This window comes from Paenibacillus sp. HW567 (assembly GCF_000374185.1).
Lineage (GTDB): Bacteria > Bacillota > Bacilli > Paenibacillales > Paenibacillaceae > Paenibacillus_AQ.
The window spans coordinates 2949589-3007259 of the sequence record NZ_KB910518.1 but is presented as its reverse complement, the minus strand read 5'-3'; the positions used below and the strand labels follow the sequence as shown (position 1 = coordinate 3007259).

55 protein-coding genes and 1 riboswitch (2 of these 56 only partly in view) are annotated in these 57671 nt (G+C 52.4%); of the genes, 39 read left to right on the top strand and 16 right to left on the bottom strand.

Annotation, left to right across the window (positions count from 1 at the left end):
- Positions 1–183: the 5' portion of a hypothetical protein gene (locus B212_RS0113670; RefSeq protein WP_019911387.1), read on the bottom strand. The gene continues 15 nt to the left of window position 1, outside the view; the window shows 183 of its 198 coding nt (coding positions 1–183); its start codon is at positions 181–183; its stop codon lies off the left edge, out of view.
- A gap of 81 nt (positions 184–264) precedes the next feature.
- Here B212_RS0113670 and rpiA point away from each other — a divergent pair, with 81 nt between their 5' ends.
- From rpiA to B212_RS0113635, 7 genes are all read left to right on the top strand, one after another.
- Entirely contained in the window at positions 265–945 is a 681-nt protein-coding gene (gene rpiA / locus B212_RS0113665; RefSeq protein ID WP_028530813.1) for a ribose-5-phosphate isomerase RpiA, read from the top strand.
- A gap of 46 nt (positions 946–991) precedes the next feature.
- Positions 992–1441, top strand: a complete 450-nt coding sequence (locus B212_RS0113660) for a VanZ family protein (RefSeq protein WP_019911384.1) — start codon at positions 992–994, stop codon at positions 1439–1441.
- Positions 1442–1466: 25 nt separating this feature from the next.
- The gene (locus B212_RS0113655) at positions 1467–1907 is read left to right on the top strand and encodes a GNAT family N-acetyltransferase (protein WP_019911382.1); all 441 of its coding nucleotides are present in this window, start codon (positions 1467–1469) and stop codon (positions 1905–1907) included.
- 148 nt (positions 1908–2055) lie between these two features.
- Positions 2056–2520, top strand: coding sequence for a MarR family winged helix-turn-helix transcriptional regulator (locus B212_RS0113650; protein ID WP_019911380.1), 465 nt, complete (start codon positions 2056–2058; stop codon positions 2518–2520).
- The gene (locus B212_RS0113645; RefSeq protein ID WP_019911379.1) at positions 2504–5662 is read left to right on the top strand and encodes an MMPL family transporter; all 3159 of its coding nucleotides are present in this window, start codon (positions 2504–2506) and stop codon (positions 5660–5662) included. Before B212_RS0113650 ends, B212_RS0113645 begins: the two co-directional genes overlap by 17 nt.
- A gap of 165 nt (positions 5663–5827) precedes the next feature.
- Complete coding sequence (locus B212_RS0113640) at positions 5828–6361, top strand: sigma-70 family RNA polymerase sigma factor (protein WP_019911378.1); 534 nt, start codon at positions 5828–5830, stop codon at positions 6359–6361.
- Positions 6358–7467 carry a DUF4179 domain-containing protein gene (locus B212_RS0113635; RefSeq protein WP_019911377.1) on the top strand — a complete coding sequence of 370 codons (1110 nt, stop codon included), beginning with the start codon at positions 6358–6360 and terminating at the stop codon, positions 7465–7467. Before B212_RS0113640 ends, B212_RS0113635 begins: the two co-directional genes overlap by 4 nt.
- 77 nt (positions 7468–7544) lie before the next feature.
- Here the strand turns inward: B212_RS0113635 and B212_RS0113630 are convergent, their stop codons facing one another.
- Positions 7545–8216 (bottom strand): tetratricopeptide repeat protein, encoded by a 672-nt coding sequence (locus B212_RS0113630; RefSeq protein ID WP_019911376.1) that lies wholly within the window; start codon positions 8214–8216, stop codon positions 7545–7547.
- 194 nt (positions 8217–8410) lie between these two features.
- On the opposite strand from B212_RS0113630, the gene B212_RS0113625 reads away from it, so the two are divergent.
- Positions 8411–9409, top strand: a complete 999-nt coding sequence (locus B212_RS0113625; protein ID WP_019911375.1) for an aldo/keto reductase — start codon at positions 8411–8413, stop codon at positions 9407–9409.
- 194 nt (positions 9410–9603) lie between these two features.
- Entirely contained in the window at positions 9604–9762 is a 159-nt protein-coding gene (locus tag B212_RS35010) for a hypothetical protein (protein ID WP_019911374.1), read from the top strand.
- A gap of 109 nt (positions 9763–9871) precedes the next feature.
- Here B212_RS35010 and B212_RS0113615 read toward each other — a convergent pair whose 3' ends face one another.
- Both B212_RS0113615 and B212_RS0113610 read right to left on the bottom strand, forming a co-directional pair.
- On the bottom strand, positions 9872–10276 hold the full coding sequence (locus tag B212_RS0113615; RefSeq protein ID WP_019911373.1) for a VOC family protein: 405 nt from the start codon (positions 10274–10276) through the stop codon (positions 9872–9874).
- Between the two features lie 20 nt (positions 10277–10296).
- Entirely contained in the window at positions 10297–10509 is a 213-nt protein-coding gene (locus tag B212_RS0113610) for a hypothetical protein (RefSeq protein ID WP_019911372.1), read from the bottom strand.
- Positions 10510–10776: 267 nt separating this feature from the next.
- On the opposite strand from B212_RS0113610, the gene B212_RS0113600 reads away from it, so the two are divergent.
- The 7 genes from B212_RS0113600 (at position 10777) to B212_RS0113570 (ending at position 20293) form a co-directional block, all read left to right on the top strand.
- The gene (locus B212_RS0113600; protein ID WP_019911368.1) at positions 10777–12135 is read left to right on the top strand and encodes an ABC transporter substrate-binding protein; all 1359 of its coding nucleotides are present in this window, start codon (positions 10777–10779) and stop codon (positions 12133–12135) included.
- 104 nt (positions 12136–12239) lie between these two features.
- Positions 12240–13193, top strand: a complete 954-nt coding sequence (locus B212_RS0113595; RefSeq protein ID WP_019911367.1) for a carbohydrate ABC transporter permease — start codon at positions 12240–12242, stop codon at positions 13191–13193.
- On the top strand, positions 13190–14053 hold the full coding sequence (locus tag B212_RS0113590) for a carbohydrate ABC transporter permease (RefSeq protein ID WP_019911366.1): 864 nt from the start codon (positions 13190–13192) through the stop codon (positions 14051–14053). The genes B212_RS0113595 and B212_RS0113590 overlap by 4 nt, the downstream gene beginning before the upstream one ends.
- A gap of 86 nt (positions 14054–14139) precedes the next feature.
- Positions 14140–15864, top strand: a complete 1725-nt coding sequence (locus tag B212_RS0113585; RefSeq protein WP_019911365.1) for a cache domain-containing sensor histidine kinase — start codon at positions 14140–14142, stop codon at positions 15862–15864.
- A 14-nt stretch (positions 15865–15878) separates the two neighbouring features.
- A complete protein-coding gene (locus B212_RS0113580) occupies positions 15879–17246 on the top strand; it encodes an ABC transporter substrate-binding protein (RefSeq protein WP_019911364.1) in 1368 nt (455 codons plus the stop codon).
- 19 nt (positions 17247–17265) lie between these two features.
- Positions 17266–18864 (top strand): response regulator, encoded by a 1599-nt coding sequence (locus tag B212_RS0113575; RefSeq protein ID WP_019911363.1) that lies wholly within the window; start codon positions 17266–17268, stop codon positions 18862–18864.
- A gap of 220 nt (positions 18865–19084) precedes the next feature.
- Positions 19085–20293, top strand: a complete 1209-nt coding sequence (locus B212_RS0113570) for an MFS transporter (RefSeq protein ID WP_019911361.1) — start codon at positions 19085–19087, stop codon at positions 20291–20293.
- Positions 20294–20399: 106 nt separating this feature from the next.
- Here the strand turns inward: B212_RS0113570 and B212_RS0113565 are convergent, their stop codons facing one another.
- On the bottom strand, positions 20400–21560 hold the full coding sequence (locus B212_RS0113565; protein WP_019911360.1) for an alpha/beta hydrolase family protein: 1161 nt from the start codon (positions 21558–21560) through the stop codon (positions 20400–20402).
- A 162-nt stretch (positions 21561–21722) separates the two neighbouring features.
- On the opposite strand from B212_RS0113565, the gene B212_RS0113560 reads away from it, so the two are divergent.
- The 13 genes from B212_RS0113560 (at position 21723) to B212_RS0113500 (ending at position 37614) form a co-directional block, all read left to right on the top strand.
- Positions 21723–22271, top strand: a complete 549-nt coding sequence (locus tag B212_RS0113560) for a PadR family transcriptional regulator (protein WP_019911359.1) — start codon at positions 21723–21725, stop codon at positions 22269–22271.
- A 146-nt stretch (positions 22272–22417) separates the two neighbouring features.
- A complete protein-coding gene (locus tag B212_RS0113555; protein WP_036669361.1) occupies positions 22418–23479 on the top strand; it encodes a fatty acid desaturase in 1062 nt (353 codons plus the stop codon).
- 125 nt (positions 23480–23604) lie between these two features.
- Positions 23605–24747 carry a sensor histidine kinase gene (locus B212_RS0113550; RefSeq protein WP_028530810.1) on the top strand — a complete coding sequence of 381 codons (1143 nt, stop codon included), beginning with the start codon at positions 23605–23607 and terminating at the stop codon, positions 24745–24747.
- Positions 24744–25346 (top strand): response regulator transcription factor, encoded by a 603-nt coding sequence (locus tag B212_RS0113545; protein WP_019911356.1) that lies wholly within the window; start codon positions 24744–24746, stop codon positions 25344–25346. The genes B212_RS0113550 and B212_RS0113545 overlap by 4 nt, the downstream gene beginning before the upstream one ends.
- Before the next feature lie 671 nt (positions 25347–26017).
- Positions 26018–27457, top strand: coding sequence for an SWIM zinc finger family protein (locus B212_RS0113540; RefSeq protein ID WP_019911355.1), 1440 nt, complete (start codon positions 26018–26020; stop codon positions 27455–27457).
- A 39-nt stretch (positions 27458–27496) separates the two neighbouring features.
- Complete coding sequence (locus B212_RS0113535) at positions 27497–29335, top strand: hypothetical protein (RefSeq protein WP_019911354.1); 1839 nt, start codon at positions 27497–27499, stop codon at positions 29333–29335.
- A 314-nt stretch (positions 29336–29649) separates the two neighbouring features.
- Positions 29650–30753, top strand: coding sequence for an AAA family ATPase (locus B212_RS0113530; protein ID WP_019911353.1), 1104 nt, complete (start codon positions 29650–29652; stop codon positions 30751–30753).
- The gene (locus B212_RS0113525; RefSeq protein WP_019911351.1) at positions 30750–33095 is read left to right on the top strand and encodes a DUF5682 family protein; all 2346 of its coding nucleotides are present in this window, start codon (positions 30750–30752) and stop codon (positions 33093–33095) included. Before B212_RS0113530 ends, B212_RS0113525 begins: the two co-directional genes overlap by 4 nt.
- On the top strand, positions 33096–34304 hold the full coding sequence (locus tag B212_RS34505) for a VWA domain-containing protein (protein ID WP_019911349.1): 1209 nt from the start codon (positions 33096–33098) through the stop codon (positions 34302–34304).
- A 123-nt stretch (positions 34305–34427) separates the two neighbouring features.
- Positions 34428–35513 (top strand): aspartate-semialdehyde dehydrogenase, encoded by a 1086-nt coding sequence (gene asd, locus B212_RS0113515; RefSeq protein ID WP_019911347.1) that lies wholly within the window; start codon positions 34428–34430, stop codon positions 35511–35513.
- Between the two features lie 143 nt (positions 35514–35656).
- Positions 35657–35839, top strand: coding sequence for a DUF3934 family protein (locus B212_RS0113510; RefSeq protein ID WP_036668149.1), 183 nt, complete (start codon positions 35657–35659; stop codon positions 35837–35839).
- A 104-nt stretch (positions 35840–35943) separates the two neighbouring features.
- A complete protein-coding gene (locus tag B212_RS0113505) occupies positions 35944–36639 on the top strand; it encodes a pseudouridine synthase (RefSeq protein WP_019911345.1) in 696 nt (231 codons plus the stop codon).
- 117 nt (positions 36640–36756) lie between these two features.
- Positions 36757–37614: a hypothetical protein gene (locus tag B212_RS0113500; RefSeq protein WP_156830124.1), complete on the top strand. Its 858-nt coding sequence runs from the start codon at positions 36757–36759 to the stop codon at positions 37612–37614.
- 11 nt (positions 37615–37625) lie between these two features.
- Here B212_RS0113500 and B212_RS0113495 read toward each other — a convergent pair whose 3' ends face one another.
- Positions 37626–39449 (bottom strand): ABC transporter ATP-binding protein, encoded by a 1824-nt coding sequence (locus B212_RS0113495; RefSeq protein ID WP_232231480.1) that lies wholly within the window; start codon positions 39447–39449, stop codon positions 37626–37628.
- A 99-nt stretch (positions 39450–39548) separates the two neighbouring features.
- Between B212_RS0113495 and B212_RS0113490 the strand changes: the two genes are divergently transcribed.
- Positions 39549–40094, top strand: coding sequence for a GNAT family N-acetyltransferase (locus B212_RS0113490; RefSeq protein WP_019911342.1), 546 nt, complete (start codon positions 39549–39551; stop codon positions 40092–40094).
- A gap of 109 nt (positions 40095–40203) precedes the next feature.
- Here B212_RS0113490 and thiE read toward each other — a convergent pair whose 3' ends face one another.
- From thiE to B212_RS0113460, 6 genes are all read right to left on the bottom strand, one after another.
- Entirely contained in the window at positions 40204–40860 is a 657-nt protein-coding gene (gene thiE, locus B212_RS0113485) for a thiamine phosphate synthase (protein WP_019911341.1), read from the bottom strand.
- Positions 40857–41675 carry a bifunctional hydroxymethylpyrimidine kinase/phosphomethylpyrimidine kinase gene (thiD, locus tag B212_RS0113480; RefSeq protein WP_019911340.1) on the bottom strand — a complete coding sequence of 273 codons (819 nt, stop codon included), beginning with the start codon at positions 41673–41675 and terminating at the stop codon, positions 40857–40859. Before thiD ends, thiE begins: the two co-directional genes overlap by 4 nt.
- A 27-nt stretch (positions 41676–41702) precedes the next feature.
- Positions 41703–42500: a hydroxyethylthiazole kinase gene (thiM, locus tag B212_RS0113475; RefSeq protein WP_019911339.1), complete on the bottom strand. Its 798-nt coding sequence runs from the start codon at positions 42498–42500 to the stop codon at positions 41703–41705.
- Between the two features lie 142 nt (positions 42501–42642).
- Positions 42643–43695 carry an ABC transporter substrate-binding protein gene (locus B212_RS0113470; protein ID WP_019911338.1) on the bottom strand — a complete coding sequence of 351 codons (1053 nt, stop codon included), beginning with the start codon at positions 43693–43695 and terminating at the stop codon, positions 42643–42645.
- Positions 43692–44468, bottom strand: coding sequence for an ABC transporter permease (locus B212_RS0113465; RefSeq protein WP_019911337.1), 777 nt, complete (start codon positions 44466–44468; stop codon positions 43692–43694). The genes B212_RS0113470 and B212_RS0113465 overlap by 4 nt, the downstream gene beginning before the upstream one ends.
- A complete protein-coding gene (locus B212_RS0113460; RefSeq protein ID WP_019911336.1) occupies positions 44449–45225 on the bottom strand; it encodes an ABC transporter ATP-binding protein in 777 nt (258 codons plus the stop codon). Before B212_RS0113460 ends, B212_RS0113465 begins: the two co-directional genes overlap by 20 nt.
- Positions 45226–45341: 116 nt before the next feature.
- A riboswitch (TPP riboswitch) is annotated at positions 45342–45445 on the bottom strand.
- 135 nt (positions 45446–45580) lie between these two features.
- Here B212_RS0113460 and B212_RS0113450 point away from each other — a divergent pair.
- Genes B212_RS0113450 through B212_RS0113440 form a run of 3 tightly spaced genes read left to right on the top strand, consistent with a single transcriptional unit; the run spans position 45581 to position 47918 of the window.
- Positions 45581–46423 (top strand): amino acid ABC transporter substrate-binding protein, encoded by an 843-nt coding sequence (locus B212_RS0113450; RefSeq protein WP_019911334.1) that lies wholly within the window; start codon positions 45581–45583, stop codon positions 46421–46423.
- Positions 46424–46483: 60 nt separating this feature from the next.
- Entirely contained in the window at positions 46484–47152 is a 669-nt protein-coding gene (locus B212_RS0113445) for an amino acid ABC transporter permease (RefSeq protein ID WP_019911333.1), read from the top strand.
- A gap of 13 nt (positions 47153–47165) precedes the next feature.
- Entirely contained in the window at positions 47166–47918 is a 753-nt protein-coding gene (locus tag B212_RS0113440; protein ID WP_028530809.1) for an amino acid ABC transporter ATP-binding protein, read from the top strand.
- 56 nt (positions 47919–47974) lie between these two features.
- Here the strand turns inward: B212_RS0113440 and B212_RS0113435 are convergent, their stop codons facing one another.
- Positions 47975–48643: an S-layer homology domain-containing protein gene (locus tag B212_RS0113435; protein ID WP_019911331.1), complete on the bottom strand. Its 669-nt coding sequence runs from the start codon at positions 48641–48643 to the stop codon at positions 47975–47977.
- Positions 48644–48732: 89 nt separating this feature from the next.
- Complete coding sequence (locus B212_RS0113430; protein ID WP_019911330.1) at positions 48733–49308, bottom strand: hypothetical protein; 576 nt, start codon at positions 49306–49308, stop codon at positions 48733–48735.
- A 255-nt stretch (positions 49309–49563) separates the two neighbouring features.
- Here B212_RS0113430 and fur point away from each other — a divergent pair, with 255 nt between their 5' ends.
- Entirely contained in the window at positions 49564–50037 is a 474-nt protein-coding gene (gene fur, locus B212_RS0113420; protein WP_019911328.1) for a ferric iron uptake transcriptional regulator, read from the top strand.
- A 10-nt stretch (positions 50038–50047) separates the two neighbouring features.
- Positions 50048–50638 (top strand): TetR/AcrR family transcriptional regulator, encoded by a 591-nt coding sequence (locus B212_RS0113415; RefSeq protein ID WP_019911327.1) that lies wholly within the window; start codon positions 50048–50050, stop codon positions 50636–50638.
- A gap of 487 nt (positions 50639–51125) precedes the next feature.
- On the opposite strand, the gene B212_RS0113410 is transcribed toward B212_RS0113415, so the two are convergent.
- Complete coding sequence (locus B212_RS0113410) at positions 51126–51806, bottom strand: TIGR00266 family protein (protein WP_019911326.1); 681 nt, start codon at positions 51804–51806, stop codon at positions 51126–51128.
- A 423-nt stretch (positions 51807–52229) separates the two neighbouring features.
- The gene (locus B212_RS0113405) at positions 52230–53048 is read right to left on the bottom strand and encodes an AraC family transcriptional regulator (protein ID WP_028530808.1); all 819 of its coding nucleotides are present in this window, start codon (positions 53046–53048) and stop codon (positions 52230–52232) included.
- Positions 53049–53326: 278 nt separating this feature from the next.
- Between B212_RS0113405 and B212_RS0113400 the strand changes: the two genes are divergently transcribed.
- The 4 genes from B212_RS0113400 to B212_RS0113385 all read left to right on the top strand — a co-directional run.
- On the top strand, positions 53327–54094 hold the full coding sequence (locus tag B212_RS0113400; protein WP_019911324.1) for a sugar phosphate isomerase/epimerase family protein: 768 nt from the start codon (positions 53327–53329) through the stop codon (positions 54092–54094).
- Positions 54087–55184 (top strand): Gfo/Idh/MocA family protein, encoded by a 1098-nt coding sequence (locus B212_RS0113395; RefSeq protein ID WP_019911323.1) that lies wholly within the window; start codon positions 54087–54089, stop codon positions 55182–55184. Before B212_RS0113400 ends, B212_RS0113395 begins: the two co-directional genes overlap by 8 nt.
- A gap of 290 nt (positions 55185–55474) precedes the next feature.
- Complete coding sequence (locus B212_RS0113390) at positions 55475–56545, top strand: Gfo/Idh/MocA family protein (RefSeq protein ID WP_019911322.1); 1071 nt, start codon at positions 55475–55477, stop codon at positions 56543–56545.
- A gap of 217 nt (positions 56546–56762) precedes the next feature.
- Positions 56763–57671, top strand: the 5' portion of a protein-coding gene (locus B212_RS0113385) for a sugar phosphate isomerase/epimerase family protein (protein WP_019911321.1). 60 nt of this gene lie beyond the right edge of the window; only the first 909 of its 969 coding nucleotides appear in the window; it begins with the start codon at positions 56763–56765; its stop codon lies beyond the right edge, outside the window.

The window sequence follows — 57671 nt, the reverse complement described above, 5'->3', positions numbered from 1 at the left end:
GCCGGTGGGCGCGTTCAGCACCCATTCCAGCATCAGGATCATATCCTCAAGCCGGGCAAGCTGGGCATTCAGCGGTTCCCGCTGCGGGCTGTCTGGAGCGAGCGGAGTCAGACGGGACTCCAAGGATCTGCGCTGGAGCGACAGTTCATTGATTTTGGCTTGGATCTGGTGTTCGGTTCTCATCTTGGATTCCTCCTGGCGGTTATTGGCATCAAGCTCATCATGGAATATTATAACGGATAATATGGGGGTAATAAAATGAGTATCAATGTGAAACAGCTTGCAGCGGAAAAAGCGGTGGAGTATGTGGAGGATGGCATGAAGGTCGGTCTGGGCACCGGCTCAACGGCATACTATGCGATCCGTAAGCTGGGCGAGCGGGTGAAGGCGGGGCTGAAGATTACGGCTGTCGCAACCTCGCAGGCATCGGAGGAGCAGGCCCGGGAGCTGGGCATTCCGCTGGTCGCCTTCGGCGATATTGACGGACTGGACCTGACGATTGACGGAGCGGATGAGCTTGATCAGAAGCTGCAGCTCATCAAGGGCGGAGGCGGCGCCCTGCTGCGTGAAAAGATTGTTGCCCGCAACAGCAGACGGATGGTAGTGATTGCCGATGAGAGCAAAGCTGTGGATACCCTTGGCAAATTTCCGCTGCCGGTGGAGATCGTTCCGTTTGCCTGGGAATGGACACTTGCCGGGCTGACCAAGCTGGGCTGCAAGGCAGAGCTGCGGCGCAGCGGGGATGAGCTGTACAAGACGGATAACGGGAATTACATTGCGGATTGCCGTTTTAGAGCGATTGCCTCGGCTCCTGAGCTGGCCCGCTCCCTGCAGAGCATCACCGGAGTTGTAGAGCATGGGCTGTTCATCGGGATTGCCGATCTGGCAATTATCGCGAAGCAAGACGGCAGCATTGAAATTGTAAAGCGTGAGAGCAATCTCTAGTTCAGTGAAGCGAAGAGGCGCAGACACTCGGACTAAGGGGCGAATTGTGCAGCCGCGCGGGGTTTGGAAGATCCTTCTGGCGGTTCTGCTGATTGCCTATACCTCGGCACTTGTATACTGGATGTTTCTCGGATTTGGACGGACTGTGCATACAGAGGGCCCTTTCCGGTATAACCTGGTTCCGCTGAGAACTGTACGGTTGTACTTTGATCTGGGGAATGGAGTGTCCTTTTCCAAGAGGCTGATTAATTTGCTGGGCAACGTGGCAGTATTTGCTCCATTTGGCCTGTTGCTGCCCTTGCGGGTACGGCGTCTGCAATCCTTTATCCGGCTGGCGCTTCTCGCGGTTCCGGGTATTCTGGTACTGGAGACCCTGCAGATGCTGCTGCGCGTGGGCAGCTTTGACATCGACGATTTAATCCTTAATTTACTGGGAGTGTGGACCGGGTACGGTGTGCTGTTGCTTATTGGGCGTGCTCGGATTTCCAAAAGGTAAGCTATAGCGAAGGAGACAGATAAATATGCTTGTTGATCTGAAGCAAAATATAGATACGGATGAAGTGAAGGAGCTCTTGGGCTACGCCGTAATTGATGAGCCGGATGCGCTGTGGCGTGCTTCAGCCGAATACGGCAGCAAGGCGGCACAGCAGCTCTGCGGCTGGGAAGAAGAAGGGCTGCTGGTGGGATTGGTGGGTTTTGAAGAAACGGAGGATGGGTCCCTTGAAATCCGCCACATTGCCGTCCTCCCGGAGAACAGGGGCAAGGGTTATGCCCGCGGTATGATTCTGGAGCTGCTGGCGGCACGCAATCCGCGGTATTTGCTGGCCGAGACGGAGGATGAGATTGCCGCAGACTTTTACCGCAATCTGGGGTTCATGGTGTACAGTCTGGGAGAGAATCCTGCCGGAATTGAAATGTTCCGCTGCGTGTATGAGGTCGATGAAGCCGGGGACGAGGAATAAAAGGGACTGTACTATAAGCCATTTCGCATTTAGTTGCGGAGTGGCTTTTTTTTCAGAAAATGAATTGACTTTTTCAACAGATGATCATATAGTTTTACTGTGAAACTATTCTATACATGAACTATTTTTGCGGAAGGAGGTGCAACCTTTGAACAATGAGGCGCAGCTTTGGATTGACCGATATATAGATGCTTATATGATAGTGACCCGGCAAATTCAGGCACAGATCAAGGATAATATGACCGAAGGTCTGACCAACGACCAATTTCTGATTCTGCGGCTGATTAACAGCCAGGAGCTTTGTACTTCAACTTTTCTGGCGGAGGCAGTGGCCGTAGGAAAAAGCTCGATTACCGCGATTATCAACCGGCTGGTGGATGCCGGATTAATTGAACGGACCCGGGACGAGAGTGACCGCCGCCAAGTGTACCTATCGCTGACTGACAAGGGCAACCACAGCTATCAGACTGCGGAGAAGCAGGTGCAGGAGGTCATCTCCCCATATTTTTTTCATTTCGATAAGCAGGATATTGAGAAGTTCATTACGATGTTTGAGAGACTGGCATTTCTAATGCAGAAACAGGAGGTAAAGTCAATTGAAGACCATACTTAAAGCAAGATGGGCCATTATTGCCGTGTGGATCGCTGCAGCAGTTGTTTTAATTATGAATGCTCCGGCGATGTCCGATCTGGTGCGCGAGAAAGGGCAAATCTCCGTTCCAGCCGGTTATAACTCTACAAGAGCTACCGAAATAATGAATGAAGTGGCCAAGGCTAAAGGTGGGGAAACCCTGCACCAGGTTGCGCTTGTATTTAACAAGCCGGGCGGCCTTACCGCTGAGGATACAGCGAGCATTAAGCAGGGGATAGAGAAGCTTGCGGCGCAGAAGGATGCGCTGGAGATCGGCTCGATCACCGATCCTTTTTCCCAAGCGGAGTTGAAAGACACGCTGATTGCCAAGGACGGCAAGACGGTAATGGCTGCGCTGATGGTCAAGGGCGGGGATGAAGCTGTCAAAAAGCTGCCGGATCAGGTGGATAAGCTGCTGAGCGGTGTGAGCGCTGATCACTATCTGACCAGTGAAGGGCTGATTACAGAGGATACGATTGTCAGCTCGGAAGCCGGACTGAAGAAATCGGAATACATTACCGTTGTCTTTATTTTGCTGATTCTGTTCATCGTGTTCCGTTCGTTCGTAGCGCCGTTTGTGCCGCTGTTGACCGTGGGACTGAGCTATATTGTGTCCCAATCCGTGGTGGCGTTCCTCGTGGACCGCTATGATTTTCCTTTATCGACGTTTACGCAAATTTTTATGGTGGCCGTAATGTTCGGGATCGGGACGGATTACTGCATTCTGCTGATCAGCCGGTTCAAGGAAGAGCTGGCTACGGCTGAAGATACCAAGAGCGCCATTATGGCTACTTACCGCAAGGCGGGCGGCACGGTGTTCTACTCCGGGCTTGCCGTATTTGTCGGCTTCCTGGCAATCGGGCTGTCCAAATTTATGCTCTACCGGTCGGCGGTGGCAGTGGCTGTAGGGATAGCTGTGATGCTGCTCGCGCTCGTTACCGTGGTGCCATTCTTTATGGCGGTGCTGGGCAAAAAGCTGTTCTGGCCGTCACGCGGCAAGCTGGAGCACAGCGAGAGCCGGATTTGGGGGGCGGCAGGCTCCTTTTCCCTGAAAAGACCTTGGGCCGCGCTGCTGATTGTTGCGGTGATCGTGGTACCGTTTCTATTTACCTACAGCGGCAAGCTGTCTTTCAACAACATGGATGAAATCGGCTCGGACTATGCTTCGGTTAAAGGCTTCAATATTATCTCCGAGAGCTTCGGCCCAGGTGAATCCATGCCCGGCAAAATCGTGATTAAAAACGATGACCGCATGGACACTTCGGAGTATATAGGACTTGCGGAGAAAATCAGCCGTGAGCTGGAAAAGGTGGATGGCGTCAAAGCGGTGCGCAGCATGTCGCGGCCAACCGGGGAGCAAATCAATGACTTCCTGATCCCGACTCAAGTCGCTACCCTCACTGACGGGCTGAGCAAGAGCAATGAAGGGTTGACCAAGATTCAAACGGGTCTTGAAGAGGCGAGCAAGCAGCTTAAGGGAAATGAGCCGAAGCTGAATGAGGCGGTATCGGGCAGCGGGAAGCTGACAGAAGGCACGGCTGAGCTGAAAAAAGGGATCGACGCCCTGGGCGACGGCCTCTCGCGTATCGAGAAAGGCATCAATAGCGGCTCCGCCGGTGCCGGAGAGATCAAAGCCGGTCTGGCCCAGGCGGCAGCCAGCGCCAAGAAGCTGGCCGATGCCAATGCGGCGCTGCTGGAAGGCTACAAGAAAATCGGTGCAGGCCTGACAGCTCTGGACGGAGGGCTGGGGCAATTGCAGACCCAGCTTCAAGGGGTTGCAGCGGCACTGCAAGGTCTGGATGCTTCTTTTACCGGTCTGGAAGCGTCGCATCCTGATCTCCAGCAGGATGTGAACTACCAGACGATCAAAGGCACCGTAACGCAGAGCGGCACGGGAGCCGCGCAGCTTGCCGGAGGCCTCGGCCAAATCTCCGGGCAGCTTAAGGGTGCCGCGGCAGGCCTAAACGAGGCGAATGCCGGCTACGCCAAAGCGGCTGCCGGGCAGACCGCGCTGGCGCAAGGCCTTGATAAGCTGGTGGCGGGAATCGCCCAACTGCAATCCGGCCTAAAGCAGGCGGCAGCGGGCCAAGGCCAGATTGTTGACAAGATTCCGGCCATTTCCGGAGGGCTGAATGAGCTGCAGGGCGGACAACAGAAGCTGGCGGACGGCTTCGGAGAGCTGACCGGCCAGATCGGCCAGCTTACCAATGGACTCAGCGACAGTGCCGATGGTCTCAAGCAGATCACGGGCGGCCTTAATTCTGCGCAGGATTACCTCAAGCAGATTCAGAACGCCAAGGACGATGAGCTGAGCGGATTCCTGGTGCCGGAGGAAGCGATGAAAGAGGCTGACCTCCAGCGGGTATTCGATAATTACCTGTCCGGTGACCGGAAGGTAATGACGCTGGATGTAGTGTTCGCTGCGAACCCATACAGCGAGAAGGCGATCAACAGCATTGAAGGTGTCCAGGCCGCGGTAGACCGCGCTGTCAAAGGCACGAAGCTGGAAAATGCCGAAACGGCAATCAGCGGTGTGAGCAGCACCTTCAACGATCTGCAGAAAATATCCAATGCGGATTATACACGGACGGTTGTCCTGATGCTGGGCGGTATTTTCATCATCCTGGTACTGCTCTTGCGTTCGATTATTATGCCGCTGTATCTGATCCTCTCACTTTTGATTACCTACTTTAGTGCGCTTGGCATCACAGAGGCGATCTTTGTTCATTTGCTGAATTATTCCGGGATTACCTGGACCACGCCATTCTTCAGCTTCGTGATGCTGATTGCGCTAGGGGTGGATTACAGCATCTTCCTGATGGACCGCTTCAATGAGAACAAAACCTGGGATGTGCGTGAGGCCATTCTGCATGCCATGCGCAACATGGGTACGGTGATTCTGTCAGCCGTAGTCATTCTGGGCGGAACCTTTGCCTCCATGTATCCTTCCGGGGTGCTGTCCATGATGCAGATTGCAACAGTGGTGTTGTCCGGTCTTGCGCTGTATGCGCTCGTATTCCTGCCGTTCTTCGTGCCGGTTATGGTGCGGATGTTCGGCCGGGCCAACTGGTGGCCGTTCAGCGGATCAGCCTCTGATGACAAGTCGAACACGCTGGATATGTAATTTTAAATGCAAGCAGGGCATACCGAAAAGCAAGCTCCGGGTCAGGGGCTTGCTTTTTATTTAGGTAAATCTTCGATGTAACCTTTCCTCAAGTCAGCACATCTAATTAGCAGTCATGACGGCAAGAGAAGCGTTGCAGAATTCTGCAGGACAGGAGGCTGGCCTTTGAATACCGGGCTAGAGAAGCAAGTAAGGCGCGCGCAGAGAGGAAACAATGAAGCATTTATCCAGCTTGTTCAGGGGTTCGAGCTGCAGATGTATCAAGTGGCAAAATCTATTGTGAAAAAAGATGAAGACTGTGCGGATGCAATGCAGGAAGCAACATTAAAGGCGTTTAGATCTATCTCGGGCCTGAAGCAGCCGGAATTTTTCAAAACATGGCTTTTTCGCATTTTAATTAACGAATGCAATATGATTCTGCGCCGACGTGTTCAGACGGTGGCGATTACTGAGTCCCCATCAGAAATGAATAACCGGCTATCGGTGGCGGAGAGTATGGACCTGCGTACCGCTGTGCTCCAGTTGGAGGAAATTACGCGTAACATTGTGATTTTGCACTATTATCAAGGCTTTCCGCTACAGCACATTGCCGATCTGCTGGAAATTTCGGAGGGCGCTGTGAAAACCAGACTGCACCGGGCGAGAAAAACATTATATGAGTGGCTCGCGGACCCCGTGGAAAGGAAGATGAACGGATGAACCTGCAACAATTGGAGCAAGAGCTGGAGCAATTAAAAGATCAGAAAGACGAAGAGCTGCCGGAACTGGTCAGATTCCGTATGGATGCAACCTACCAGTCCCTGAATGACATAGCGGCCTTACCTCATTCTGCGTTCCGCAGACGAAGCTGGCTGCGCCGGATTCTGATTGCCGCCGCCAGTGTTGCCGCCGCAGTGATGTTGACGATCGGCCTGGGCTTTATTTCACCTGCAATGGCACAAACGCTGAAGCAGCTACCTTTTATGGAGAGTGTGTTCCGGCTTGCAGGCGACTCCGGGCTGAAGCAGGCGAGCGTTGCAGGGGTTACATCAGATACAGTGCAGAGTGTGACATACGGAGGAGTGACGCTGAGTGTATCAGAGCTGATGTATGACGGCAGCCGCTTGTCACTGGTGCTGACGAAGAAAGAAGCCGACAGCGGAAATCAGTCGTTCGCAGAAAGGTGGAATGCCCGGGATCGTCAATTGGGGATAGCGAATAATATTGATTTTTATATCAATGGGGAATTGGCGAATACGGCCTGGGGACTCTCTTCCGGGGGGGAAGCTGCGCCGGATTCCTTAATTGTTACGGCCTTGGAGTCGCCCGGACTGCATGTGCCTGAGGCGTTTAACTTTAAGATGGTGGTGTACCTTGCCGATATTGAACAATCCTTCACTTTTGAATTCCCGGTAATAAAGAAGACGCTCCAAAGTGTTGTGCTCACGCCTGAGGCAGTCCAAACCTTCGATCATATCAACCTGCATATTAAGCGCCTAGAGCTTAGCGGGACGACGATCCGGCTGATCACTGAGGTTAAGGGCGCACCCGGCCAGGATATCAAAGAGCTTCAGGAGGCGATTCCGGATAAATATAAGGCAACCGGATTTCTGAACCTGTTGTTTGAATTGATGAATGAACGGGGAGAGACAGCGGTGATGATTGGAGCTAACGGCAACGGGCAAGTGAATACCTTATCAAGCAGCACCAGCTATGAGCCTTTTACAGTTATGCCGAAGTCGGTTGTAGTTAAGCCATATATCATCTCGGGGGATGGCAGTAAGAAGTATATCCCTGAGCTCGAAATGACGATACCCGTAGAGTAAGCCAAAGAACCTCCGGTGCACATATGTACGTGCAGAACCGGAGGTTCTTTGGCTTATAGAGCTATGCAGCAGCAGGTCTAACGCAGCTTAGCAAAATAGCTGCGCAGCGCCCAGCCGCGTTCCTGGCGTTTCTTGTATTTGGGCAGCGAGCGGTAAACTGCCGTCGATTCGGTAAAAGCGCGTTTGGCATCTTCAGTTCTGCCCAGCGCCTTATACATGGAACCGGCCAAGTAGTAGGCTTCGCTGGAGGATGATTGGATCTCCTGAAACTGGCCTACATAATATAGAGCTTTATCCTGGTCAATGTTGCGGAAGGTTTCTGCAAGACGCAGATAAGGCTGACCATACTGGGCTTTGCGGTTAATATCCAGACCCTGCAGCATTTGCGCTTCCCCTTCGGCGAGCTGGCCCAGCTTGAGATTTACATAGCCAAGCTCCACCCAGTACTCAGCGGATTGCTCATAACGGTCAGCGATTTGCACAAGAAGCTCCTTGGATTCTGTATAACGCTTGCGTTCTGTAAGCAGTCTGGCCAAATCGAATTTGGACGACACATCGTTCGGATTCATGGAGATAGTAGTCCGCAATTTGGAAATCTGCCGGCTGCGGCGGAATGGCTTGGTGAAGCTGGGGAAGATACCGACATATCGGCGGTCCAGGAAATACAAGATAACGAATAGGATAATGATTGCAAGAAAAGGGTTGCCTACCAGACGGTATAGCAGTAAGAAACCAAAAAATTTTAACATGACTTCCCTCCGTTATAATTGTGTTTCCGAAAGCACTACTTTGTTAGAGCAGTAAGGCAGGGTAATTATACCATATCCTCCTATATTTCTGATTGCTATTTTTTGTACAGAAGTCTAAAGCTCATGGAATTGACACCCGGCGGGTTAGGAATTAAGCTGTGTGCATTACTATATCTTGGAGAGAAGGATGATTTATGGAGTCTGAGTTGGCAAAAGCAAGCTTGCGTCCGTTGGGACGTTCCTCATTGTCCGTTTCACCGCTTGGGCTGGGCTGCTGGCAATTTAGCCGGGGGAAAGGCATCGTTGGCGGGTACTGGAGCAACCTGGACGAATCCGACATTCTGGAGATCGTGAGGGTTAGTCTGGAGGGCGGCATGAACTGGGTTGATACTGCAGAGATTTACGGTGGCGGAAAATCGGAAGAGGCGCTGGCGCATGTGCTGGATCAACTGAAGAAGGAGGGCAGCCCCCACGCCGCTCCTGTGATTGCCACCAAGTGGTGGCCGCTCCTGCGTACCGCAAGCTCCATTACCGCCACAATTGATGAGCGCATCCGTTGTCTCGGCGGGCGGGAGATTGATCTGTACCAGATTCATCAGCCCTTCTCCTTATCCTCGATAGCCAGTGAGATGAAGGCGATGGCAGGGCTGGTGAAAGCGGGTAAAATCCGCTACGTCGGCGTCAGCAATTACTCGGCGAAGCAGATGACGGAAGCTCACCGGCTGCTGCAGCAATACGGTCTGCACCTCGTCTCCAACCAAGTGAAGTACAATCTGCTGGACCGTAAAATTGACCGGAATGGAACAATGGCAGCGGCAAAAGAGCTGGGCATTTCGATTATTGCCTATTCTCCGCTGCAGCAAGGGATTCTGACCGGGCGCTTCCACAAGGACCCTGCCCAGATAGGGGCCGTATCCCGTGTGCGGCGAATGCAATCCGGTCTTGACGAGAAGAGTATGGCCCGCAGCAAGCCCTTGATTGACAGCTTGACGGTGCTCGCCGATAAATACACGGTTACCCCTGGACAGATTGCCCTGAACTGGCTGATTCATTACAACGGAGATACGGTGGTTGCCATCCCGGGTGCTTCCAAGGCCCGTCATGCCCGGGAGAACATTGGGGCAATGAGCTTCCGGCTGACCCAGGATGAGCTGGAGCATCTGAATGGAGCCTCCTGGTCAGCGCTGAAATAGAGGAAGTCATGCCCTAATCATAGTGTAAATTCAATTGGTACGTTTACAACCTCCGTCCCGGTATTGGGGCCGGAGGTTTGTTACGTTCATATGCATTGAAACTGTTTAGGATGGGCAGAAGCGGGGTATATAGGAGATAAGACGCTGCGCAGATGCGCAAAATGATCAGATCCTACGAAGGAGGTTGAATTGATATGAATATGACGGTACATAATCTTATGGCTTTCAATCATCATTATTTCAGACCTCAGCCCGTGGCTGATGCTAAACCTCAACTATCCGGTGATAAGACGCTGAGCTTTCAGGATGTGCTGAATGAGAAGCTGAAGGCATTTAGCGAAATCAAGAAATAGCAGAGCAGTCTATAGTGCATTTAAGGGTATATAAATATAGAAGCCGGACAATTCGACCTTGTGGTCAAATGTCCGGCTTTTTGGTGCAAATATATAGAGCTTATTTTCCTTAGCTGTCTAGGTTGGTTGCTCCGAAATGATTGCCGTCGGGATCGCAGAAGCCGAAGCCGCCGAACCCGTCACTTCCGTTAAAATAATGAATGTCGGTTGCAGTTACCCCGTTTTCAATCAGATAATGGCGAAAGCTTTCCAACTCCGGCACATAGAAATCAATGATTCCGTGGGTGGTGCCGGTATTGCCGTTCAGGAAGCTCAGCTGCTCTGCCTCATCGCCTGCAGCTACAAGATATAACTGCGGAGCACCAGGAGCGCCCGGGAGCTGAAGCATTGCATCTTGCTCGGACTCATGCTGAATCTGGACACCCAGAAACTTCACATACCACTCGGTGGCTTGCTCAATCAGGGTGACAGGAATTTCAAGTGTGGCAATGGTCTTTACGAATGGGTTCGCCATGATGGATTCACTCCGTTTCGTTAGGGTCTGACTTCATAGAATTGGCAGCTCTGGCGTGAGTAGTAGGTCAAATCGCTGACCCTTGACTGGATCACAACCTCCGAATCCGTGAAGCGGACAACGGTGGCCCCTGAATTCACCAGATGATCATCCTGGAAGACCCGTACCGGCAGCTTGCGGTCTACGGCCTCCTGCAGATCACTGTCGGTGTACAATGGGCGGTTGATAGGCATGGATGTAATCTCCTTTTGATATTATAAGGATAAAGTATAGGGTGAAACTTATACTTTCTTATATTTTAAAAATAGTATACCTGTGCGCAGCAGAGAAATCCAGAAGCCCGGAAGTCTGGAGGAGAGTCCTCAGCGTGCCGGTCAAATTGTAAAAATCCCCTTTCGCAAGAATTTCCACCATAAATCGGAAGTTTGCCTCCTCAAAAAAATAGATTGCCTACTGTACACTAAGTTTTGTAAGAGAAACTTTTGAGAGGGGTACAGAGAATGAAAAAGGCAAAGAACCTAGCGGTGACGCTTGCTGCCGTTCTGCTCGTCGGTTCGCTGGCAGGATGCGGAGGCAGCAACAACGCCGGGAACAACGCAGCAAAAGATAATTCGGGTAACACGGCAAAAAGCTCAGACGCACCTGCTACTGAAAAGGCTGCAGATCCTGCTGAGAAGATTGAGCTCTCCTTCTGGACGCTCGGTAACGTCAACTACGAAGATCTGGCGAAAGAGTACACCAAACAACACCCGAACATTACAATTAAGATTCAGAACACCGGTGACCAGACAGCGCACCACAACAACCTTACGACAGCTTTGTCGGCCGGTTCGGGCGCACCTGATATTTTCCAACTTGAAATCGGTTTCATGGAACGCTTTATCAGCGCTCAGGACAAATTCTATAACCTGAATGACTACGGCGCCAAGGATATTCAGGCCAACTATCTGGACTGGAAATGGAAGCAGGCTTCTTCGAAGGATGGCAGCTTCCAATTGGGCCTGCCGACAGATATCGGACCTACGGTTGTATACTATCGTACAGATTTGGCTAAAGCAGCCGGACTGCCGGATGATCCGGACGGCTTCGGCAAAGCCATTGATACTTGGGATAAATTCGCTACTGTAGCCAAAGCGTACAAGGACAAAATCGGCAAGCCGTTTGTCGATCTGACAGATCTGACTTATAACGCCCTGCGTGACCAATCTGCCGATGAAATTTATTTCAGCAAAGCGGATGGCTCATTTATCGGCGACAAGAATCCTCAGGTCAAAAAAGCTTATGACTTCACGGTAAAAGGCATTCAGGAAGGCTGGATCAGCAATGTTATGCTGTGGTCTCCTGAGTGGGGTCAAGGCATGAGCGACGGTCTGTTCGCAGTTGTTATGGGACCAGCCTGGATGGCCGGTAACATTAAGAGCAATGCGCCGGATTCCTCCGGCAAGTGGAAAATTGCCCAGCTTCCTGAAGGCGCCGGCAACTGGGGCGGTTCCTTCATCACCCTGCCGAAGGAGGGCAAGCATCCTAAGGAAGCTTATGACTTCATCCAATGGATGGTTAACAAAGACAACCAGCTTGAATCATTCAAGACCAAAGGTCTGATGCCTTCCATTCCTGCACTGTATGAAGATCCGGCATTTAAGGACTTCAAGGATGATTTCTTCGGCGGTCAGCAGACTGCAGTTGAATTCGGTAAATCGGCAAACCGCGTAAAACCTGTATACTATGGTCCTCTGCATGACCAGACCGATACCTTCTTCAAAAATGCGCTGAAAAACGTGCTTGAGAAGAAAGCCGATCCGGCCAAAGAGTGGGATGAAGCGGTTAAACAGGCGAAGACTTTGGCAGAACGCGGCTAAGTCCTTCCATTAAGGTTTTGGTGTTCATGATCGTCCGGATTCATGGGGGGCAGTATCCTCTATGAGTCCGGATTTAAAAATGTAATTTTCCTTGGAGGTGTGACATGGCTGAACCCGTACTCGTGAGTCCGCATGCCGAGAGCAAACGCCCCTTTTTAACTGAACAAAGACGGAGCCGCATTACTGCGTATACCTTTATTTCTCCGTTCTTTATTCTGTTCTCGATATTCGGACTGTACCCGATTTTCTTCACAATTTATTTATCCTTCTTCAAATGGGATGCACTGGGACCCATGAAATACGTCGGCTTGAAAAACTATGATCTGGTGACGAGCGATCCCACCTTCTGGATCTCCTTCTCCAACACGCTCATTATGGGCCTCATGGGAACCGTGCCCCAGCTTATTATTGCCCTGCTGCTGGCGGTGCTGCTGCACTCCGGCATGACCAAGTTCAAGAAAACGTTCCGCATTCTCTATTTCATGCCGAATATCACTTCTATCGTTGCTGTTACCCTCGTGTTCAGCACATTGTTCGGCAACAACGGGATGATTAACTGGATGCTGAACGGCCTGGGCCTGGATAGCATGGCTTTCAACTCCGGCTGGTGGGGTGTCAAAATCGCCATTTCCTCGATGGTCATGTGGCGCTGGACGGGCTATAACGCGATCATCTTCCTCTCCGGCCTGCAGAGCATACCGACGGATCTCTATGAAGCGGCCCGCATCGACGGAGCGAACAGAAGACAGCAGTTTACGTTTATTACAATGCCGCTGCTGCGTCCGTTCATTGTTTTTGTTACCCTGCTCTCAACAATTGGCGCCCTGCAGCTCTTCACCGAGCCATACGTATTTCTGGGCCAATCCGGAACCGGATCGACACGGCAGGAAGGGATTACGATGGTTACTTACCTGTACAGCGAGGCGTTCCGCAACGGATTCTTTGGTACGGCGGCGGCTACGGCGGTTCTGCTGTTCCTCGTCACGATTATTTTCTCCTTGCTTAATATGCTGGCTTCAAGCCGCATGGGTGGAGATACAGGAGGGAAAAAAGCGTGAGCACACTGCGTATGACGAAAAAGAAACCGGACGATCTCGGCCTGTTCGGAAAATTCTGGTTCTATGTTCTAATGGTGATCGGAGCGCTGGTGTCCGTGTTCCCGTTCTACTGGATGTTTGTTGTAGGTACCAATGAAAAGGGCGCTGTCTTCCATGTGCCTCCGCTGCTGACCATAGGCGATCAGTTCATTATTAACTTCAAGCGTGTGCTGGATAAGGCGGATTTCTTCCAGGCGCTGGGCAATTCCGTGTTTGTTGCGACGATGGTGACGGTCTCGGTCGTATTCTTCTGCACGCTGGCCGGCTATGCGTTTGCCAAATATGAGTTTCCGCTCAAAAATGTGCTGTTCTACTTCGTTATCGCGACTCTGTTCGTTCCACAGCAGCTTGGTGTACTCCCAACCTATGTTATTATGGCGAAGCTGCACTGGATTGATAGCTTCAAAGCGCTGATTGTGCCGGCGATGGTGAATGCCTTCGGGATCTTCTGGATGCGCCAATACATCTCCACAGCCGTACATACGGAGCTGATTGAGGCGGGCCGGATCGACGGCGGCGGACACTTCCGTATCTTCTGGAACATCGCCATTCCGGTCATTACCCCGGCGATGGCTACGCTCGGCATTCTGAATTTCATGACCGTATGGAATGATTTCTTCTGGCCGCTGGTCGTTCTCAAGAACAAGGAGCATTTTACGATTCAGATTGCGCTCCAGCAGCTCTTCAGCAACCGTGACGGTCTGGATTATGGAATGATCATGTCTGCTACCTTTACGGCTACGCTGCCGCTGCTCATTGTCTTCCTGCTCTTCAGCCGCTGGGTTATTGCCGGACTGACCTCCGGTGCGGTTAAGAGCTAAACACGTTTATTTGGATGTAAAAGGAAATCGGGATTGCCGTGAAGAATAATAAGGACATAGGACAGCAGGAGGAAGGGAACGGGTGTATGAAGCTCCGGCGCAAAATTTTGTTCGCTATTATTCTTCTCGTGTTCATCCCTGTCATTGTGATGGGAAGCGTTACGTATGTTAATTTTTCCAATGCTATGGAGAAGAAATCCAGTAATTTCTATTGGATCTCGCTTCTCGAAACGGACCGCAAGCTGAAGTTTGCGCTTAGTGAAATTTCTTCCATAACCAATTCGGCCATCACACAGCCGGCGATTCAGCAGTCTCTGAAGCAGCCGGATTTTGTGCTGACCTATGACCGCAAGCAGGAAATCAATAACCTGCTGATTAATCATCCGATGATTACCTCGTTTAGCCTTTACGGCAAGGACCGTCTGCTGTATCAATACAACGCCCCTATGTCCTTTGCGGATATGCGTAAGCAGGTCTGGTATGGGGCCATGGAGAGCGCCGAAGGGCGGCCCGTCTGGTCCGGTCCGGGGGAGAACGGCTCCGAATCTTCAGGGAACCCGGTGCTGGTACAGGCCAGAATCATTAAGGATTATTATTCGCTGGAGGATATCGGGTATCTCGTCGTGTATGTAAAGCCGGATTTGCTTGATCAAATTTTCTGGGAAGCCAACACGCTGAAGAAGGGAGATATACTGCTTGTCAACAAGCAGGGGAATATCGTCTTTGACAAATCGGGTGAACACATCGGGCAGCGCACGGATTTTCCTTTTTTACAAGATCATTATACCCAGGAGAAGGACTATTACATTGACTATTATCAAGGGGAGAAATCTCTGATTACTTTCCTGCCTTCACATAATTCGGACTGGTATTTGGCGGCCATTACACCGATGAATCTGATTTCCTCGGAGTCGGTGTCGATCCGCAACATCGCCCTTATTCTGGGTACGATTTCCCTGGTGTCCGCTTTTTTCTTCGACCATTATTTCGTGCGAAGGCTTGTGCGCAGCATTAACAGCGCGGTGAATGGGATGAAGCGAGTAAAGCAGGGGATCTTCACACCGATTTCGATGCCGCTGCATGCCGATGATGAAAGCGATTCACTGATAGACGGCTTTAACCGGATGAGCTCACAGATCAGCGAGCTGATCGGGCAGGTGCAGACCGAGCAGGGCCGCAAGAAGGAAGCGGAAATGCAGGCGCTCATGGCGCAGATTAATCCGCATTTTATCTATAACTCGCTGGAGTCGATCAACTCTATGGCAGTGCTGGCCGGCAACAAGGATATCAGCAAAATGGTTGTCTCGCTCGGCAGGCTGCTGCGCATCAGCATTAGCCAGAATCAGGAGCTGATTCCGCTGCAAATGGAGTTTGAGCATGTCCGCCATTATCTCGATATCCAGAAGTTCCGTTTTGAAGACAAGTTCTCCTATGCGCTGAAGCTTCCCGATTCGTTAAAAAATCTAAGGACGCAGAAGCTGATTGTCCAGCCGATTGTAGAGAACGCTTTATACCACGCCATTGAACAGATGGAGGAGCATGGTGTGATCACCATCGAAGCCGAGGAGACCGGGAAGGATATCATCATTATCGTCAAGGACAACGGGCCGGGCTTTGATCTTGTAACCCTAACCAGTCTGTGGGACAAGGAACCGAGTAATCCGAAGAAATACAGCGACAGCGGCGTGGGCCTGAAAAATGTGCATGAGCGCCTGAAAATCCGGTTCGGCAATCCCTATGGCATTATAGTCTGTTCATCCCCGGGCTTCGGTTCGACCATCTGCATCCGTATACCGAAAATTCAGCCATGACAGGAGGACGCAGGATGAAAAAGAAGCAAAGAGCCGTAAGGTGGCTAAGCAAATGGGGCTGGATATTCCTCTACATTATGCTGATGTCAGGCGCGGTGTTTTATATTCTGCACGGGGGCAGAGAACCGATTGAGAGCAGCACGGAGGAGAAAATAACGCTGACCTTCCGCCATTTCTGGATCAAGGAGCATGACCGGCCGCTGCTGGCGATCTTCGAGGAGGTTGTGAAGGAGTACCAGAAGGCGCATCCCAATGTGAAAGTGAATTTTGAGGGCCTGGACCAGACCATCCACCGCGAGCAAAAGCTCAAAAGCGAGATGGTTACAGGAACGCCGCCGGATATGTTTGTGCTCTTCGGGGGTGCGGAGATCGAGCCTTATGTGCGTTCCAACCGGCTCATGGATTTAACGGAGTTCACTGAGGAGAACGGCCTGAAGAATCAGTTCAAGGACCTTCATCTATGGACGTTTAACAATCATATTTACGGGCTGCCCATCGAAGGGAATGCAGAGCCGCTGTATTTTAACAAAAATATTTTTGGTAAGCTGGGGATTAAAGCTCCTGAGACGGTTAAAGAGCTGGATCAGGCGATTCTGCAATTGAAGAGGGCCGGTTATATTCCTTTTGCGCTCGGAAATGAGGACCGCTGGCCCGCCGGAATATTCGCCCATTATTTAATGGACCGTTATGCCGGACCCGACCTGATCCAGAAGCTGGTCACCGGGAAGGATGGAGCCAGCTTTCAGAACAGCGCGTATACAGAGGCCTTTAAGCATCTTAATAAGTGGATATCCGAAGGGGCATTCAGTCCTTCATCGAATGATCTGTCAACGGAGAATGCAGTCATGCTGTTCACCAGCGGGAAAGCCGCCATGTATCTGAACGGGAACTGGGACATTAACCTGTTCTCTGGAGACACCGCCCCTGTTGACTTTCAGAATCAGGTGGGTGTAATTCCTTTCCCCGCCCTAAAGAGCGGAGAAGAGCCTTCAATGGCGGGCGGGTATACGATTGGGATCGGACTCTCCTCCAGTCTGAGCGGAGCTAAGCGGGAAGCGGCGCTTGCGCTGCTCAAGGGATTTTATACCAAGGAAATCCAGACGCGGATTGTCTATGAAGGCTTAAGAATTCCATCTATGCGGATTCCCTTTGATCCTAAGAAGACGGGCCCGGTATTTGCCCAGGTCATGGGGATCATGGAAGACAACCGGATGAGCTTCGTGCCGTATGACAATCTGATGTCGCCGGAGGTCAAGAAAACATTCCTGAGTGTCATTGAAGAGATGATTGATGGTGGGCTGCAGGCGGATCAGGCGCTGGAGCAGTTGCAGTCCGCATCGAAGCAGTACTGGAACTTGATTCAGAGCTCGACCATTCAATAAACCTGGGGGGTGCCCTGAGATGTGTGCTCAACATGAGAAATATAAAGTATTGCTGGTGGATGATGAGCCGATCATATTGCGCAGTTTGAAGGTAGCGATTCCGTGGGAGGAGCTGGGCCTGACAATCGCGGGCGAAGCGAGGAACGGGGAAGTGGCGCTGCGGTTAATTGAAGAGACGGCGCCGCAGATTATCATCAGCGATATCCGCATGCCGGTTATTGACGGCATCGCATTGATGAAGGAGGTGCTGCCCCGGAGCAGCCGGCTGATCTTTATCTTCATCAGCGGCTACGGGGAATTCGAATATGCCCGGGAGGCGTTGCGGCAGGGTGCATTTGATTATTTGCTGAAGCCGATTGATCACGATGAATTGACGGAAATGCTGACCCGGGCCAAAGCCAAGCTCGACCGCCAGAAAGAAAATGAACAGATGCTGCTCTCGGTGCAGACCTTGTCCATGCTGGCCCGGGAGCGGATGCTCGCTGAGTTTACGCAGGGCAATCCGCGGCCGCTGCAGCACCTGAAATGGCTGGAGAACAGCGAGCTGGAGGGTGAATATTTCATGGCGGTAGTCCGTCTGGACGATTACTCGGCCCTTACGGCACAGTGGAGTGCGGAGGAGAAACGGCTCTGGCTGTTCGCGGTGCGTAATATTCTTGAAGAATGGTCGCTAGAGAATGGCGTGCTCTCCGTCTTCCCTTTCTATAATGGAGAGTGGATATTGCTATTTCCCGGGAGTCTTGGCAGTGTTAAAAGAGAGCTTGGCGAGCAGTTGATTGCCGGCATCAAAAGATATTCCAAGCTGGTCTGCTCAGTCGGAATCAGCCGGAGCACACGGGGGATTAACCAATTGAGCACGGTGTACCCGCTCGCCAGCAAAGCCCTGTATCAGCGCTTCTACTCTGGTCAGGCGGGAGTGTTCATTGATGAGGAGACGCCGGTGAGCGGCAGCCGGGAGGTGAAGTATCCAAAGGAGCTGGAGCTTGCGCTGATCGAGAGTATCCGTACCCTGAATCTGGAGCGGATGCTGGGTCTGTTCGATGAAATGGCCGCTTTTATTGAAGCCCAGAGTCTTCCGCAGGAGCTGGCCGAGCGGCTGATTATTGAAATGATCGTTGTGCTGTACAGACAATTCGAGCACTTGAATATGCACTCCGACTGGTCGCTGGAGGGTCTGCTCAGCAGACTGCACGGGCTGGGTACGCTCTCCTCCATGATTGCCGCGCTGAAGATCGAATTCCGCGAGTGGATGCTGGAGAGCAGCAAGACAACCTCCCGTGAGGACGGGCGGAGCGTGGTGGAGAAGTCCAAACGGTATATCGAGGCCAATTACCACAAGGATCTCAGCATCGAAGAGGTCGCGGAGGTGGCCGATCTGAGCATCAGCCATTTCTGTACACTGTTCAAGCAAATCTCCGGCTATACCTTCCTGGAGTTCGTGACCCACTGCCGGATGGAGAAGGCCAAATATATTCTGGGCAGCAGCAATGTTAAGGTCTATCAGGTAGCGCCGCTGGTCGGCTATCAGGACCCGCGCTACTTTACCCAGGTGTTCAAAAAAGCAACCGGAAAAACGCCGACGGAATACCGCGAGGAGCATGCCCAGCAGGCGAACTAACCTCTACTTGCCAATAAGCACGAGTAATCACAATCTATCCTTTATGTGAAGCGTCCAGTTATGTTTCCGGCGCTTGGCCTAAAGGATTTTTTGCGTCCAATCGGAGCTGAAAAATAAACAAATTAGATGTTTGTTTAATTAAATATAGACAAAATAACTAAATGTCTATATATTAATAGACGTATCGACAATATGTTTATTTTGTTGGAGGGATATTGAAGTGTTGAGGAACAGGTATGTGCGGACGATAGTGTTGTCCAGAGTATTGCTGCAGCTTGGTGTGTGGGTGCGGAATTTTGCCATTCTGCTGTATGTAACAGAAATTACAAATAATGACCCGTTTTATGTATCCCTGATTTCAGTGGCAGAATATGCCCCGATCTTTCTGTTTGCGATTGTCGGGGGAACCTTCGCTGACCGCTGGCGTCCGAAAAGAACGATGATCCTAAGCGATGGGCTCTCGGCGGTGTCTGTCCTGGTTGTGCTTCTCGTGGTGGCGGGGGGGTCATGGAGAGTTCTGCTGCTGGCTACGTTTGCCTCCGCTGTTCTATCACAGTTCTCGCAGCCTTCGGCGATGAAGCTCTTCAAGCAGCATGTGCCGGAAGATCAGCTTCAGCGCGTGATGGCGATGTTCCAGTCGCTGACAGCATTCTTTATGGTAATTGGTCCGGTGGTGGGTGCTTATATTTATCAGCATTACGGGATTGAGGTCTCTCTGGTCATTATGGCGGCAATGTTTACCGGCTCGGCGCTGATTCTCAGCAGGCTGCCTAAGGATGCAACCGGGAGCGGCGAAGGGGTGCGGAGCGGGATTATTGCAGAGGTGGCAGCGGGACTGCGCTATGTGCGCTCCAGCAGCGTGCTGAAGAATCTGGGAGCAGCGTTTGCTTTCGCAGGGCTGGCGGCGGGATTGATTCAACCGCTTGGCGTGTTTGTCATTATCGAGAATCTGGGCAAGGACAGCGGATTCCTGCAATGGGTGATGATGGCGAATGGGGCTTCCATGCTGGTCGGAGGTGCGCTCATTATGGCAGCCGGCCACAAGGTGAAGCCGCAAATCATGCTTGCTGCAGGCTTGCTTGCGAGTGCCTTTGGAACCATAGGCGTAGGCTGGTCACACCAGGTTGTGCTGACCATTGTGCTTCAGACGCTGGCCGGATTCTTTTATCCCTGCATCCACATTGGCATCAATACGCTGCTTGTGCAAAATACGGAGAGTGCTTATATGGGGCGGGTTGGCGGTATTATGGGTCCCTTGTTTATGGGTTTTATGGTCATCGGCATGTCTATTGCGGGGTATTTGAAGGAACTCTTCTCGCTGTTCACGGTATTTGCCGGAAGCGGAGTGCTGTTCCTGATCGCGATGCTGGTTCTGCTGCCAATGCTCCGGAAGAAGGACAAGAGGTCTGTACGATCCATGTCCTCCTAATGAATGTGACAGATGTCAGACTGGATCGTTGAAGCTCCAAATTTGCGGGCTGTTCCAGATTTTGGGACAGCCCTATCGGTTTTTAAAGAGAAATAAACTCTTCTACCTATCTCATGACGTCATCCAGCCACGCAAAAATTCGCTGGTTAAACAGTTGCAGCGCTCCGAAATGACAGTGTTCCTCTCCGCCTTCTTCTGCGGTAAATCGCATGTAGGTTTTTTGGCAGCTCAATGCATCATATAACATTTGTGGCTGACCGTGGAAAAAGTGATCATTTTCCGCTTCGCACACTAGCACCGGACATTTAATATGTTGTGCCACGCCTTCCAGCGTAAATGGCTCTGATTTATCTATGAGCTCCTGATAGGTTGCCGCCATAAAGGTGAACATTCCATTCTCAATTGCCCAGCGGAATTGCGTGCTGCTCTCCATCAACTTGCTAAAGAATTGATCTAGACTCTCCGACTCTTTCATTAAACCTCTAAAGGCCCCGATCTGAAAATTAAACAATCCGTCATTCGCAATGCAGGCAGCTAACCGGTGTTCAAAGGCAGCGGCTCGAGGCGCCAAGAATCCCCCCATGCTAATTCCCATCAATGCAATTCGCAAGGGATCAACTTCCGGCCGGGACTGCAGATAATCAATAACCGGAGTAATGACATGCTCCCAATCATGGCGGAAAGGAATGGATTGCTCCCGGATAACGCCACCCTGCCCAGGCCCTTCAAACGTGAGGCAGTTGTATCCCCGCTGTAATGCCGCTAAGGCTCCGCCAAAATATAGCTCTTCTCCCGTTGAATCATATCCACCATGGATTATCAATGTAGATCGGGGCTGTTGATCCACATAATAAAAATAACCAGGCAAAAAAGTTCCCTCGAATGGAATTTTCACCTGATCAACCGAGATATCCATAAATGCAAGCGCCTGGCGAAAGGAATTCCTGCTCTTTTGCCAAGTGTCGTGCAGACGGGGATCTTGTGGATTGCCATGCAAAAAAAATTCAGCAGTCCGGTAATAATTGGAGGCACGCAAAAAGGCTTCTCTTGCACTTACTCGATGTCCCCGCTCCATACTCTCTGTAGCAATAGAATGGATACGGTTTGCAGTGTTATTCCACTCGGTGTACCAGCTCTCAAAGTCACCTTCCTGAATCCGGTAAGCAGTGGACAGACATTCGCCAACATCTGCTCCGCCGTAAGAAGAGTAACTCATTGTGCGCAGTAATTCGAACGAAAATGTAGGGTCCTGAAAAATAATTTTCATATAAAATTCCTCCTTGAAATTTATAGGTCATATTTAACCTATAACAAATTTAACTTAATAAAATGGAATTGTAAAGTTAACCTTAACCTATATCTTTCACTGAACAAATTCTTATTTATCGTTTAGAATGAATGTTAGTATAAATTAAGAGGAGTTGTTCCCATGAGTCTGATACGTTATGCGTTGCTCTCATTATTAGCCCGGGAGCCGTTGAGCGGTTACGATATCAAGCTGCAAATGAACGATCGCTTTGCCCCTTTTTGGAAAGCTGGCAGCAATCAGGTGTACCCCGAATTATCCAAGATGGAAAAAGATAAATTAGTGGCATTGGCAGGTGTAGAGCAGCATACCTATCGTCCTGCCCGAAAGATATACGAGATTACAGAAGAAGGGCAATTGGCATTGGCCCAGTGGACCATCCAACCCAAGGAAGTAGATAAGGTTCGTGATGATTTTCTGCTGAAAGCCTACAATTCGTGGATGATTCCATCCGAACAAATGATTGAACGTTTAGAGGAAATTAAGGCTCAGCATGAAGAGCGCCTGGTGATCTATGAGCAGAAAATCAGCGAGCTGACGGAGCAGTTCAAATCGTCCAGTACCCACGATCCCATGTTCTCCAGTATTGCTGTCATCCAGTTTGGAGCAAGGTATGAGCAGCTTTATTTGGATTGGTGTAATGAACTTATTACAAAAATAAAAAATTCATGAAGAAGAATCTATTTGAATAAATGTGATATTTGTCATGCTGTATCATTGATGTTTATGTCTTACCGGGGTGACATTTCCTTCTCTATAATGATGCTAGATGAATGCATCCTTAACCGGATACATCCGAGGAGGAAACGGGCAAGATGATGACTAACCAGACATCCCAGCTATCCAGCTTGAAGAAAAGCATGGCACCCTACGAGAAAATTGACCGGGGTTCGAGCATCAGACAACTCGCGAACACACTGGTGCCGCTGGCGCTTTTGTGGGCAGCCGCATACTTCAGCCTTTCCGTATCCTATGGGCTGACACTCTTGTTTGCAGTTCCTGCGGCGGGGTTTGTGATCCGCACCTTTATTATTTTTCATGATTGCTGTCATGGCTCATTCTTCAAGAGCCGCAAAGCCAATGATATCCTCGGGACGATTACGGGCGTATTAACGCTTGTGCCTTACCGCCAGTGGAAGCATAGCCATTCAATTCACCATGCCGGGAGCAGCAATCTCGATAAAAGGGGCATCGGCGATATCTGGATTATGACCGTGGAAGAATATGCGGCTGCGAATCCATGGAAACGCTTGTACTACCGGATTTACCGCCATCCGCTGATCTTGTTTGTGGTTGGTCCAATTGCTGTATTCGTGATTCTATACCGCTTTAATGCCAAAGGTGCAAGACGCAAGGAGCGGATGAACACCTATTTGACCAATGTTTTGATCGCTGCTCTTTACGGGCTGCTGATCTGGGCCATCGGCTGGCAGGCTTTTCTGCTGGTGCAGCTCCCCATTGTATTCCTTTCCGGCTTTCTTGGAATCTGGCTGTTCTATGTGCAGCATCAATTCGAGGATACCTACTTTGAACATGAAGCAGAATGGAGTTATGTCTCCGCCGCAGTGGAAGGAAGCTCATATTACAAGCTGCCCAAGCTGCTGCAATGGATCACCGGCAACATCGGCTTCCATCATGTGCATCATTTAAGCCCGAAGGTGCCGAACTACAACCTGGAGCGGGCACACGACGCCTCGCCTCCGCTGCAGCATGCCACAACCATTACGATTGCCACAAGCCTGAAGGCGCTGCGTTTTCGTCTATGGGATGAGGAGAACAAAACGTTTGTCAGCTTCAAGGAGATCAGGGCAAGAATGCGGCAGAGCAAGCAGCAGGGAGAAGGCTTGAAGCGGATCAAGCCGGGACTTCAGAGCGAGTAGATGGAGAAGAGCAGCAATAGCGGAAGCTGGTGCTGCTCTTTCTCTTTTTTGGCGCATATTGCCTGTTGCCATCGGGTTTATGCTAGAATGGGGGTACAAACTTGCTGGCAAAAAGGATGGCTGACATGCAGAAGTGGCACCACATTTTCCATAAAAGCACAGGTCTCAGCCCTTATGTATGGGTCGTTTTTTACATTCTGCCGTTTTATTTCATCTTCCGTTTTTCCTCCGTTGACCAGAACCAGTGGATATTTGGAGTCATCATGATAGCGATCTTTTTCACCTGTTATGTGCTATCGTTCAAGTCCAAAGGGTGGGTGGTCTACTTCTGGACCAGTGTGCAGATTCTCGTCTCCATTACGATGACTCTGCTGTTCGGATATATGTACTTTGCGCTGTTTCTGGCTTTTTTTATCGGAAATATTCAGAAGCGGGCCGGGTTCTTCACCTTCTATTCCATTCATTTGCTGACGACGATTGTAGCAATCAACTATGAGCTGATTACAGGCAATCCCGTATTTATCGCACAGCTCCCGTTCGTTCTGGTCAGTATGATCGCTGTAGTGCTGCTGCCTGCGACGACTTATAACCGCAACAACCAGGATAAGCTGCAGGGCCAGCTTGAGGATGCCAATAAGCGGATCTCCGAGCTGGTCAAAATGGAGGAACGCCACCGGATTGCGCGCGACCTTCACGATACGCTGGGGCAGAAGCTGTCTCTGATCGGTCTCAAAAGTGATCTCGCCGGCAAATTAATCCATAAAAACCCGGCGCAGGCGGTTATTGAAATCAACGATGTCCGTCAGACGGCCAGAAGCGCGCTCAAGGAGGTCCGGGAGATGGTTACGCAGATGCGGGGCATCCGGTTCGAAGACGAGCTGATCCGGATTCAGCAGTTTCTGCAGGCGGCGGAGATTGAATTTCAGCTCGAAGGCAATCCGAAGCTGACCAATACCTCATTGATTACCGAGAATGTGCTGAGCATGTGCCTTAAGGAAGCGGTGACCAATGTGGTGAAGCACAGCGGTGCGACTGTATGCCGGGTCTTCATTGAACCCTCTCGGACCGACTTGGTTATCCGGGTGCAGGACAATGGTGCAGGTATTGGGGTGATGAATCAGCATAAGGGGCATGGACTGCAGGGAATGAGAGAACGGCTTGAATTTGTTAACGGCAGTATGGATATTGTAGTGGATGAAGGAACAACGATAGTGATTAAGGTGCCCAATGTTTTTATGCAGGCTGAACTGGAGGTAGAGGGACAATGATCAGAATTGTAATTGCTGAAGATCAGCGCATGCTGCTGGGGGCACTGGCTTCTCTCCTCGATCTGGAGGATGACATGAAGGTGGTGGGCCGGGCCGGGAACGGCGAGGAGGCCGTAAAGCTGGTCCAGCAGCACAAGCCGGATATTTGCATCATGGATATTGAAATGCCGGCAATGAGCGGTCTTGAAGCGGCGGAAGCACTGAAGGATTCGGGCTGTAAAATCATGATTCTGACCACCTTCGCCCGGGCCGGTTATTTCGAGCGTGCGGTCAAAACCGGTGTGGACGCCTATTTGCTCAAGGATAGTCCGAGTGAGGAGCTGGCGCTTTCAATCCGCAGTGTGATGGCCGGCAAACGGCTGTATGCCCCCGAGCTTATGGACGAGGCTTACAGCAGTGAAGCCAACCCCTTGACACAGCGGGAGAAGGAGGTGCTGGGACTGATCGCCGACGGCAAAAACACCAAGGAGATCGCCAGCCAGCTCTATATTACAACCGGAACGGTCCGCAACTACATTTCCGTCATTCTCGACAAGCTGGATGTGGGCAACCGGATTGAAGCCATTACCAGGTTCAAAGAAAAGGGCTGGTTCAAATAGATTGTCACGCGAAGCTGGATAAAACCCGAATCTGGTAGAGCGTCAGATTTACAATGGCGGAATAGGGGCGCGGGATGCCCGAAGAACGGAAGTCGTGGAGCGATCTCCTTCAGGTGTCCCCCTTCCCAGACGGGGTTCGTTCATCAATTGGCGTTTGGCCCGGGGTTACGGACTGTGGTGCGCTTCATTGGGATGAGAGTCACGGCTTGGGGAAGTTACGGACACCACGGGCCTTATGATGAAATATTCCGCTTCAAAACGTTCCTTGGAGAAACGATAAGCGCCACTAGGTCCGTTAAGCCGCAAACAGTGGCGTTTTCTTGAAAATAACGGCTCCCCTGTCCGTAAGGAGCTGACTTCGCTGCTGCGTTTTCTCTTCACCAACCCCCGAATGGATGACCTCACCCACAGATTCAGCTCTGATGCTGTACCAGGGACTCTTAGGAGTCCCTTTTTGCTTGCTTCCATGCTCAATAGTCCTAAGTGACCTGGGACAATATGACTATTTTTCCCATGAATCGGTGCCCAGGATTGGAACCGGCAAGCATTTTTGCTATGATGAATGCAAACATGTGCTCTTATCCCTGATTATGGTAATGACAGAACATGTTTCAGCAAAAGACAATGATTCTGGCTGTTCAGCCACTTAATCCAGTCGGGAGGAAACCCATTTGCCTGAACTCACATCATCCTATGTTGATTCACTCGCACCGAACGCCGCCGCCATCAAGAACGGTATGGGACTGGTGCGCAAGAAGAGCTTTATTAAGCTGAATATTTCTGAGAACAGCGAATTGCTCTTCGGTCAGTGCGCCGGCAGCGGTAAGACCCCTTATGAATGCTCTGTGGACTTCATCGTGCCGGAGAGTCCCGTGTTCCGCTGCACCTGTCCCAGCCGTCAATTTCCCTGCAAGCACGCTTTAGGTCTGCTCTATGCTTATACGGAAGGACAGACATTCACGCCAGCACCTGTGCCGGAGGATATAGCTTCCAAACGGGAAAAGGCGGAAAAGCGGGAGGAGAACAAGGCGAAGCAGGCAGCCGAAGGCGGCGGGAGCAAGCCGAAGAAGGTCAATAAGTCCGCGCTCAAGAAAAAAATCACCGCACAGCTCGAAGGGCTGGATCTGCTGGAAAAGCTGGTGCTGTCCCTGATTCGCGGCGGATTATCCACCATTGACAGCAAGACGCTCAAGATGATCCAGGAGCATGTGAAGCAGCTCGGCAATTATTATTTGTCCGGAGCGCAGATTGAGCTGCGCCGGCTTGCGCTGCTGCTTGGAGCCGGGCAGGACCTTGAAGAGAATTATACATATGCCATGGAGCAGTTGACCCGGCTTCATGCTTTTATCAAGAAGGGCCGGGTCTATCTGACTGCCAGAGCAGAGGACCCGGAGCTGGCGCTGGATCATGAATCTACAATTGATGAATGGCTAGGACATGCCTGGCAATTGTCCGAGCTGAAGGAATACGGGCTGGTGAAGGAAGCGGTGGAGCTGCTTCAACTGACCTTCTACAGCTATGATGATCTGGCCCGTCAGGAATATGTGGATGCGGGTTACTGGATCGAGCCTGCGAGCGGCGAGATTCACCGGACAGTCACCTACCGCCCTTACAAAGCGGCTAAGCTGATGCGGGAGGAAGACAGCTTTAATGAGCTTGCCCGGATTCCTCTGCTGTACAAGTATCCCGGCGATATGAATGCCAGGGTCCGCTATGAGGAGATGACGAGCAGAGCCGTCTCGGCGGATGATTTAGCGCTTGTGTCGGCAAAAGCGCACCGCTCCTATGCGGACGCTGTCAAGAAGGTCAAAAATCAATTAAAGAATCCGCTCGGTGACAAAACGCCTGTGCTGCTGCTGCATGCGGCCAATTTGGGCGTGGCAGAGAGCGGACAATACGTGATCACCGACGAGTCCGGCACCTCTCTGGTGCTTGAGGATATTCCGTCGCTCCCGCAAGGCACTGTGAATCTGCTGCCTTTTCTGCCTGCTTCATCGCTGGCTGACAGTTATATTCTGGTAATGTTCGAGCACCGTCTGGATCAGGGACGTCTGGTAGCACAGCCGCTAACTGTTATAAAAGATGCAGGGATGACCCGGCTTTTGTATTAATATATTCCGTTCTTATATATACCTATAGGGGGATAGCCCATGAGTACAGCACTATTGCAAGAGCTTCATCAAGAGGTCAGAAGGCTATATATTGCCGGCAGTGACCTGGCCGCCGGAGACTTCCGCCTGAAACGGCTGCTTCCGCAGTTTCAGCAGCTTGGAGAGCGGGCCGCGGTCTTCAAACGGCTTGGCGAGGGCATCTCTTCCCTGCTCGAACCCGCAGGGGGGCAGGAGCCTGCCCCGGCCGTTCAACTGCAGGAGTTGACCCTGCTGCTGGAATCTGTGCTCTATACACAGGGAGCAACCACTCCTGACGGAACTCCCGGAGCGTTGCGGACCCGGAGCTTTGCCCTGGAAACTAAGCTGCCTTACAGAAAGCTGGCCGCAGTTCGGCAGGCCCTGACTACAACCGGAGGCGGCAGACATGAGATTGTTGTTGATGCCTTCAAGGAAGGGATGTTTCAGGATTTACGGTTGCTTCCGCTGGCAATTGCGGCATTAAGCGATCCTTATGCAGAAATTGCCGATTTTGCCATGACGGAAATTCTCCCTTCTTATGGCCCGGCTATCGCCGATTATTTGCTGGAAACCTTCAATCCGGCCGGCGGCCGAAGCGAGGTGCGCAAGCTGAAGGTGATCGGCAAGGCAGGCGGGGACGGATTGCTGGGTGAAATCTTCAAAGCCGCTGAAAGCGGCAGCGACGATATCCGGGTAGCGGCGATCGAATGCCTTGGCGGTCATGAAGAGTACACCTCCAATCTGCTGGAATGGACTATGGATAAGAAAAAGGTGATCCGCGAGGCGGCGTTTGCGGCATTGGCGGCAGGCGGCTCACCGCAGGGTGGGGAGAGGCTGTTTGAAGCTTTTAACACCAAGAAGGACCGGGCGCTGGTGGCCGCTGCTTTGGCTGAATGGCCATCCGCAGAGCTTGGCGCGAGGCTGTCCACTCTATTTATGGAGGAGCTGCGCGAGGCTCCGGTGGAGAATGGGGACAAGAAAAAAACTGAGGCTGTCTGGGAAGGAATTCAGCCTTTCCTGACAGCACTTTATGAGGAGCGGAATCCACAGCTCGATGAAATTTATAGCTACGTCATCGCGGAATATCACCGCTTCTCTTCACTTGGCTGGATGCCGCTGATGGATCGGGCGGCGCTGTATAAGGAGCTAGCTTCGTCTGAGCCGGCACTTGCGGAGCTGCAGGAGCTGGAGAAGCTGAATTCCCGCTATGTGCCGAATTATTTCCGGGCAGCGCAGCAGCTCTTGACACCTGCGGACCTGTATAAGGAGTTCGGCGGCACGATGATGAACAAGCTGAAATCCAAGCTGGCCAAGAATGCGGGGCAGCGTGCCCAGCAGCTTCTGGAAACGATCGAACGGCAGATTGTCAACGTGGAGAGTGTTGTCTATAAGGCAGGCTGGGAGCTGTCGAGCGAGCGGGAGTATTATGCACGTGAAATGCTGTCAGCCGAGACTATTGCCGCGAAATGGGACCCGCACTGGCTGGACTGGTTCATTGAACGCAATTCGCTGGATCTGGTGTGTGCCTTTGCACGCCCCAATCATGATGGAGTGCGCAGCTACTTGCTGAACAAGCTTCAGGAGCAGGGCAAACGGCGCAGCCATGATGCTATGAATCATATCTTTATGGGGCTTGAACGCTCGGGTATGGCAGAGGCAGAGCGTCAGGAACTGCTGATGAATGTCCTGGAGAATGACAGGTCGTTCAATCCGTATATGTTCGATTACTACCTGCTTAATCAGATGCTGCGTTTCCCGCCTGGCTATATCGGCCGCATAGAAGCGGTGCTTCCGAAATACAGATATGAAAGCCATAGACAACTGGAGTATTTGATTATCCATCTGCGGAGCATAGTGTAGCGGCGGGTTGAGAGAAGCTCTGATGACTATACAAGATGCTATAAGCTGAACTTGAAAAAATCATAAAAAGGTTGGAGTGTGGAGGGAAGTTTGGATACTTACGGAGCGGTAGCGTCCGCCTGAGAGCTTTCCGTAGGAAAGCTGGCCGTATGATTAGGCTATGTTTGGGTTTCTACCGCAGACAGCGGTTCAAAATCAGAAATTCCAAACATACCAGCGGCCGGAAGTCCAAACATTCCCCGCAGTTACGACCAATGCCGATTTGGTAAATCAATAGTCAGTTTATATAGATTTTATATAAAGGAGAGGTGTCCATGTCAACGAAACAAGAGCAGCTTCAAGACTATATGCGGCTGCCGGCAGAGATATTGTATCGTGAAGAGCTGGAAGCGCTGAAGAAGGAGGATACCGGAAAAATTCCGGCAGGCTGGCAGATGTCTCCGCGCGCAGTGCTGACCTTCATTGCCGGAGGCAAGGCAGGCAAAACGGTAATTACGCCAAAATATATCGGCAATACGCGTCTGATCGAGATGGCGGTGGCTACGCTGGTCACGGACCGGGCGCTGCTGCTGATCGGTGAACCGGGGACCGCCAAATCGTGGCTGTCGGAGAATCTGGCCGCGGCGATCTATGGCAATTCCGGGCTGGTTGTGCAGGGAACTGCCGGAACAAGCGAAGAGCATGTGCGTTATTCCTGGAATTATGCCATGCTGCTGGCAAACGGCCCTACCCCGGAAGCGCTGGTCAAAAGCCCGATTATGCGCGCGATGGAAGACGGGGGGATCGCCCGCTTCGAAGAAATCTCCCGCTGCGCCTCAGAGGTGCAGGATGCGCTGATCTCTATTTTGTCGGAGAAGACGATCTCGGTGCCGGAGCTGGGCAAGGAAGCCGGAGCGCGCAAAGGCTTCTCTATTATTGCCACAGCCAATACGCGGGACCGCGGAGTCAACGAAATGTCGGCGGCATTGAAGCGCCGCTTCAACATCATTGTGCTGCCCGCCCCGTCAGATATTGAAACGGAGCTGTCGATTGTGAAGAAGCGAGTCGCTGAAATCGCATCCTCTTATGAGCTTCAGGCTGCCGTTCCGGCTGACGAAGCGCTGCTTAAGGTGGTTACGATCTTCCGTGAGCTGCGCAGCGGCATGACGCTTGACAAGAAGGACAAGGTGAAAACGCCAACCGGGGTGATCTCCACGGCAGAGGCCATTTCACTCTTGACGAACAGCATGGCGCTCGCGGCCAGCTTCGGCGACGGGGAGCTGACCAATAGTGACCTTGCTGCCGGACTTCAGGGGGCCATCGTCAAGGATGATGATAAGGATAAGCTGGTCTGGAAGGAATACCTTGATAATGTAATGAAGAAAAAAGGAGCGGAATGGCGCGGCCTGTATCAGGCCTGTAAGGAGATGAACGAGTGAAGGCGACTGCTGAAGCAGGAGTACATATTTTCGGGGTGCGGCATTTGTCTCCGGGCGGCGCAAAGCATGTACTGGATTACCTGAATGAGCTTCAGCCGACCGCAGTGCTTATTGAAGGGCCAAGCGATGCGACCGATGAAATCCGTCATTTGACGCATGAGGTCACGAAACCTCCGGTGGCAATTCTGGCCTTCACCGAGGAATTGCCGGTACGAACTGTCCTCTGGCCTTTTGCCGTCTATTCCCCGGAATATCAGGGCATGAAGTGGGCGAAGGAGAACGGGGCTGAAGCTGCATTTATTGATCTTCCTTCCTCCGTTACCTTAAGTCTGCAGGATGCCATGAGGCGGGAAGAAATCTCAGGGAGGGGAACGAAGCCTGAGGCAGTGGAATCCGGTGAACCCGCGAGTGAAGACATCCAGGAACCGGAATCCGTCTACAGCCGGATTGCCCGGCTCGCCGGAGAATATGATTATGATATGTACTGGGAGCGTAATTTCGAGCATAACGCCAATACCGGAGCGTACCGGACGGCGATTCTTTCCTTCTCCGCCCAGATGCGTGAGCTGTCGGAGGGCAAGGAGCAGCTTGAGCAGCCGAAGGAGCATGCGTATAATGCGCTGCGCGAAGCCTACATGCGGCGGCAGATTCAGAAGACTATTGATGCCGGACATGATCCCCGGAAGATTGTGGTCATCTGCGGCGCCTATCATGCGGCAGCGCTTGCCAGCTTATCGGAGGTTATGACTGAGTCCGAGCTGGCGGGGCTGCCTTCGCGCAGCACCAAGCTGACGCTGATGCCATACTCGTACTATAAGCTGTCCACGATGTCCGGTTACGGCGCGGGTAATGGAGCGCCGCATTACTACGAAATGATGTGGGAGACGATGACGGCCGGACGGCCTGAGGAGCTGCCGCATCTCTATCTGTCCACGGTGGCCCGCCATGTGCGCAGCGGCGGTACACACCGCTCCACCGCCGAGGTGATCGAGGCGGTGCGGCTGGCGGAGTCGCTGGCCGCGCTGCACGGCGGGAGTGCGCCTACGCTGCGCGATTTGCGCGATGCCGCGCAGACGCTGCTTGGGCACGGCGAGCTGGCGGCCGTCGCCGATGGACTGGCAAGAGTCGATGTCGGGACAGCCATCGGCAACCTTGCCGACGGCGTCAGCCAGACGCCGATCCAGGATGACCTGAACCGGCTGCTGAAGCGCTATAAGCTGGAGAAATACAAAACGACTGTAGCCAGCGAACTGTCGCTCGACCTTAGAGAGAACCGCAGAGTCTCCAGCCAGGAGGCGGCCTATTTGGATTTGCACCGCTCCATTCTGTTCCACAGGCTGGGTCTGCTCGGTATTTCTTTTGCCAAGAATAGACCCAGCGGCCAGGAAGGAGCCACATGGGCGGAATACTGGATCATTCAGTGGTCACCCGAGGTGGAGATTCAGGTCGTGGAATCGACCCTCCTCGGCGAGACCGTCGAGGTGGCTGCTGCTTATGTGCTGCGTGAGAAGCTGCAGGAATGCCGCTCCATTGCCGAAGCCTCGGCGCTTATCCGGCTGGCCTGTGAGTGCGGTATGACCGCGCAGATGGAGGAGAGCAGCAGGGTGCTGCAGAGTCTCGCAGTTGACAGCCGTGATGTAGTGGGGATAGCGGCAGCCGCCCGCGAGCTGGCAACGATCATCGGCTTCGGCGACATCCGCAAGGTAGACACCGCCCCGCTTGTGCCGCTCATGGAGGAGCTGTTCCGGCGCGGCTGTCTGTTCCTGCTGGATGCCAGCAGTTGCAATGATGATGCCGCCGGCAAAATGCTAATTGCCATGAATGAGCTGAACGTGATCTCGCTGGAGCACAGCGAAACGGTGGATGAAGCATTATGGCTGCAAGAGCTGCTGCATCTCTCGGAGCGGGATGACCGTAATCCCCGGCTGTCGGGTTTTGCATGTGCAATTCTGATGGAGCGCGGTGCCATCTCGGCGGCAGACGTCGCCTCCGAGGTCTCGCGCCGCTTGTCCCCGGGGATTCCCGCTGACCTCGGCGCAGGATGGTTCGAAGGGTTGTCCATGCGCAACCGCTACGGACTGCTGTCCCGGATGAGCCTCTGGGAACAGCTTAATGATTACATCAACGCTCTGGAGGATGAGGAATTCAAGCGGGCGCTGGTGTTCCTGCGCCGGGCGTTCAGCACCTTTTCGCCGCGCGAGAAGACGATGATCTCAGAGCTGCTGGGCGAGCTGTGGGGTGTGGATGTGGAGCAGGCGGCTGAGATTCTCACCGGAGAACTGAAGGAGGATGAAGCCAAGATGCTGGACGATTTGAATGATTTTGACTTCGGGGATTTTTAGATGGGGAATGAGAACAAGCAGGAGAGCACAGTTGCCCGTTGGCGGCTCATTCTGGGCCGGGAAGCAGAACAAGCATTGTCAGGTTATGGCGAAGGCGGCCAGCTTAGCCTGACTGATGAAGAATTGATCATGGATGCGGCGCTTGCCGCCATCTATGATGATACAGACGGAGGCGGCGGAACAGGGTCTTCCTCCGGCAGAGGCAAAGGCGCAGGAACCGGGCATGCCGCCCTGCATCTCTCCAAATGGCTCGGAGATGTGCGCAGCTATTTCCCGGAGGATGTAGTGTCGATCATTCAGAGCGATGCGATGGAGCGCCGGGGCTGGAAGCAGTTGTTATTTGAACCGGAGCTGCTGGCTGCCGTGAAGCCGGACATTCAACTGGTGGGCACGCTATTGTCACTGAAGGGCAAGATCCCTGAGAAGACCAAGGATACGGCAAGACTGCTCGTCAAGGCGCTGGTGGAAGATTTGGTCAAGCTGCTGGAAACCGATATCCGCCGTGCGGTTACCGGAGCGCTGAACAAGCGCCAGCATTCCCCGCTCCCTTCGCTCAGCGGGCTGGATTGGAAGCTGACGATTCAGCGGAACCTGAAGCACTATGATCAGGAGCGGCGGATGTTGATCCCCGAACGGTTTTTTTATTTTGACCGGGCTCGCCGGAGCAAAGAGTGGACCGTTATTGTAGATATTGACCAGAGCGGCTCGATGGCAAGCTCCATTATCTGGGCTTCGGTCATCGGCTCCATCTTCGCCAGCATCCCGGCACTGAATACCCGTGTGGTGGTTTTTGATACCGAGGTAGTGGATTTGACGGAGCAGTGCGCCAATGATCCCGTGGATATGCTGTTCGGCATTCAGCTTGGCGGAGGAACGGATATCCACAAATCGGTGAAGTATTGCGAGCAGTTCATTGAAGAGCCGAAGAAGACGTTGTTTATTATTGTCTCGGATCTGTATGAGAACGGCAACCAGGCCGGTCTGGTGCGCCGGATGCGTGAGCTGCGCCAGTCGGGCGTCCGCACGATGACACTGCTGGCCTTGTCGGATGAAGGCAAGCCTTCCTATGACGAGCGGTTGGCTGCGCAGCTCACGCGTGACGGCACACCTTGCTTTGCCTGCACTCCGGCTCTGCTGCCTGCACTTGTGGAAGGCGCACTCAAAGGCCAGGATCTTGGCGAGCTGGCCAAACGTCTGGGAGCTACGTGAGTCATTTCTGCGCATGGGAACATATACTTTACAATCACATATTGTGTAAGCTGCATATATCATTTATAATCGGTTATTAAAAAGCACTTATCGACGTGCTGCTTGAAAGGAAATGAATTTCTTATGTCAAGTAAGTTGAGAGCGGGTATTGTCGGCGGTACAGGCATGGTGGGCCAGCGTTTTATTGCACTTCTTGAGAATCATCCCTGGTTTCAGGTGACGGCTATCGCCGCCAGCGCCAAATCGGCTGGGAAAACCTATGAAGAGTCGGTAAGCGGCAGATGGAAGCTGTCCACACCGATGCCGGAAGCGGTTAAGAGCATCATGGTTCAGGATGCCTCCAAAGTAGAGGAAGTGGCTGCAGATGTGGATCTGATCTTCTGCGCCGTAGATATGAAGAAGGAAGAGATCAAGGCGTTGGAAGAAGCGTATGCACGCACCGGAACGCCGGTCATTTCGAACAACTCCGCACACCGCTGGACACCCGATGTTCCGATGGTCATTCCTGAGATCAATCCGGAGCATCTCAAGGTTATTGCCCAGCAGCGGAAACGTCTGGGAACCGAAACCGGCTTTATCGCCGTGAAGCCTAACTGTTCCATTCAGAGCTACATGCCTACAATGCATGCACTGCATGATTTCAAGCCTTCGAAGGTTGTCGTTACAACCTACCAGGCGATTTCCGGGGCCGGCAAGACCTTTGCCGATTGGCCGGAGATGATTGATAATGTAATTCCGTTCATTGGCGGCGAGGAAGAGAAGAGCGAGCAGGAGCCGCTGCGGATCTGGGGAAGCGTGACCGACAATGGTATTGTCAAAAGCGAACAGCCAGTCATCACCACACAATGTATCCGTGTGCCTGTCGCTGACGGACATATGGCTGCGGTATTTGCATCCTTTGAGCAGAAGCCATCCAAGGAAGAGATTCTTGAACGCTGGAGCAGCTTCAAGGGCCGTCCTCAGGAGCTGGGGCTGCCAAGCGCGCCTAAGCAGTTCATCACTTATTTCGAAGAGGATAACCGTCCGCAAACGAGGCTTGACCGTGACATTGAGAACGGGATGGGGATTTCAGCCGGAAGACTCCGTGAGGATTCATTGTACGACTACAAATTCGTCAGCCTGTCCCATAATACGGTACGGGGCGCAGCAGGCGGTGCTGTTCTGATCGCTGAGCTGCTGAAAGCTGAAGGTTATATCCAGCCGAAGTAATTCTTGGGTCTCATATAGTAAGTGTATACAAGCAGCCTGCTGGAGCTTCTCTGGCAGGCTGCTTGTGTGTTTACCTGACATATCACCTGGGTAATGGTAAGATGTAACAGGGCAAGACGAAAACTGAATACTGACGGAGTGATATTGTGGCAAAAAGTAAAGGCGGCGGTACAGGCAGAGGAACAGGCAGCAAAGGCTGGACCCGCTGGAACAAAACGGCAAAACCTGTAAAGCCAGCTAAAGGCAGACCCTCCGGGGTGGCGGGCGGCAAAGGAACGGGCGCTGCCAAGAGCAGTGATGGAAATAAAGCAGGGAGCGGCAAATAAATTGGCCATTTGCTCATAAATGATCACTAATGGGCATCTGATTTGGTTGATTTTACTCCGAGTCAGGTGTCTTTCATCTAGAGAACAGGAAAGCGGGCGTAAGCATGCGGATTAACAAATACATCAGTGAAACTGGCCTATACCCGCGCAGAGAAACCGACAGGATGATTTCCGCAGGACGGATTACGATTAATGGCAGGGTATGTGAAAAAGGAGACAATGTCGAGCCGGAGGACATTGTTGCTGTAGACGGTGCTCCCATTACTATTGCCGAAAGAGAGCCTGTATATCTGGTGCTTAACAAGCCTATAGGCATAACTTGTACTTCGGCGCGTCAGGTGGAGGGGAATATTATTGATTTTGTCGGATACCCTTCCAGAATCTTCGCCGTTGGCAGACTGGATAAACCTTCCGAGGGTCTGATCCTTTTGACCAATGACGGGGGGATTGTGAACCAAATGATGCGCTCGGAGAATGGGCATGAGAAGGAATATGTCGTTACTGTCGATAAACCCGTGACTGAAGATTTCCTGGAGAAGATGGCCGGAGGCGTAGAAATTCTGGGTACCCGGACCAAACTATGCGTTACCTATAAGATAAGCAAAACCCAATTCGGAATTATTCTTACCCAGGGTCTTAATCTGCAAATCCGCCGGATGTGCAAGGAACTGGGCTACCGTGTACTCCGCCTGGAACGGATACGCATTATGAATATTACTTTGAACGGACTGGAAAGAGGGCAGTGGAGACACCTGGGGAACGACGAACTATCAGAGCTTCTGGACCGTTTAAACGACTAGATAGTTGTGGAGGAGAACCAAATGAAAAAATACGTGAGCTTTTTTATTACTTTATTGATAGTTACAGGGTGTTCGTCATCCGGTTCTAAACCAACAGCAGACCCAGCAGAAACTTCTGTGGCAACGGCAACAGCTACAGCTTCGCCCACCCGTTCAGCAGATGTATCGGCCCAGCCCTCTCTGGCAGCATCACCATCACCGGACCTGTCAATAGATTCAATAGAGAAGAAATACTCCGGGTTCGTTCATAAGGAAGCTGTGCCGCTGGACGGGCAGACCTACGAGGTTTATTACTGGAACAACGGTGATTTTGACTACACGCAATTTTTGATCGCTAATCAGCAAGAGGTTCTTTTTGATAGTCAGCAAGCCGGGTTGAAGATCGAAGGCGGCTATATCTCAGATAAAGCAAAGAATATTTGGACACATTCACTCCTGCAGAACAACCGGCCCACCTTCCTGTTCAGTCTTGCGGATAACCGCCCGGAGTCGGCCTATATCATTCTGGAAAATATAGATGGAGCTATAAAGGTTACTGTTCAGGATAACGTTCAGGTGAACTATGAGGATGTGGATCAGGATGGCAGCCCGGAGCTGCTGGCAAGCCCTTATTCCGGTCAGGTACCGCTCGGCCCGGCTTTATATGCCGTGTATGAACTCAAGGGGAATCAATACGTTCCAAATACCGCAAAAACCAATCAATACTGGGAAAAGCAACTGCTGGAAGGGGAAAAGAATTACAAGGCAGATCCAACAGAAGGCACCTTGGAAGTGCTGCTTGATGCCTATCTCGTGTTGGACCGCTTGGATGAAGCTAAGGCCCGTTTTCCTGAGTTCTATAAGCTTGCGGGACAGACCTCCGGAGACGGCGGGTTTGTGGACACTTATTTGCAAACGATCAAAGCAGGCTCCTATGATCACATCAGCGGCTGGATGAATAAGCTGAAACCGCTGCGTACCCTTGAGTCCAAGTAACCGGGTTCTGGCTAATTCAACACCTTTGGCTCAAACTGCTTGTCATAGAGGTCTCTGTATACGCCATTTTTCTCCAGCAATGACTGATGTGTGCCTTCCTCGATGATTGTTCCGGCCTGAACGACGAGGATTTGGTCGGCCGCCATGATCGTAGAAAGTCTGTGGGCGATGACGATGCTGGTTTTGCCCCGCAGCAGGGCATGCATTGCTTGTTGAATATAGTATTCTGATGCTGTGTCGAGTGAGGAGGTAGCTTCATCCATAATGATAATCGGAGGGCTCTTCAGCAGTACCCTGGCAATGGAAATCCGCTGCTTCTCGCCGCCGGACAGCTTGATTCCCCGGTTGCCCACTACTGTGCTGTAACCTTCCGGCAGACTCATAATAAAGTCATGGATGTATGCGGCCTCGCAGGCGGCAATGATCTCCGGTTCACTGGCTGTACTGTTTGCGTATAACAGATTTTCGAGAATGGTTCCATTGAAAAGATAAGTATCCTGTGTCACTAGGCCAATCTGTGAACGCAGCGACTCCAGCGTAAATTCACGAATGCTTCTGCCGCCAATGGTGATCGCTCCCGACTGGATCTCATAGAGGCGCGGAATGAGGTTGGTGATCGTCGTTTTGCCTCCTCCGCTGGGCCCGACCAGTGCAGTCAGGGTTCCGGCAGGAGCGGTGAAGGAGATTCCCTGAACGGCCGGTTTATCCGGCTGGTAGGCAAAATAAACGTTCTGAAATTCGATGTTTTTGCCTGCTGCGCTGATTGGCAATGCCCGGGGTTCATCCACAATGTGCGGCTCCATGTCAAAATAGTCAAAAATCCGTTCAAAAAGCGCTGAAGAGCGCTTGATATCCACATACAGATTCGTCAGTTGCATCACAGGGCCGTAGAGTCTGCCCAGCAGTGCGACAAAGGCGACAATAGCCCCTATGGACAGCTCGCCTTGAATAAAAAGATAACCGCCATACAGGTAAATCAGCATCGGACCAATACTGGTAAAGGTGGACAGCACCATCAGGAACCAGCGTCCGGCCATGGATTCCCGGATTTGCAGACGTGTTGCTTCAGCATTGATGGTGGTGAAGTTTGCGTACTCCGCCGCTTCTTTGGTGAACAGCTTCATTAGCAGATATCCGCTGATGCTGAGCGTTTCCTGGATCAACTGATTCTGCTCGGAAATCTTTTCCTGGGTTTGTTTGGCCAGCTTCCAGCGCACATTGCCCATTTTTCGGGTAGGCACGACAAACAGAGGGACGACAAGCACTCCAAGGATTGCCAGCTTCCAGTTCATGAAGAATAATGTCCCGGTAGTGGCGGCGAGGATCAGCAGATTGCTGGCGAAATTAACAACCGTGCTGCTGAACACACCTTGAACGCCTGAAATATCGCTCGTCATGCGTGTGATCACTTCGCCCTGCTGGACACCTGAATAGAACTGTAAGGGCATCCTTTGCAAATGGCGGTACATCTGGTTTTTCATATCATGGACAATGTTTTGGGAGATAAAAGAATTCAAATAATTCTGCAGCACACCCAGCAGACCGGTTGCGACAGTCGTACCCAGTGAAAGGGCAACGAGCAGTATGAGGAACTGAAGGTTTTTATCAGGCAGCGCTACGTCGATAATTTGCTGGATCAGCAGGGGCGGCAGCAGACCCAGTACTGCGGATACCATCAGTTCAACCATTACCAGCAGCGTCTGCTTCCAATATGGAAAGAAATATTTGGATATGCGCAGCAGCAGCGCTTTGGACAGATTGGGCTTCAATTCATCATCAGCGAATTTCAGTTTGCCGTGGCCGCCGCTGCCCACCGATCCGAAACCTCTTGACACGATAGATCACCAGCTTCTGAGAATTAGTTGCTTCCTTCTGGATGATACGCCTAGTTCAGGCTGATGTAAATTAACTAATGTACGGGAAGGGAGCGCAGCATGAAGATTGAGCCACAGCAATTCACTCGTAATGGAGTAAGCTACACCATAAGATCAGCCGCACCTGCCGATGCGCAGGAGCTGTCAGAGGTCCGGCTGCAAATTGATGGAGAGACCGAGAACCTGGACCGTGTGCGCGGTGAGGCCTACATTGATGCAGACGGCTTTGAACAGATTATTCACACGGATACCGCAAATGACCGGAATCTTTTTCTGGTGGCGTTGGTGAATGACAGAATCGCCGGGTTCTCCAGATGTGAAGGCAGCAGTTTACAGCGGCTGGCGCATAAAGTGGAATTTGGAATCGGAGTGCTGCAGGAATATTGGGGATATGGCATCGGCAAAAATCTGCTGCAAGCCTCGATTGACTGGGCCGATTCCAGTGGCATCCGCAAAATGTCCTTGTATGTTCTGGAGACCAACGGCAGCGCCATTAACCTCTACCGCAAGCTGGGATTCGAAGCCGAAGGCGTGCTGCAAAAAGACAAGCTCCTGTCTGACGGCAACTACTACAACACGGTTGTAATGGGAAGATGGAGAGAATAGCGCCTTATTTAAAAGGAACAAAAAGCACAGCGCCGATGCTGATATCCAGGCAACTGTGCTTTTTGCTATTTACGGAGCCAAGCGGGGCCACACGCTATGGCTGACGTGGCTACAGCTTAATCGCCAGCAGGAACTCCCGCGCTGCCCCGCTGATGTCCTCCGCACCGGCAATTGCCGAAATTACGGATATGCCGTCTGCGCCAGCCCTGATTACCGGCGGTGTATTCGCCGCGGTGATTCCGCCGATGCCAACGAGGGGGAGGGTGATTCCGCTCTGCCGCAGCTCCTCAATCACAGCCGTTCCCTGGACGGCTTCGGCATCATCTTTGGAGATTGTGGGGTAGACCGGACCGACTCCCAGGTAGTCTGCTCCGTCAGCGATTGCCTGCCGCGCTTCGTCCAGGGTATGGGCGGAGACGCCGACGATTTTGTGCGCTCCGAGACGCTGGCGGATGGAGCGGGCCGGGGCATCGCTCTGTCCGACATGAACGCCGTCCGCATCAAGGGCAACCGCCAGTCCGATATCATCATTTACGATAAAAGGGACACGATGCTCCCGGCAGCTCATCTGAAGCTGCTGCGCCAGCTCAAAGTATGCTTGTCCGGTCAGTGCGCCAGCCCCCTTTTCACGAAACTGGAACATGGTTATTCCGCCTTCAATAGCCGCTGCAAGGGTATCCAGTGGGGATTTCCGGCAATTTACACTGCCCATAATGAAATACAGCTTCAACATTCCCCGCATATGTTCACTGCTGATCCGGTTCATGGCCGCACCCCCCGAAGTCTGTTCTGATAAGCAAAATGATTCGTTGGTCCATGTCCTGCCCCAAGGTTCAAGCTGTCTTCAATCGCCGCCTGGATAAAAGCTTTGGCAGTGTGAACCGCCTCCATGATCCCCTGGCCCTTGGCGAATCCGGCAGCAACCGCTGCGGAATACGTGCAGCCCGTTCCATGCGTATGCCGGGTGTGAATGCGCGGGCTCTCCAAATAAGCGAATGCCTGCCCGTCATAGAGCAGGTCTGTCACATGGGCGGTTCCTTCTTCATGACCGCCCTTGAGCACCACGTATTGCGGTCCCATTGTATGAATAAGCTTGGCGGCTGCTTCGCGGCCGGCAAGAGAAGTGATAGTCATCCCGGTGAGGACTTCCGCCTCAGGAATGTTCGGTGTGATGACTAAGGCTAGCGGCAGCAGTGAGGTAATCAGCGCGTGTACGGCCTCCTGCTGAAGCAGCGGGGAGCCGCCCTTGGCAATCATCACCGGGTCGACCACAAGCTTAGTCCAGCCGTATTGCCGGACCTTGTCGGCCACCACGCGAATCAGCCCGCTGCTGAACAGCATGCCGGTTTTGACCGCATCCGGTGCCAGATCAGTTCCGACGGAATCAAGCTGTGCAGCAACGGCCACCGCTTCCAGCGGATACACACCCTGCACACCGAGCGTGTTCTGCGCCGTCACTGCCGTAAGTGCGGACATGCCGTATACTCCTAGCTCCTGAAAGGTTTTGAGATCGGCTTGGATACCGGCACCGCCGCCGCTGTCGGAGCCGGCGACAGTTAATGCCTTGAATACTTTTGACATCATAATGTCTCCTTTGCCGGACTGCCGTTATTGTGCAAGCCGCTGCACACGGGAGCGCCCGGAGTATATTTCCGGAGTCACCAGCGCCAATTGATTCAGGAATTCAGACTGGAAGCTGCCCGGACCCTGTCCGTGTGTCCGCTCTGCGGCAATCTCGGCCGCCACGCCATAGAAGGAGAGAGCTTCCGCTGCCGCCTCCAGCCAGACTCCGCCGCTGGCCGCCAGAAAAGCGCCCACAACTGCACTGAGCAGACAGCCTGTGCCGGTAACTTTTGTCAGAATGGGATGCCCGTTGCTGACCACATAAGTGCTGTTGCCATCCGTGATAACATCCTCCTTGCCAGTGATGATCACGACACAATTCAGCTTCCGCGCAGCTTTTACCGCGAGTGCCACCACATCGCCGTCTCCAGCTCCGGCATCTACGCCTTTAATGCTCCAGCTCTCCCCGACAACATGGGCCACCTCAGCAACGTTGCCGCGCAGCGCGGTAATCTGCATGCCGTTCACGAGCTTATGCGTAACCTCTGTACGGTAAGCGGTAGCTCCGGCTCCCACCGGATCAAGCACCACCGGCACCTGATGGCGGTTCGCGGCTTGTCCGGCCAGGAGCATAGAGCTGATGGCATAGTCGTTCAGAGTACCTATGTTGAGCACGACTGCTCCTGACATAGCCGCTATGTCTGCTACTTCTTCATGCGCATCGGCCATAAAAGGCGAAGCGCCCAAGGCCAATAGCCCGTTCGCGCTGAAGCCTGCGACCACAATATTCGTAATGTTATGCACCAGCGGATTGCTTTCCCGTACCTTTGATAAAAATGACATGATTATCACTCCTTAAAAGTTTTGTTAGCGTTACTTCTTGAAATCACTTCGGCAAAACTTACTTCGGAAGCATATGCTTAGTTTTGTTAGCATACGCATCCCAGATCAGCTTCGTACAAAACTCGCTTCGGAAGCATACGCCTTACAAATTAATAAAAGCCTCCTGACTGTTGACCTCTCCGTTCAGCAGCCCGTTGTCACTCAGCCACTTCTGCACCTTGTCCCAGGACTCAGGGTCCTGATAGCCAAAGGGCACATCGCCTGCATCCATCAGCGGCAGCAGAATTTCCAGACTTGCAGCTTCAATGTCCTTGTCGAGCGGGGCTGTGGCGTCTTCATGCGCCAGCAGCAGTTCCAGCGCCTGCTGCGGCTGCTCTTGGACGAACCTCTGTCCCTTGCGTGCCGCGTTAATGAACTTCTGGATATCGGCCTTCGAATTTTGCAGACCCTGTTCGCTGGCGACAAGCACCAGCTCATAATAGTCGGGTACGCCATAAGCTGTCGGATCTAGGGAGGTTACAGGATGGCCTTCCTTTTCCAGAATCAACTGCTCATGGTTAATGAAGCCGCCGATAATCCCGTCTACCCGTCCGGTGGAAATGGCGGGAATCAGGTCAAAGCCCACATCAATCAGATTGACGGCGGCAGGATCGCCTCCATCGGTTCGAACCATAGTTTTGAGCATCGCTTCATAGAGCGGAACGGAGGAATAACCGGCCGCTTTGCCCGCCAGATCTTTAGGGCTCTTGATCCCGCTGTCTGCCGGAACCATCAGGTGGTTCAGCGGATGCCTCACGATGGCGGCAACGGATTTGACCGGAATCTGCTCTCCGCGGGCCATCAGCACCTGCGGCTGGTAGCTTAGGGCCAGATCAACTTTTCCTGCGGCCACCAGCTTCAGGGCGTCATTGCTGTCAGCGGGCATCTGGATATCCACGTCCAGGCCTTCTTCGGCAAAATAGCCATTCTGCTGAGCGGCATACAGGAAGGTGTGGACCGCATTCGGATACCAGTCGAGCATGATGGTGAGCTTGTGGCGCGGAGCGCCTTCTTTGGCCGCAGCGGAGCCGGAAGGGGCAGTACTGTTGGCTGGCCCACAGCCGCCGGCAGCAACTCCAAGACACAACAGCAACAAGAGGGGAGCTAGGGGCAGCTTCCTTTTCCTCACAGAATTTACGTAGCGGATGATTTTCACCGATAAATACCTCTTTTCTTCAAAATGATCCGTTCAAGCAAGGTTATGCTTAAGAACAAGGTGACACCGAGCGCGGACAGCAGGACAACGGCGGCGAACATTTCTGCGCTTTGCAGATTTCCGGCCATCCGGCGGCTGAAATAACCAAGACCTTTAGAGCCGCCCAGCCATTCGCCAATGGTTGCGCCAATCACGCAATAGACAATGGAGAGCTTGAGTCCTGAGAAAAAAGCAGGCAGCGCCGGTGGAATCTGCGTCTTCTGCAGAATCTGCCAGCGGTTCGCGCCAAGAGTCAGCAGAAGCTCCCGGTATATCGCCCCGCTTTTATGCAGACCGTCATAGGTCCCCACCACCACCGGGAAAAAGGCAGTCAGGAACACCACCGCAACCTTGCTCCACAGCGTATAGCCGAACCACATAATAAAAATGGGCGACAATGCAATCAGCGGAACCGTCTGGCTGATAACGAGCAGGGGATACAGCGCCTTTTCCAGCGGAGTGAACATGTGCATCCCCGTCCCCAGCAGCAAGCCGCAGCTTACCGATAGGCCAAACCCGAGCAGTACCTCCTCCAGCGTCGCGGGCAAATGCACTCCGAACAGCAACCCTCTTTGCCGGACAAGCGCCATGAAGATGGATGAAGGAGCTGGAAGGATGAACGAGGGAATCAGCTCCAGGCGCGCTGCGGTCTCCCAGGCGACAAGAGTAAACACTGCCAGCAGAGCAAAAGGCCCGTAATTGCGAAATGCTTTTCTACACCATGCGGCTTTCATGCAGCCTCCGCTCCAAATCCTCCCGCAGGGCGACAAACTGCGGTTCATAGTTCATTTTGTAATGTCTCGGGCGCGGCAAATCTACAGCCAGCTCCTGCAAGCCGCCGCCTGCCCCGCCGGACATCAGATAGATCCGGTCGCTGAGCAGCAAAGCCTCCTCCAGATCATGCGTGATGAACAGCACTGTCTTCTCCAGGCTGCTCCACAGCGAGAGCAGCCAGCGGTGCAGTTCGCGCTTTGTAATCGCATCCAGCGCCCCGAAGGGCTCATCCAGCAGCAGCAGTTCATTCCCGGCGGCAAGCGTGCGCAGCAGAGCAACCCTCTGGCGCATCCCGCCGGACAGCTCTGCGGGATAGGCTGCCTCTGTTCCCGCCAAGCCGAAACGGGCCAGCATTTCACGGATCTGCGTTGCAGCCTCGGCCTTACTGCCAATCTGCTTCAGCTCCCAAGGCAGCAGGCAGTTGTCCAGCACAGTCCGCCAGGGCAGCAGGTCCTGCTGCGGCATATAGGCAACTTGCCCCAATCGCGAGGAAGGCTCCCCGGAGAGTTGTCCGTGAATTCTGATCTCACCGCCGGAATGGGGCAGAAGCCCGGCAATAATCTTGAAGAGCGTGCTTTTGCCGCAGCCGCTGGCCCCGACAATGGAGATGAATTCGCCCTGAATGACGTTCATAGAAATCCCGGAGAATACCGGAGCCTTGGGTGATGCTTCAAAAGAATAGATCAGGTCAGTAATAGAGATCATATTCGTATGCAAGCAAAGCCTCCTTCGTATGTAGCGATACTTAATGGACACAATAAAGACCCATCCGTCTCTGGAGGAGACAAATGGGTCCGAAAGGTTCAGGCAGACAGCATAAAGCGGTACCGCTGAGCCATTCTGTTCCACTTCCCTCCGCTGGTATGATCCAGATCAGGTTCCAAGGGTCCGAAGCTTAAGGCTTCGTCTCAGTCGGCAGACTCCCCTAGTGAAATAACAGGTCGATATTGAATTCACAATTGCTACTTAATATATCATATTCAGGCTTGATGTCAACGGACGAGTTGAGTGATCCGCCTGTCATTGGGGATGCTAATCCCAAGGATTATTCAGAGGAGAGAGGACATCAATCATGAAAAAAATAAGCCTGACCATAATGCTGCTGCTTGCGGTGATACTGGCGGCGGCCTGCGGCAACAACACAAGCAACAATGCGGCAGAGCAGTCTACTGCGGCAAGCGAAGGTACAGCAACAACTGCTCCGGCAGGGCGGAACAGCCTTGAGACTATAAAAGCAAGCGGCAAGCTGCGTATTGGAACCGAAGGAACATACGCTCCTTTCACTTTTCATGATACCTCCGGCAAGCTGACCGGATTTGATGTGGAAATCGCCGGGGAGGTATCCAAGCGGATAGGGGTTAAGCCGGAGTTTTTCGAAACCCAGTGGGATGGGCTTTTTGCTGGTATGGATGCCAAGCGGTTTGATGTGATCTTTAACGAAGTGTCAATTACGGAAGAACGCAAGGTCAAATATGATTTCTCTGATCCGTACATTGTCTCCAAGGCAGTGCTGATCGTCAGCGAGAAGAACAAAGACATTACATCCTTTGCAGACCTGAAAGGCAAAAAAGCTGGCCAGTCGCTGACCAGCAATCTATCCGCTATCGCCCGCGAGAACGGTGCTGAGATTGTGGCTATTGAGGGTTTCAGCCAGGCCATTGACCTGCTGATCTCGGGCCGGATTGATGCAACCGTGAATGATGGTCTGTCCTATCTGGATCTGAAAAAGCAGAGACCGGATGTGAAGATTAAAGTTGTCGATGAGATCGCAGCAGGCTCACATAGCGCGGCCACCTTCCTGAAAGGCAATGAAGAGCTGGTGAAGGCGGTAAACGAAGCACTGTCAGCCATGAAAAGCGATGGGACGTACCTGAAAATTTCCGAGAAATATTTCGGTGCTGATGTATCCAAATAATAAGCGTTGTGTTTGGGGGTGGCCCCTAAACCCTGAACCCTTGGGAAGGATGTCTGCCGAATGGATGACCGCAAAATACAGATTTTCCTCGATTCCATGCTGCCCCTGCTGAAAGCCGGGGTGGCTTTTACCATTCCGCTGGCTGTAGTCTCCTTCATTCTGGGACTGCTGCTTGCCGTGTGTACCGCACTCATCCGGCTTTCGCCGTGGACGCTGCCGAAGCTGATTGCACGTTTCTATGTATGGATCATTCGGGGAACACCGCTGCTGGTTCAGTTGTTCATCATTTTTTATGGCTTGCCGGCAGTGGGCATCCTCCTCGATCCGTTTACTGCCGCTGCGATTGGCTTCACGCTCAGTGTAGGCGCTTATTCCTCCGAGATTGTGCGGGCTGCGGTACTGTCCATTCCAAGAGGCCAATGGGAAGCGGCATTTTCTGTTGGAATGACCCGCGGCCAGGCGCTTCGGCGGATCATTCTGCCCCAGGCAGCGCGTGTTTCGGTTCCGCCTTTGTCGAATTCTTTTATCAGTCTGGTGAAGGATACCTCGCTTGCTGCAACGATTACTTATGTGGAAATCTTCAGAACCGCACAGCAAATAACTGCAGCCTCCTATGAGCCGCTGCTCCTGTACACCGAGGCTGCCTTATTTTATCTGCTGTTCTGTTCCGTGCTGTCAGTGCTGCAAAACTACCTGGAGAATCGGCTTGACCGTTATTCGGCAAGATAAGGAGGAATATTCCGTGATTGAAATCCGTGATGTGCATAAATTTTTCGGTTTGCTGCATGTATTGAGGGGGGTAGATCTCACCGTCGAGGACGGCAAAGTGCTGGTGATCATCGGGCCTTCAGGCTCCGGCAAAACAACGCTGCTGCGCTGCTTCAACCTGCTGGAGCGGCCTGACCGGGGAATCTTGAGGCTGGATGATTTGCAGCTTGAGTTTACACCGACAAGTACTGTCCCGCAGCGTTTGGTATTGGCGCTTCGTCAGCGGACGGGCATGGTGTTCCAGTCCTACAATCTGTTTCCGCATATGACCGCGCTTGGCAATGTGATGGAGGGACAGGTCACCGTCCAGAAACGCCCGAAGGCGGAGGCGCGTGAGCGGGGAATCGAGCTGCTAACGAAGGTTGGCCTGGCAGACAAGGGGGATGCTTATCCGCATCAATTGTCGGGAGGCCAGCAGCAGCGGGTGGCTATTGCCCGGGCAATGGCGGTGGAGCCGGAGGTGCTGCTCTTTGATGAGCCAACGTCCGCGCTTGATCCCGAACTGGTAGGCGAGGTGCTGAAGGTGATCCGGCAGCTTGCCGCCGAAGGCATGACGATGGTTATCGTCACCCATGAGATGAAATTTGCCGCAGATGTGGCGGACCAGATGGTTATGATGGATAACGGCGTTATTTTGGAGCAGGGCACGCCACAGCAGGTGCTGAAGCATCCAAGGAATCTGCGTGCCTTGCAGTTCTTGAACCGGTTAAGCGGTGAGGAAGAATAAAAAACGGCAGTTCAGGTGGGGAATCCCCACCCGGACTGCCATTGTGTATCTAGCTGTTAGCTTTGTTGCGCTGTGCCGGATTGCAGGTATTCCAAAGCGTTATACAGCATGACGGCTGCTTCGGCGCGGGTAATTTCGCTTTTTGGATTAAATTTGCCGCTGGCATCCAGAGTGTTGATCTTGTATTTCAGCGAGCGCTGGATGCTTCCCTGATAGGAGGGTTCCAGTGCATCCGCATCCTTGATCTCGACCGGAACAAGCTTGATCATCGGCAGATTGCGGGCCTTCTCAATCCCTTGAATCAGCAGATTGGTGAACATTTCCTTGGTAATCGGTTTGGAAGGATCAATATCGGGAGCAATTTCGATGCCATTGTAGTGGGCGTTGATGAAGGCATCCGCATACCAGGCATTGTCTTTGACCTTCGTAAAAATCCCGCTCGCCACAGGCGCCTTATTGAAATCAATTGCCGCAAGGCTAAGCTGCAGGCCGCCGGAGATAAACTGTATGCCTTGGGCTGTGGTTACCTTGGCTCCGGGCAGAAACTGGGTATCGGAGATGCCTTTGATCAGGCCTTGCTCTTTCAGGGAGCTGATTTTGTCCTTGCCGGCTGCGCTGTCAATGTCCTTGAAGCTGCTGTCAGCGGCATAAATTTGCCCTGCTAGTGAGAACGAAAGAAGCGAAACGGTTGTAATTGCTGCAAAAACACTTTTTTTGATCATCATCTGAATTCCACCTCTATCAGTAGGGTTAAGGCCGCTTGGCCTGTTCAACTCCTCTGACGGAGCAGATTATGGAAAGGTTGCAGGCCACCCTACATCGTTTCTTGAAACAGCAGGTTCCGGTAAGGATATTCACTGAATCTGGTATGGAATAGCAGCGCTACTCCATGCTCTTCTATCGTCACCGATTTCAGTGAATCGGCCTTGACCAGCCCGCGGACCATAACATCTACAGCTTTATTGTCCTTCCGGCGGATTGCGGCTGCGAAGCTTTTGGCGAAGGTGGGGCTTGCAGCCAGCTTGCGGTACAGCGGGATTACTGCCAGGGCTAATCTGCGGTGCGCCTGCGTATCAAATGTGAACTGCACCGAACCCGGCGGGATTGTCGTTCCGTTCGTATAGTAATCAACCGGCGGCGGAAAAGGAAAGGAGATGAAGTAGCCGATGCCGTTAGTTCCGAAATGCTCCACCTTGGCGAGTGCCGGAATCCGGGCGAGCAGCCTGCCCATCCTGCTAAGATCTGAGGTAACAACAGCGGTTGTCCATTGCGAAGCGAAGCTGCGGCTGCCGGCGATTTTCCGGTAAAAAGGCAGCATCCTCCTGGAGACCTGGCGCAGAACACGTCCTGTTACAAGAAGCTGGGGTTGCTTGAGGTTTACTTTTACCATCCGAACCATCCTCACTTTGTTAAATCATCTGTCTATTTAAGGTATGGAACGGGGGCTTTGAACGGTTTGGGCAGATGCTTAATCTGGCAGGATGTCAGGCGAAATTCTTTCAGAGGGCTGCTGCTGAATTCCACGAAGGAATGGTATAATAAGGTCAGCGCACTTTTCAATGGCGGGTATTTTTGTTATGCTTATATCGTAACGATTACTAATTAAATTCTAAGTTTGTGCTTTCTGAAAGGTGGGAGACTAAAGGTGAACCCAATCGCTAAGATCAGCCAGCAGTTCGCTGCGCAAAATTATAAATTGACCCCTCAGCGTGAGGCTATCGTCCAAGTTTTGCTTGATAATGAGAAGGACCATTTGAGTGTAGAAGAGGTATACATGCTGGTGAAGAGCAGCTATCCGCATCTTGGACTTGCGACGGTATACCGTACGCTGGAGCTGCTCTGTGAGCTTCATATTGTCGAAAAGATGAATTTCGGCGATGGCGTTGCCCGCTACGATCTGCGCGATGATGACCATGCCCATATGCACCACCACCTGATCTGCAATGTATGCGGCAGGCTGGAGGAAATCAAGGATGACTGGCTCCTTGAGCTTGAACGGCGGCTGGAGCGTGAGTACGGGTTTGTCGTTACGGATCACCGGCTGGATTTCAAGGGCACTTACAATACATGCAAACGAAACGGCTGCAAAGGCGAAAAGGAATGCCGGGCGGTATCATGAGCAGGTTCCAATGCCCAGAAAAGTAGACCATGATGAACGGCGCAACAGATTGGCGGAAGCCGCATGGCGCATTATCCGCCGGGAAGGGCTGGAAGCCGCTTCAGTCCGGAATGTCGCAAAGGAAGCGGGAATGTCGCTTGGTTCGCTGCGGCACTATTTTGCAAGCCAGTCCGATCTGCTGACATTCTCGATGAGGCTGGTGTCCGAGCGGGGATATAGCCGTATTGTAGGTTATCAGACCACGGGCAATCCCCGGAAGGATGTTGAGTACCTTATTGGCGAGCTGATGCCGCTGGATGAGGAGCGCAGGGCCGAGGCGGAGGTATGGCTGGCTTTTGTAGGCAGAGCGGTTACCGATCCCGGGATTCAGTCGTTGAAGCAGGAAGTGCATGATGGGCTGTATTTAGGATTTCGCCAGATGATGGAGTATCTGACCGCTGAACAGGTGTTAAGAAGAGGACTGGACCTGGAACTGGAGATTAAAGTGCTCCACGGTCTGGTGGATGGTCTCGTACTGCATCATGTGATCCACCCGGAGCAGGTTACGCCCGAAGATATCGTGAAGCTGGTCTCTTATCATTTGGACCGCCTACTGGACTAGTAGAGCGTCAGATTTACAATGGTGGAGTAAGGAGCATGGGATGCCCGAAGGACGGAAAACGTGGAGCGATTCTCCCTCAGGTGTACCCTTCCCGGACGGGGTTCGTTCATAAATTGACGTTTGGCCCGGCGTTACGGACTGAGGTGCACTTCATTCGGATGAGAGTCGCGGCTTGGGTATGTTACGGACACCACGGGCCTTATGATCGAATATTCCGCTCCTAAATGTTCCTTGGAGAGATCATAAGCGCCCGTCGGTCTGTTAAGCCGCAACAAGTGGCGTTTTCTTGAAAATAACGGCTCTCAGGTCCATAAGGAGCCGACTTGGCTGCTGCGGTTTTCTCTTCAACAACCCCTGATTGGATGACCTCACCGACAGAGTTAGCTCTGATGCTGGACTAGCTTCAAGCTTATCAACAAAACGGCATTTCAAGAGCCTGCGGTCAGTGCTCTGAAATGCCGTTTCCTTTTCATAATTTATTGATCGCTTATGGTCTTGACGGCACAAAGGATTTAATCCATGTTCCGAAGCTGCCCGGGTTGCGGGACTGCACCAGCACCACGCCTTCGCCACGGAAGCGGCAGACCAGAGCTTCGCCGCTTGTTAAGCTGTTCAGCCAGCCGGAGGCGGCTTTTTCCACCTTGTAATTCATATAGTCCGGCCAGGCCACCAGATGCCCGTTGTCGATAATCATTTCCTCACCCGGCTCCAGGTTAATGGCATGGATGGCGCCGAATGAAGAGAGGAACACAGTCCCGCTGCCGCTGATCTCCACAATGAAAAAGCCTTCGCCCGAGAACAGGCCCCGCGTCAGATTCTGCATCTTCGTATTGACCTGAATGCCTTGAGTACCGGCAAGGAAGCCGTCCTTTTGCACATACAGCTTGTACGACCCGTCCAGCTCAATCGCCTGAATGTCGCCGATGGAGCCGGGGGAGAGCAGCACCTCGCTTTGACCTCTGGTTGCCGTCAGCTCCTGGAAGAAAAATTTCTCCCCGCTGAGCATTCTGCCCAGACCCCGCATCAGTCCGCCGTCTACAGTACCCCTTAGCTCAACGTTCGGGGACATGGCGACCATTGCGCCCATCTCCGCTTTGACACTTTCTCCCGAATTCAAATGCACCTTGAGCATTGCAAAAGCGCCTTCATATAAAATATCGTATTTCATGGGTTCTCCTCCGCATCTGTTGAATTACAGCCTTTCCCAGTCCTTGTACAAATCAAGGATACTGTAAGCGGACCTGCTACTGCAAGCCGAGAGTGAGCGGCAAATGATTATAATCAACTATACCGGGAAATAGCTGCGGGAATATGTTAAAATTAAAATATCGGCGGGCTTCCGCGAGTCTTATGCCGACAAATTATATATTAAGGAGTGTTGCCGTCATGGCACGCACAAAAACGCAAAAAGCTCTTCTCAAAGCGGAACGCTCAGGTGCCTGGTGCGCAGAACGTAACCGCAGAATGAATCAGGACTTTGGAGCAATCTCCCAGCATGAACGAATCACCCCCGGCAAACGCCAGCAACTGCATAAGGTCAAACACAAGGAGCGGATCTTTCAGGATGACGCTCCTTTTACATATCCAAACCTCAGATCTTCTCTCTGCTGTAGATGCGGTATTGCTTGGGAGACATCCCGAAGCGGCTCCGAAATACACGGTGAAAATAGGTATAGTTCGCGAAGCCGCAGGTTTCGGAGACATGCTCCAGCGGCATAGGGCTGAAGGTGATTCTCTCCCGCGCCATCTCCAGTCTGACGTCATTTACATACTTCACAATCGTGGTGCCAAAAGCCTCCTTGAACAGGTGGACCGCCCGCGAGACGGAAATATCGACATATCCGGCCACGTCCTCAAGGCGGAAGGGGTACGCGGCATGCTCCTCTACATATTGCTTCATGCGGTAAGCCAGGTAGCCCTTGGCCGAAACCGCGGGCTGCTCAGACATCAGCCTGTCGATTTCGAGACAAAGAATCTGCAGATAACAAGCGGAAATCTCCGGTGACGAGTCGGAAAGCCTCCGCTGTTCAAGCACAATTTGGCGGAACAGGCCCAGAAAATTCTCACTGTGGGGGACATGCAGAAGGGCGGGCCGCTGCTTGCGGGTCCACCATTCCTCCATCCACGGCCCTCCGCAAAAGATATGATAATCGCCGCTTTCGACCCGCGGTTTGCCTACCGGATGGCTCTCTTTGTCGATACTCAGGTAGTAGGGATCACTTGGCCCAAACAGCATCAGATCGCCGTTCTCCACGCTCTGGACCGTACCGTCAATCATGGTCCGGCTGCGTCCTTCGGTCTGAAGGCGCAGAAGATAATACTGGACGCCTTCGCTGCGGGACATGTGGAATGGCTTACGGTGAAACGAGAAGCCTGCGGAAAGCACGTGGCAGGGTGAAGTAGGTGTCATAGGTCCTCCCGGGTAGCGTGATATGTTTTTTTAAATGTTAAGCAGATTGTTCATGTTTTAATCATATTATTCATTTTATTATATACGCTTTCATATTACTATGTACCTGAGCGAAAAACATATAAAAGATGTGGAGAGAGCTGTATTTCGGCTCTGAAGGCCGGAAAGGCCGGCTTATGGAATTGCGTGGATAGGTGAAGAGAATAAGGGGCATCCGGGCAGTGCAGCCCTTTTGTTCAGGTTAAGTGAATTTAAACCCAGGTAGGAGTGAGATGAAAATGCTGAAGATAGGCTTGCAGCTATATACGCTGAGAGAAGAACTGGAACAGGATTTCGAAGGAACACTACGCAAGGTGGCGGCGCTGGGATACAGCGGTGTGGAATTCTTTCACTTTTTTGGCCGCTCGGCAGAAGAAGTGAAGGCACTGCTTCAGGAAACAGGACTGGTTGCTCTTGGAGCACACCGTCCGTATGATGCCTTGCTGAATGATACAGAGCAGGAGATCAGCTATAACCTTGAAATAGGCAACCGCAATCTGATTGTGCCTTATTTGACGGAAGAGCAGCGCAATTGGGAAGAGGTAGCTGCTAACCTGCGGGCAATCGGAGAGAAATGCAATGAACGCGGGGCCGTGCTTTCATATCACAATCATGATTTTGAATTCACGGAGCATTTTGGCGGACGCACCGCCTTTGACGGCATTTTCGAGGAAGTGCCTGCGGAGCTTCTGCAAGTGGAAATGGATACCTGCTGGGTGTATTATGGCGGCTATGATCCTGTGGCATACATCAACAAGTATGCGGGACGCCTGCCGATCATCCATCTGAAGGATATGAAGAAACGTGAAGACGGCTCGGCAGAGACGGTTGTGCTGGGCGAAGGGGAAGTGGATCTGGCTGCGATTGTGGAAGCCGCCGCAGCAGCGGGCGTGGAATGGGCGGTAGTGGAGCAGGATTATTGCAGCCGTTCACCGCTTGAGAGCGTCACGGACAGCATGAGATGGGTTAAAACTTACGCAAGCCAAGGAGGAAAAATTCATGTCTAACAAACTCAAAATTGCCATTATCGGTTGCGGTGGTATCGCAAACGGCAAACATATGCCAAGCTTGTCCCGTCAGAAAAATGCCGAGATGGTAGCATTCTGCGACATTATAGAGGAACGCGCACAGGAAGCGGCGAAAACTTACGGTACTGAAGATGCCGCGGTGTATACTGATTTCAGGGAGCTTTTGGCAGCAGGCGGATTTGACATTGTGCATGTATGCACTCCGAATGACAGTCACTCTGTGATTTCAGTAGCTGCGCTTGAAGCGGGCAACCATGTATTGTGTGAGAAGCCAATGGCCAAGACCACTGCGCAGGCTCAGGAAATGCTCGACGCTGCGCGCCGCACCGGCAAGAAGCTCTCCATCGCTTACCAGAACCGCTACCGTTCAGACAGTCAATACCTTAAGGGTCTATGCGAAAGCGGAGAGCTTGGCGATATCTACTATGGCAAAGCGATTGCGCTGCGCCGCCGTGCCGTTCCAACCTGGGGTGTGTTTCTTGACGAAGAGAAGCAGGGCGGAGGTCCGCTCATTGACATTGGCACCCATGCGCTTGACCTGACCTTATGGCTGATGGATAACTACAAACCGCATATGGTTGTCGGCTCGACCTTCCACAAGCTCGGACAGCGGAAAAATGCAGCCAATGCTTTTGGCCCTTGGGACCCGGAACAATTCAAGGTAGAGGACTCTGCGTTTGGCTACATCACAATGGAGAACGGAGCGACTATCACGCTGGAATCCAGTTGGGCGCTCAATGTATCCGAATTCGGAGAAGCCCAAACCTTGCTCGCCGGAACCGAAGGCGGCGCGGATATGAAAGACGGTCTTCGTCTCAACGGCGAACGTGCCGGGCACCTGTATGAAACCAAGGTCGACCTGTCCACAGGCGGTGTCGCCTTTTACAGCGGGGAAGCGGAAAATGAATCGGATCGTGAAGCCCGCCTGTGGCTGGAAGCGGTAAGTGAAGATAAAGAGCCGGTCGTTAAGCCGGAGCAGGCTCTTGTTGTGACACAAATTCTCGAAGCAATTTATGAGTCGGCACGTACAGGCCGCGCGGTATATTTTGACGGAAGTTCGGACAACTAAGGAATAGCTGTACAAGCGGACCGGAAGAAATTAATAGGGGCAGAAGTGACGGAGGGGAAGTTTGGATACTTACGGAGCGAAAGCGACCCCTGAGAGCTTTTCGTAGGCAAGCTGGCCGTATGATTAAGCTGTCTGCGGATTTCAACCGCGAAGAACGGTAACAATCAAGAAATCTGTAGACAACAGCGGCCGGAATTCCAAACATTCCCCGCAGTTATGCCCAGCCCCTATTATGATGATTTGGTGTTCAGCTTGTATAAGTCACATTGTTAGTAACAGGAGTGGAGACCATGAGTTCAGACAAACATTCCGTAGTCATCGTAGGCTACGGTGGAATGGGAAGCTATCACACCCAATTGATTGAAGAGAACGGCCGCCTGAAGGTGGCCGGAACGTTCGATCTGCTGCAGGACCGCCGCAGCGCTTCGGAGGCGGCGGGATATCCCGCTTATGCCAGCTATGAAGAGGTTCTGGCTGATCCGGGTGTTGAGGTTGTATTAATCGCTACGCCGAATGATGTGCACAAGGATATTGCCCTCTCGGCATTCAGAGCAGGCAAGCATGTGATCTGCGAGAAGCCGGTAGCCTTATCTTCAGATGAGTTCATTGAGATGGCCAAGGCGGCAGAAGAAGCCGGGCGTGTGCTGATGGTGCATCAGAACCGGCGGTGGGATGAGGATTTCCGGATCATTAAGGAAATGTACGACAAGGGGACAATCGGCCCGTTGTTCCAGCTTGAATCCCGTGTGCATGGCGCGAACGGCATTCCCGGTGACTGGCGGCATGTTAAAGAGCAGGGCGGCGGCATGCTTCTGGACTGGGGCGTACATCTGCTGGACCAGCTTCTGTTCATGATCGACAGCAAGGTTGCAAGCGTAAGCAGCAATCTGAGCTTCATTCTCGGCAATGAAGTGGATGACGGATTTGATGCGGTCCTGCAATTTGAGAACGGGGTCCAGGCGGTTGTTGAAGTGGGCACTACCAACTTCATTACATTGCCAAGATGGTATGTAAAGGGTACTGAAGGAACAGCGATTATCGAAGACTGGTCCTTGACGGGAAGAATTGTCGCCCGCAACCATGAGAGCGAGAGATTGGAGCCAACGCCGATTCGTGCCGGAGTAGGCCTGACCAAGACGATGGCCCCTCCTTCGGAAGGCTCAACAATCACCGAAGCACTTCCGCCGGCAGCGGAGCTGTCCTCCAGCTTCTACGACAACTTCACGGACGTCATTGAAGGTACGGCAGAGCCTATCGTCAAGAATACCGAGGTGCTGCGTGTGCTGAAGCTGATCGAAGCTATTTTTGCGGCTGCGGAAACCCATCAGACCATCAAGGATTTTGACATATACGGGAAATGACAGATATAAGATGAACTTAATCTAACCATAAAAAAGGTAGGAGTGCGGAGGGGAAGTTTGGAACTGGAGGAGCGGTAGCGTCCGCCTTTATGTTTGGATTTCCACCGCGATCAGCGGTTCCAATCAGAGAAATCCAAACATAACAGCGGCCGGAAGTCCAAACATTCCCCGCAGTTACGACCAAACCTAATATGAATCCACGAAAGGCGGCAGGGATATGAAGCTTGGTGTGTTTATGGTATTATTCGGGGGCCGCAAGCTGGAGGATGCGCTGGATTATGTGGCTTCCAAAGGGCTGAAGGCTGTAGAAATCGGCACTGGAGGCAATCCGGGGAACAGCCATTGCGATCCCAAGCTGCTGCTGGAGAATGAGACGGCGCTGAAGGAATTTAAGGCTGCGGTGGAATCGCGCGGCCTTATGATCAGTGCGCTTAGCTGCCACGGTAATCCGCTGCATCCGCAGAAGGAGCTTGCCCAGAAGGATCATGAGGATTTCGTCAACTCCGTCAAATTGGCGCAGAAGCTGGGAGTATCCGTTGTGAACACCTTCTCCGGCTGTCCGGGCGATCATGAGGGCGCGAAATATCCGAACTGGCCGGTAGCTCCTTGGCCGAATGACTATCAGGAGATTCTGGCCTGGCAGTGGGAGAACAAGGTGATTCCGTATTGGACTGAATGGGGGGCATTTGCTGCCCGGCATGGGGTCAAGATAGGCCTTGAGCTACATGGGGGATTCTCTGTGCATACCCCCGCTACTCTGCTCCGTCTTAGAGAAGCGGCAGGGGAAGTGATCGGCGCGAACCTTGATCCTAGCCATATGTGGTGGCAGGGCATTGATCCCGTACAGGCGATTCATATTCTTGGCCGCCAAGGCGCCATTCATCATTTCCATGCCAAGGATACCGTCATTGATCCGGTAAATGTGAACAAATATGGCTTGACCGATATGCAGCCTTATACGAAGATGCTGGACCGCGCCTGGCAGTTCCGTTCGGTCGGCTTCGGCCATGATGTGAAGGTCTGGGCAGACATTATCAGCGCCCTCCGTTTGGTCGGATACGACTACGTTGTCAGTATTGAACATGAGGATGGCCTGATGTCCGTAGAAGAGGGTTTCTCCAAAGCC

Bases quoted from the DNA above. Each gene is read 5' to 3' on its own strand.
- B212_RS0113655 (WP_019911382.1), top strand. From the start codon at position 1,467: ATGCTTGTTGATCTGAAGCAAAATATAGATACGGATGAAGTGAAGGAG.
- B212_RS0113635 (WP_019911377.1), top strand. From the start codon at position 6,358: ATGAACCTGCAACAATTGGAGCAAGAGCTGGAGCAATTAAAAGATCAG.
- B212_RS0113630 (WP_019911376.1), bottom strand. From the start codon at position 8,216: ATGTTAAAATTTTTTGGTTTCTTACTGCTATACCGTCTGGTAGGCAAC.
- B212_RS0113625 (WP_019911375.1), top strand. From the start codon at position 8,411: ATGGAGTCTGAGTTGGCAAAAGCAAGCTTGCGTCCGTTGGGACGTTCC.
- B212_RS35010 (WP_019911374.1), top strand. From the start codon at position 9,604: ATGAATATGACGGTACATAATCTTATGGCTTTCAATCATCATTATTTC.
- B212_RS0113615 (WP_019911373.1), bottom strand. From the start codon at position 10,276: ATGGCGAACCCATTCGTAAAGACCATTGCCACACTTGAAATTCCTGTC.
- B212_RS0113610 (WP_019911372.1), bottom strand. From the start codon at position 10,509: ATGCCTATCAACCGCCCATTGTACACCGACAGTGATCTGCAGGAGGCC.
- B212_RS0113600 (WP_019911368.1), top strand. From the start codon at position 10,777: ATGAAAAAGGCAAAGAACCTAGCGGTGACGCTTGCTGCCGTTCTGCTC.
- B212_RS0113595 (WP_019911367.1), top strand. From the start codon at position 12,240: ATGGCTGAACCCGTACTCGTGAGTCCGCATGCCGAGAGCAAACGCCCC.
- B212_RS0113585 (WP_019911365.1), top strand. From the start codon at position 14,140: ATGAAGCTCCGGCGCAAAATTTTGTTCGCTATTATTCTTCTCGTGTTC.
- B212_RS0113580 (WP_019911364.1), top strand. From the start codon at position 15,879: ATGAAAAAGAAGCAAAGAGCCGTAAGGTGGCTAAGCAAATGGGGCTGG.
- B212_RS0113575 (WP_019911363.1), top strand. From the start codon at position 17,266: ATGTGTGCTCAACATGAGAAATATAAAGTATTGCTGGTGGATGATGAG.
- B212_RS0113565 (WP_019911360.1), bottom strand. From the start codon at position 21,560: ATGAAAATTATTTTTCAGGACCCTACATTTTCGTTCGAATTACTGCGC.
- B212_RS0113560 (WP_019911359.1), top strand. From the start codon at position 21,723: ATGAGTCTGATACGTTATGCGTTGCTCTCATTATTAGCCCGGGAGCCG.
- B212_RS0113555 (WP_036669361.1), top strand. From the start codon at position 22,418: ATGACTAACCAGACATCCCAGCTATCCAGCTTGAAGAAAAGCATGGCA.
- B212_RS0113550 (WP_028530810.1), top strand. From the start codon at position 23,605: ATGCAGAAGTGGCACCACATTTTCCATAAAAGCACAGGTCTCAGCCCT.
- B212_RS0113545 (WP_019911356.1), top strand. From the start codon at position 24,744: ATGATCAGAATTGTAATTGCTGAAGATCAGCGCATGCTGCTGGGGGCA.
- B212_RS0113535 (WP_019911354.1), top strand. From the start codon at position 27,497: ATGAGTACAGCACTATTGCAAGAGCTTCATCAAGAGGTCAGAAGGCTA.
- B212_RS0113530 (WP_019911353.1), top strand. From the start codon at position 29,650: ATGTCAACGAAACAAGAGCAGCTTCAAGACTATATGCGGCTGCCGGCA.
- B212_RS34505 (WP_019911349.1), top strand. From the start codon at position 33,096: ATGGGGAATGAGAACAAGCAGGAGAGCACAGTTGCCCGTTGGCGGCTC.
- asd (WP_019911347.1), top strand. From the start codon at position 34,428: ATGTCAAGTAAGTTGAGAGCGGGTATTGTCGGCGGTACAGGCATGGTG.
- B212_RS0113505 (WP_019911345.1), top strand. From the start codon at position 35,944: ATGCGGATTAACAAATACATCAGTGAAACTGGCCTATACCCGCGCAGA.
- B212_RS0113490 (WP_019911342.1), top strand. From the start codon at position 39,549: ATGAAGATTGAGCCACAGCAATTCACTCGTAATGGAGTAAGCTACACC.
- thiE (WP_019911341.1), bottom strand. From the start codon at position 40,860: ATGAACCGGATCAGCAGTGAACATATGCGGGGAATGTTGAAGCTGTAT.
- thiD (WP_019911340.1), bottom strand. From the start codon at position 41,675: ATGTCAAAAGTATTCAAGGCATTAACTGTCGCCGGCTCCGACAGCGGC.
- thiM (WP_019911339.1), bottom strand. From the start codon at position 42,500: ATGTCATTTTTATCAAAGGTACGGGAAAGCAATCCGCTGGTGCATAAC.
- B212_RS0113465 (WP_019911337.1), bottom strand. From the start codon at position 44,468: ATGAAAGCCGCATGGTGTAGAAAAGCATTTCGCAATTACGGGCCTTTT.
- B212_RS0113450 (WP_019911334.1), top strand. From the start codon at position 45,581: ATGAAAAAAATAAGCCTGACCATAATGCTGCTGCTTGCGGTGATACTG.
- B212_RS0113445 (WP_019911333.1), top strand. From the start codon at position 46,484: ATGGATGACCGCAAAATACAGATTTTCCTCGATTCCATGCTGCCCCTG.
- B212_RS0113435 (WP_019911331.1), bottom strand. From the start codon at position 48,643: ATGATGATCAAAAAAAGTGTTTTTGCAGCAATTACAACCGTTTCGCTT.
- B212_RS0113430 (WP_019911330.1), bottom strand. From the start codon at position 49,308: ATGGTAAAAGTAAACCTCAAGCAACCCCAGCTTCTTGTAACAGGACGT.
- B212_RS0113415 (WP_019911327.1), top strand. From the start codon at position 50,048: ATGCCCAGAAAAGTAGACCATGATGAACGGCGCAACAGATTGGCGGAA.
- B212_RS0113410 (WP_019911326.1), bottom strand. From the start codon at position 51,806: ATGAAATACGATATTTTATATGAAGGCGCTTTTGCAATGCTCAAGGTG.
- B212_RS0113405 (WP_028530808.1), bottom strand. From the start codon at position 53,048: ATGACACCTACTTCACCCTGCCACGTGCTTTCCGCAGGCTTCTCGTTT.
- B212_RS0113400 (WP_019911324.1), top strand. From the start codon at position 53,327: ATGCTGAAGATAGGCTTGCAGCTATATACGCTGAGAGAAGAACTGGAA.
- B212_RS0113395 (WP_019911323.1), top strand. From the start codon at position 54,087: ATGTCTAACAAACTCAAAATTGCCATTATCGGTTGCGGTGGTATCGCA.
- B212_RS0113390 (WP_019911322.1), top strand. From the start codon at position 55,475: ATGAGTTCAGACAAACATTCCGTAGTCATCGTAGGCTACGGTGGAATG.